A 44,674-nucleotide genomic window follows, 5' to 3' on the forward strand; every position below is an offset into this window, starting at 1 on the left:
AGGGCGGCGATCGCTCCGCGGGCCCCCTGCTGAGTGGTGGCGCTCGCGATCCTCAGCTCGAGGTCCGCTCCGGTCAGGCAGTTCTGGGCGACCGTCTCGCGCAGCACGGGAAGCACGGGCTCGAGGAGCACGGCGACCTCGCCGGCCAGCACGATCTCGTCAGGATCGGTGACGAGGGCGGCGAGGCCGAGCGCCCGGCCGACGGTGCGGGCGAGGTCGGTGACGAGGGCGAGGGCGCGCGGGTCCTCGGCGACGAGCGCCGCCTCGAGGCCCGCGAGGGTGACGGGGTCGGCGACCGGGGTGGGAGTGGCATCGGGGGCGCTCTCGACGCCGGCGTCGGGCCCGGCGATGTCCTGCCAGCGCTGCCGGACCGCGCCCTGGGAGGCGACGGTCTCGAGGCAGCCGCGCCGGCCGCAGCGGCACTCCGCGGCCTCCGGGCCGGTCTCCACGATCATGTGGCCGATCTCGCCGGCCAGCAGATGGGCACCGCGCAGCGCCGAGCCCGAGCCGAGCACGGCCCCGCCCACACCGGTGGACAGCCGCAGGTACACGATGTGGCGGTCGGACTCCCCGCTGCTGGTGGCCTCGTGCAGGGCGGCGAAGCGGATGTGGTGATCCACGAGCACCGGGCAGTCGAAGGAGTCGGCGAACAGCTCGCGGATCCGGGCCCGCACCATGTGGAACGGCTCCATCGGGCGCTCCCGATGAGCGAAACCGTCCCAGCTGGCCGAGTTGGGCCCCGGCAGCCCGATCCCGATCCCGGCCAGGACACCGAGGTGCACCTCCCCTGTGGTGAGATCTCCGATGAGTCGCTGCGCCGTGGCGACGCGACGCTCCCAGCCGGCCCCGGGCTCATAGTCCACCGTTCCGGTTGCCACGACCTCCGCGGCAGAATTCGCCAGGCAGATCGTCGCACCGGTGTGGAAGAAATCGATCCCGATGTAGCGCACGGCGCCGGGGTGGATGCCGAGCACTTCTGCCGGACGTCCCCGCCCCGCGGCGGCCCGGGACTCGGTCACGGTGATCACGCCGGATTCCAGGAGGTCCCCCAGCAGGTCGGAGACGGTGGTGCGGGTGAGCCGCAGCCGGTGGGAGATCTCCCCACGAGTGAGCTGGTGGCCGCGATGCAGCAGCGCCAGCACCGCGTCACGATGCTGGTCCCTGGCGCTCCATTGCTGGTCCATGGGAGGCGACGCTAGCGACAGTTATTTTTTCCGTAAACAGTTCGACATAAATCGATCTGAGCGCGCGCGAGTCACGAGGTAGCTGGCACGCCGATGCCTGCCTCACCGACGCCGGGCCCGGCGAGCGCCGGCGAGCGCATCTCCCTTGACGCCCGCCGCAGTGCCGGAATAGTCTGAATTTCCCGCTGGAAATTCGTCGAAGGAGACGTGATGGCAGCGCAGAGAACCGGCCTCAAACGCCAGTTGTCCCTTTTCAGCCTCATCGCGATCGCGGCCGGGTCGGTGCTGGGCGGATGGCTCGCCGAGGCGCCGTACTGGTTCGAGCTGACCGGCGCCGGCGCCGCGTTCATCTTCCCGATCCTCGCCGTCATCCTCATCCCGATCGGCCTGGCCTTCTCCGAGCTCGCCTCGATGCTGCCGTTCACGTCCTCGCTGGACGTCTGGGCCAGCAGCGCCATGAACTCCACGATGGGATGGGCCACGCAGTGGCTGTTCTTCCTGGTCCAGGTGGTGGAGCCGCCGCTGGTCGCCTTCATCTTCGTCACCGCCGCGGACTTCTTCGTCGACGTGCCGGAGGCCGCGAAGCCGCTCATCGCGATCGCCATCATGGTGATCTGGTTCTTCTTCTCCAACATGAAGATCGAGCTGACCGGTCTGCTCGCGATCGCCCTGTTCATCCTCATGGTGGGCATCACGCTGGGCGATTCGATCTATTACTTCGCCAGCGGCCACTGGGATTTCCAGAACATCTCGCACGAAGGCGGATTCTTCCCCCACGGGATCTTCGGCGCCGTCGCCGCAGCCTCCGCCCTGGTGCTGAAATTCATCGGTTTCGGGATGACGCCCACGATGATCCAGGAGACGACGTTCCCGGCGAAGAAGATGGTCACCGTCATCCTGGCGGCGCTGTTCATCCCCGCGGTCGTCTACTTCCTCGCCACGTTCGCGATCAGCGGCCTGGCACCGCACCACGTGATCGCCCAGCTGAGCACCCCGGAGCCGGAGCTGGTGAAGAGCCTCGGCATGCCCGCCGTCGTCGGCCTGCTCGCGATCTTCTCGGGCCTGCTGTACGCGTTCACGACGCTGATGGGGTTCTGGACCTCCTCGGCGCGCGTGCTCTACGGCGCCTCGCAGCTGCGGCAGCTGCCGCCGTGGTTCCTGCGCACCAACAAGCATGGCCAGCCGTACATCGCGAACATCGTGGTGCTCGCCTTCGGGATCTTCTTCGCGGCGTTCACCAGCACGAACTGGGTGCAGTACACCTATTCGCTCTCCGTGGTCGCCGCCGGAGCCGTGTACTTCCTGGGCTGCCTCTCCGCCTACCTGCTGCGCAGCAAGCACCCCGAGTGGAAGCGGCCCTACCGCTCCCCCGCCGGGAAGCCCGTGTTCGTGATCGGCATGGTGGTCTCCGCCGCGATCACGATCGTGGGCGTCACCCTGCTGCCGGCCAACGCCTGGCCGCCGATCATCGCGTTCCTCCTCATCGGGGCCCTGGTGCCGCTGGGCATGCGCTACTACCGCTCGCACGTCGACCCCACCTACACCCCGATCGTCCTCTCCCCCGAGGACGTCGACATCACGAAGGAGTGAGGATGCCCGAGCCGACCCCGCTGGACGTGGTCCGCAGCCGTTTCCCGCGCACGCCGGACGCCGACGCCCCCGCCCTGCGCGCCCACGCGGAGCACCTCGCCCGCCTGCGGGACAGTCTGCCCGAGGACGGTCTGCAGGGCACGGAGCCCGCCGCCACCTTCGACCCCCGAGGAACGGATTCCCATGCCTGAGCGTCCCACGCTCTCCCTCACCGAGGCCCGTGCGGCCCTGGACCGGCAGGAGACCACCTCCCGCGATCTGACCGACGCCTGCCTGGCCCGGGTCCATGAGCTGGATGCGGATCTGCGAGCCTTCATCACGGTCGACGCCGACGGGGCCCGGCAGCGCGCGGATCGGGCCGACGAGCAGCTCCGCCGCGGAGAGCGCCAAGGCCCTCTGCACGGGCTCCCCCTCGCGATCAAGGACAACCTCGCCGTCGCCGGGCAGGTCACCACCATGGGCTCGGCCATCTTTCGCGACCACGTGCCGACGCAGAGCGCGGGCGTCGTGGAGCGCCTGGCGGAGCAGGGTGCGGTGAGCGTGGGCAAGACCGCCCTCCATGAGTTCGCGCTCGGTGTGACGACGGAGAACCCGCACTACGGGATCTGCCGCAACCCGGTGGACCGGGAACGGACGCCGGGCGGCTCCAGCGGAGGCTCCGCCGTCGCGGTCACCACCGGCATGGCCCTGGGCGCGATCGGCTCGGACACCTCGGGGTCGATCCGGATCCCTGCCGCCGCCTGCGGGATCGTGGGACTGAAGCCGACGTACGGAAGGGTGAGCACGCACGGCTGCTATCCCGAGTCATGGAGCCTGGACCACGTGGGCGTGCTGGCGCAGACCGTGCAGGACGCCGCCGTGATGCTCGATGCGATCTCCGGTCATGATCCGCGCGTGCCCAGCTCGCTGGATCTCCTGCCGACGACCACCGCGCGGGACCTGCCCGACGAGCAGGACCCCCAGCAGGCCCTGCCGCTGCGGATCGGGATCGAGGAGTCGTTCTTCTTCCACGACGTGGACCCCGAGATCGAGACCGAGGTGCGCTCGACGCTGGATGCCCTGGTCGCCGACGGGGCGCAGCTCGTGCCGCTCACGCTCCCGTCGCTCGGCGCATCGATCTTCGCGCTGACCGTGATCGACACGGCCGAGACCACCGCCGTCCACGAGGCGCAGTTCCGTCGTCGACCGCAGGACTACGGGGAGGACGTCCGGCTGCTGCTGGAGTGCGGGGCGATCCCGTCGGCCGTCGACTATGTGCAGTCCCAGCAGATCCGCGCGCAGGTGCGGCGGGAGTTCCAGGAGGCCTTCGCGGGCGTCGACGTGATCGTGGCGCCCACGCTCCCGATCCAGACCCCGCGGATCGGCGAGGCGACCGTGCACCTCAACGGACGCGAGGCGGACCGCGACCAGGAGCTGATGCGTCTGGTGGGTCCGGCGAACCTCGTGGGCCTGCCCTCGATCTCGGTGCCGTGCGGTCAGGCGCACGGGATGCCCGTGGGACTGCAGGTCATCGGGCCGGCACTCGGTGAGCTGGCGGTGCTGCGGGCAGCGGCCAGGGTTGAGGGGCTCGTCGGCGAGAGGCTGCCGGCTCAGCGTCGGCCGCTGCCGCACATCACCGCCGACGATGTGTGAGCCGATATCGACGACCACCTCGACCCCACCCTGCAGACCCTTCCCACGAGAGGACACGCTCATGGCGACCACGATCGTGCATGCGACGCTGACCGTCGACGGATTCCTCGCAGATCAGGACGGCGGGGTGGACTGGATGTTCGGCCGACCCTCCGCCCCCGAGGACGACGCCGTCGTCGAGAAGGTCCTGGAGCGCATCGGCGCCGTGGTCGGCGGAGCGAACCGCACGCAGACCATCGAGGACGGCGAGATCCCGTACGGCGGCATGCTCAAGGTGCCGGTCTACCTGATGACCCACACCGCTCACGAGCCGATCGAGCGCGACGGCGTCACCTACACCTTCGTGGTCGACGACATCGCGCAGGCGGTCGAGGAGGCGAAGCGGGCAGCGGGCGACGGATGGGTCAGTCTGCTCGGGGGCAGCATCTCGCGGCAATGCCTCCAGCTCGGGCTGGTCGACGAGCTCCATCTCGACGTCGCCCCGGTGCTGCTCGGGCAGGGCATCTCCCTGTTCGCCGGGCTGGGCCGGCACATAGAGCTGGAACGCCTCGAGACATCTGCCTACGCGAGCGAGACCCACCACCGCTATCGTGTGCTCCGCTCGTCGACATGACGGCCACACCGCACCTGGAGCGACCATGACCGACCACCACCGCCCGAACGTCGTGATCCTCTATGCCGATGACCTGGGCTGGGGCGACCTCGGCTGCTTCGGCGCCGCCGACATCCCCACCCCGCACCTCGACGCCCTGTGCGCGGGCGGGGTGAAGCTCTCCCAGTGGTCCGCGAACTCCCCGGTGTGCTCGCCCTCGCGAGCCTCCCTGCTCACCGGGAAATACCCCGCCCACGCCGGGGTCGAGTCGATCCTGGGCGGCCGCCGCGACACCGTGGGACTCCCCCACCAGAGCACCCTCGCCTCCCACCTGCGCGAGCGCGGCTACGCCACCGGCCTGTTCGGCAAATGGCACCTGGGCGTGGACCCCGCCTACGCCCCCTCGCGCTACGGCTTCGACGAGGTGTTCGGGCTGCGCGCCGGCTGCGTGGACTACTACTCGCACATCTTCTACTGGGGCCGCGACAACCCGGTGCACGACCTGTGGGACGGGGACGACGAGGTCTGGCTGAACGGCGAGTACCTGACCACCGTGATCGGCCGGCGGGCCGCGGACTTCATCACCCGCCACGCCTCGCGCGCCGGACAGGACACGTTCCTCTGCTACGTCCCGTTCAACGCCCCGCATTACCCGCTGCATGCTCCCAAAGAGCACATGGATCGCGTGGCGCATCTGCCACCGGGGCGCCAGGAGCTGGCCGCCGTGATCGCGGCGATGGACGACGCGATCGGCGAGATCCTCACCGCGCTGGACGAGTCCGGGGCCCGAGAGAACACCCTGGTGGTGTTCTCCTCGGACAACGGCCCCTCCCGCGAGAGCCGCAACTGGCTGGGCGGCGAGGAGATCTCCTACACCGGCGGCTGCGCCGGGGGCCTGCGCGGGTCGAAGGGCTCCGTGTTCGAGGGCGGCGTGCGCGTGCCGAGCATCGCCTCGTGGCCGGGCCATCTCCCGGCGGGGACGGAGTTCGACGAGCCGGGTCTGATGATGGACCTGCTGCCCACGATCCTCCACGCCGCCGACGGGGCCGAGGCAGACCTGCCGGAGATCGACGGCGTCTCCCTGCTCGAGGCATGGCAGGGCACGGCGTCTGCACCCGAGCGCTCGCTGATGTGGACCTACCAGGGGCAATGGGCGGTGCGGCGCGGCCGCTACAAGCTGGTGGTCGGCGCCCGCGAGGGCATGGATCCGCCGGCGTCGGTGGAGCGTGCGGTGTTCGATCTGGAGGCTGACCCGGCCGAGAGCCGGGACGTCTCGGCGGAGGTGCCGGAGGTCGCGGCCGAGTTGGAGCAGGAGCTCCAGCGCTGGCAGGAGCGCCACGCGGCGTGGACCTGATCGCGCCCCGGATAACTCGGTGACATCCCGTGCAGTCTCCGCGAGGATGGCCGGCATGGATGAGGTGGAGGTCGTCGTCGCCCACAGCGAGCGCGCGACGCTGCGCGTGGGCGAGATGTTCCTGAAGGTCGACGGCGACCCGGCGCACGCCGACGTGGAGATCCGGGCGATGGGCATGGTGCCGGTGCCGACCCCGGAGATCCTCTGGCACGAGGCTCCCGTGCTGGCGATCGCGGCCCTCCCCGGGCAGGCGCTCGGCGTGCTCGGCGAGCCGTCGCCCGCGACGCCGGCGGCGTGGACGGCGGCGGGCGGGGTCATCCGCACTCTGCACGACGCCCCGTTGCCGCCGTGGCCCGGACAACGGCTCGAGGACATGGCGGCGGAGCTCGACCGGGAGTGCGCCTGGCTGCTCGAGCACGCTGTCCTGCCCGCCGAGGTGATCCATCGCAACCGGGAGATCGCGGAGGCGGCGCTGCGGCCGTGGACGCCGTCGTTCATCCACGGCGACCTGCAGCTCACCCACGTGTTCGTCGACGGCGAGGAGGTCACCGGGATCATCGACTGGTCCGAGGCCGCCCCCGGTGACGCCATGTACGACCTCGCCATCCTGACCCTCGGGCACGAGGAATGCCTGGATGACCTGCTCGCCGGCTACGGCCCGGGCGCGGACCGGGACGTGATCCGCGCCTGGTGGTCGCTGCGCAGCCTGGTGGTGGCGCGCTGGCTGAGCGAGCACGGATTCGACCCCGACGCTCCGGGGTGCGAGTTCGACGTGCTCAGGGCCCGGATGGAGGACGGCTAAGGCTGGTGGCGGGACGCATCCGCCTCACACGTCGCCGGCGATGACCCGCCGCAGCCAGCTCGCCCGGGCGCGGTGCGCGTCGCGGGAGACCTCGGCGTCCTCGAGCACGCAGTCCGAGGAGTGGAAGGCCCCGGAGTACAGGTGCAACTCGACCGCGGTGCCGGCGGCGCTGAGCCGTGCGGTGTAGTCGAGGATGCTGTCGCGGAACAGCTCCGCGCCCCCGGTGTCCAGGAAGGTGGGCGGCACTCCGCGGAGATCCGGGGTCTCGCCGGGTGGCAGGGTCTGCGCACCGTCGAGCACGTGGGACCAGGCCGTGCGGTGGGAGATCGCGCTCCAGGCCGGGGAGTCGGCGAACTGCCGGGTCGAGGGGCGCTCGGCCCGGTCCAGCATGGGGCACACCAGCAGCTGACCGTCGAGGTGGATCCCGCGGTCGCGGGCGGCGATCACGGTCGCCGCGGCGAGGCCTCCCCCGCCGCTCTGGCAGGCGAGCACGAGGGGTACATCCGTGCCTGCCGAGGCGATGACCTCGAGGACCACGTCGATCATCGCGTCGAGGCTCTGCTCCGGCGCCAGCGGGTACTCGAGGGTCCACACCTCGAGGTCCAGGGCCTCGGCGTGACGGGCGATGACGTCGGCCCCGTCGAAGCGGCACCCGGCGATGAGCCCGCCGCCGTGGAGGAAAAGCACCCTGGCGGCCGGGGCGCGGCCGGTGCTGAACACGGTCACGGGGCACGCCGGGACGTCGGTCCGTTCGTCGGCCGAGAGACCGAGGCGAGTGGCGATCTCGGCCGCGGTGGTGGTTCGGGCGGCGCCGACGCGGCGGTACTCCAGGATGTCCTCGAGCGTGCGCAGATCCGTGGGCATGATGCGGCCGAGCTCGTCGAGCCCCGCACGCAGGGTGGAGGCGACGCCGGGGTGCACGGCCGGCGAGGGGTCTGGGTGAGGGGTCACGAGCGGGCTCCGTGTCGAAGGCGGTCCGACGGGTGCAGGACTCTCGCCCATCAGCCGATCACCGTGGTCACGGCCGAGTAGATGCCCAGCGCGATGATCGCGAGGGAGCTGATGATCAGCGCGATGTAGATGAAGCGGCCCCCGCGGAGCGCGGGCTCGATGCGCCCGCGCAGGTAGAGCGCGGAGATGGCGACCGCGGCCAGGAAGATGCCCCCGGCGATGCCGCCCACCATGATCATCAGCAGCGGCTCGTTGATCCACAGGAACGTCAGCAGCCACATCGCAGGCAGGAAGGCGATGAACACGCGCATCCAGAAGGTGCGCTTGCGGGCGTCGGCCCAGTCGAAGACGCCCACGATGGACAGGGCGTTGGCCCAGGACCTCGACCACGAGGGGATCGCCGCCCAGATCGTCGAGCCCAGCGCCGCGAGCGCGCCGAGCAGGAACACGATCCGGCCCACCTCGCCGAACACCCCGGAGAAGGTCTCGGACAGGGTCAGGATCATCTCGTTGCCCTCGGGGACCAGGCCCTGCGGGTGCAGCACGGCGGCGCCGAGGATGAAGAACGCGGCGGTGGAGACGGTGTAGATGACCCAGGAGACGATCGCGTCCTTCTGCATCACGGCGATCCAGCCCAGCGCGCGGGCGCGGTACTCCGGAGTGCCGTCATTGGGGCCGGACCAGCGGGCGTAGCCCTTCTCCAGGCACCAGTAGGTGTAGGCGGTGATCTCCTCGGAGGCCACGCCGGTCAGGCCGAACATCGTCAGCGCGATGCCGATCGCGCCGATCGGCAGCTGGAGGCTGAGCCCGGAGGCGAGATCCGCCCCTGAATAGGCGAAGGCACTGAACGGCAGGGCGATCACCACCAGCACTGTGACCAGCACGAAGGCCATGGTCAGGAACGTCGCGACGTTCTCGATCAGCCCGTACCGGTTCGAGATGAGGGTGGCGATCGCGATCACCGTGACCACGACGGCCCAGATCGTCACGGCCGCCGGGGACAGCGGTCCGAAGCCGAGCGGCGCCAGGATCGACAGGGCAGCGGCCATGCCGCCGATCAGCCCGCCCGTCTGGATCAGCTTGCTCAGCGCCATCAGCGCCCAGAGGAGGAACACCCAGCTGACCCGCCCGGCCTTCGGCGGCACCCGGTTGTAGCCCTCCATCGCGCCCTCGCCGGTGACGATGGAGTAGCGGGCCATCTCCATCTGCACGGCCACCTTGACGATGGTCGAGACGAACACGAGCCACAGCAGCACGAAGCCGGCCTTGGCCCCGAGGGACGTGGCGGTGATCAGCTCACCGGCGCCCACCACGGAGGCGGAGACGATCAGGCCCGGCCCGAAGAACTTCGAGGAGGCCTTCCAGCCGACGGGCGGGTCCTTCACGGCCGACTGGTCGAGCGCGTACGGGTCGCCGCTGACGAACCGTTCCGGTGGGGTCTCCTCGACCTCAGCGCGTTCGGGATGGGCGGACGATGCGGTCAACAGTGACTCCTGGTCGCGTGCGTCGCTCCGTACAGGAGCAGGGCAGACAACCCTATCGGCGCACTGCGGTGGGCTGCGATGGGAATGCAGCGGGCTGCGCGTGAAAATCGCCTTCCGCCGACACCCCCGCGCCGACTACTGTGCCCGGATGGACCTCGTCTTCCTGCACGGCCCCGTCGCGTCGGGAAAGCTCACCGTCGCCCGGCAGCTCTCCGAGCTGACCGGGATCCCCGTCTTCCACAACCATCTCGTGGTCGACCTGCTCCTCGAGGTCTTCGAGTTCGGCTCGCCGGAGTTCGTCCGGCTGCGGGAGACGTTCTGGCTGGACACCTTCGCTGCTGCCGCCCAGGCGGAGAGATCGCTGATCTTCACCTTCGCGCCGGAGGAGACGGTTCCTGCCGGCTTCCCCGAGCGGGCGACGTCCGCGGTTCGCGACCACGGCGGACGCGTGCGGTTCGCGAGTCTCGACGTCTCCGCCGCCGAGCAGGAACGCCGGATCGAGAACGCCGACCGCAAGCAGTTCGGCAAGCTCGCCAGCGTCGAGACCCTGCGGCATCTCCGCACCGCAGGCAGCTTCGCGGCGGAGACCCCTCCCCGGGACATCACGATCGACACGGAGACCACGGCACCGGCCGACGCGGCGGCGGTGCTCGCCGACGCCTTCAATCTTCGCGGCGCACGCGAGCGACGCAGCTAGCCCGCCCCGCGGCGTCTGCGGTCACCCCTCCGTCTCGACCTCGATCACGTCCAGCAGACGGACCATGAGCTCTGCGACGAGGCCGTCGCGGATGTTCGCGTCGATGTGGCCGTCGGAGAAGCGTTCGCCGCGCACCACCCACGTGCACCAGGTGGAGACGTCGGCGAGATCGGCGGTGGGGATGTCTGCCCGATCCAGTGAGTGCATGTGGTCCATGTACTCGTAGTCCGGCCCGGCCAGGCGCTCATGCGCGACGGAGAGAGCCTGACGCAGGGCGCCCCGAGCGCTATCGCCGCGCGGATCGTCGCGCCAGAGATCGACCGCGCGCCCGACCAGCTCCAGATCCGATTGCCTGTTCATGGCGTGGCCTCCTGGTGTGCTTCGGTGTCGGCGGCGACGTGCCACCCTCCGCACAACGTACTGGGGCTCGGGGATCCGCGAAGTCCGTACGGCGAGGCGGCCCGGTCATCCACATGTCGAGCACGGGCCGCGCCGACGCAGGACCTCCTCTGTCACGATGACTTTCCATCCCCGCTCAGGAGGACACGATGCTCACGCTCGATCCACGCACCACGGTCGTCGCGGGGGACTGGCACGGCACTACGCGATGGGCTGCGTCCGTGATCTCTTTCGTCGGCTCCCGCGGTGCACGGACAATCCTCCATCTGGGTGACTACGGGTTCACCTTCGAGGCCCGCTTCGTCGGCGCCGTCGAGCAGGCCCTCGCCGAGTACGACATGCAGCTGCTGTTCGTGCGCGGCAATCACGACGACACCGGCTATCTCGAGCAGCTGGACCGTGACGGGGAGGGCTGCGGGATCGTGTCGTCCCGGGTCCGGCATCTGCGGGATGGCCAGCGCCTCACCGTGGGCGACGAGGTCGCCGTGGCGCTCGGCGGGGCGGCCTCGATCGATCGTTCACACCGGGTCCCCGGGGATTCCTGGTGGGCCGATGAGATCACCCCGCAGGCGGCGATCGACCGCGCCATCACCGACGGGCCCGCGCAGATCGTCCTCGCGCATGACTGCCCCGCGGGAGTCGAGCTGCCCCTCGACCCGCGCTTCGAGGCGTACTACGAGGACACCGACCCGGGGGTACTCGACTACTGCACGGCGAACCGGCTGCGTCTCTGGGAAGTCGCGACGGCGCTTACGCCACGGCTCTGGCTCCACGGGCACTATCACTGCCTCAACCAGGGGCGCCTCCGGCATGACGACGGCACCGAATCTACCGTGATCGGTCTGGACTGCGACGGCACCGCGAGGGAACGGAACCTGGTCTGGTTCGGAGAGGCGGCGTGACCAACTTTCCTAGGTGGCCACCCAGAAAAGTTGGAGGTGGGGAGATGCTGTTGCACGCACCGCTGCGCACCATCACGCAGATATCTTGAGTGCCGCTGGGCCCCATGCGAACGGGCCACCCGCTGGACCGGCAATGCGGTGCACCCACTGGTCATGAACCCGACAGAGGCCGACGGTGCAGGCGAATCCGAGCCCGTGCTCCACGACATCGCTGACCACGACATTTCGCTTCTCGGCAACGCCACGGCGTTCCGTCAGCTCATCGGCGCAGCGGCCTCCTGAATGGACTGCAGGACTCGGGCGACGCCGACCGGCATGTCTGACACGGGCAGCGGAGTGTCCAGGAACGGCGAGGAGCTTGTCGGCCACCAACGCGCGGCGCCCCGCACAGGGAGCACGAGCTCCCCCAGCAGGGAACTTGCGCGCAGCACGACGAACCGGCGCGCTCGCAGCTCCTCACCGTCGGCGTCGAGCACGGGATCGCCGTGTTCGAGGGCCCGCAGCATCACCCCGGAATCGTCCGCGAGGTGCCACGACTCGAGATCCAGCGCAGACCCGGACGCCGACGCGGGGTGCGACGACGGCACGCTCGTCACGCACCGCAGCGGCTGCTCCTCGGCGGGCTCGGTCGCACCGCCTTGCACAGCCGCGGTGGTGAGGAGCTCGCGGACCGCCTCGGCGTAGGCCCGCCCGGCGGCCTGCCCCAGTGCGCCGACGTGGCCGTCGGCCGGTTCGATCTCGGAGCCGTCGGACTGGCGGACGTGGGCGAGGAGGTCATCGCCCTGGGCGAAGTTCTCGACCGTGACGACCACGCTCTCGCTGCTCGGAACGATCTGCGCCGCGGGGGCGGCTGCGACACACGTGGTGCCCGGCCAGACGTGCGTGCTGGGAGCTGCCGCCGTGTCGAGCCATCCCCAGAACGTCCGGCCTGCCCCGGAGGGCTCCTGCACGTGCACGGTGAATGCTCCGGCCACCGAGTTCGGGCATCCGGACCACGGAACGACCGCGACCTCCGGCGGAGCTGCGGCGTCTTCCTTCATGGCGCTCATTCTTCCTAGGCGTCGAGGCGTTCGGGGCAGCAGCGGTCAGCTCTCGTGGCCGCTACGCGCCCGAGGTGCCTTCCTTCTGCGCGTCCTCGTCCACCTCGGCGATGAACGCCTTGAGGATGTCTGCCCGCAGGGTGCCGATCTTCTTCCTGAGCGTCTTCTTCTGCTTACGGGTCGCGCCGGGGGCCATCAGGAGCGCCGCGGCTCGGTCGAGCTGCTCCAGCTGCTTCGCCCAGGTCTCGGCCTGCTTCGCCTCGGCGTCGTCGTCGGCCGAGTCGGTCAGGTACCCGATCTGCTCGCGCAGAGCCTCGATCGTCCGGCGCATGTCCTCCGGGGTGTCCCCTTCGTGCTGGACGAGCCGCAGGATCTGCTCCTGGACCTTCTGCCACACCTCGGGGTTGTCCGCGGCCTTCCTGATCAGCGCGATGGCGAAGGGGCTCATCGTCATCGCGAGGTTGACGAGCGTGTTTCCCTTCGGGACCAGGTTCGTGAGCTTCTTCGTCGCCATGGTTCTCCCGTCGTCGTGAGCGTCAGGTTCGTGAGCGTCAGGTTCGTGGGCGTCAGAGTACGTCCGGCCGCGCCTCAGATCTCGATGTCTCGGCCGTCCTCGGTGCGCAGCTGCAGCACGAAGCGGGAGCCGCGGGCTTCGCGGATCTCGGCGACGCCGTCCTCGAGGCCGAGGGCGTCGAGGGACTTCTGCTGCGGGGCGGGGTTGACCTCGATGCGCTCGAAGGAGACCAGCTCGATCGAGGGCAGGTCACCCAGGCCCGGCTGCGTGGCCGTGCCCCAGTCGATGAGGAAGGGGACGGCGTAGTTGCGCGGGGCCGCGGCCTGGGTGAGCCGCCACTGCAGCTGCGTGCCGTCCGCCGTGGTGCGGGAGAGCTCCTCCACGTCGCCGGGGTCGAAGCTGGCGGCGCGGGCGCGCTCGACGACCTGGTCGATGCCCTCGGGGTGCACGGCGTAGGTGATGAGGGTGGGCTTCTTCAGCCGGTTGATGCTGAAGGTCTTGGGCAGCTCGTCGCCCTCGCGCTCCGGGTCGGGGCCGATCAGCTCGAGGTAGTGGGGGCGCTTCGCGCCGTCCACGGTGAGGGCCACCAGGGCGTTGGCGGTCCCGGTGGGGTGGGTGCCGCCGGGCGCGGCGGTGACGCCGGTGAGCTCGCGGAACCAGTCCACGATCTCGGCCAGGTCGGGGCCGGCGATGACGATGTGGTCGAGCAGGCGGGGGACGCTCATGGGGCGCTCCTTCAGGGAGGTCGGGGTCTCGGCGAGGCCGAGGAAGAGCAGGAGGTGGCGGGCTCCGTCGAGAAGGGGCCACCGTCGATGGCTATGACGTTACCCGGCTTGCCGGACTGTGCGCCCTGTCGCCGCGCAGTCCAGGAGAAGGTGCACAGCCCGATAGCGGACGCTCCGCCGTCTCCGGGGACGCGCAGTGCTCGAGCACACAGGTGGACCGCGGGTGCGAGGTGGTGCCGGCTGGGAGCCGAGGGGGCGACGATCCTGATGCGGATGGTCCGACACAATGAGTCGATGACCCACTTCTATCGGCCTACGGAGGGGCACCGGCTGCCCCACGACCCGTTCAACGCCATCGTCGGGCCACGCCCCATCGGCTGGATCGCCACGCTCGACGCGCGTGGCCGCCGCAATCTCGCGCCCTATTCGTTCTTCAACGCGCTGAACTACCAGCCGCCTCTCGTGGGCTTCTCCAGCAACGCCTGGAAGGACACGGTCGCCAACTGCCAGGAGACGGGCGAGTTCACCTGGAATCTGGTCACTCGCTCTCTGGCGGAGAGGATGAACGCCTCCTCGACGACCGCTGAGGTCGACGAGTTCGACGTCGCGGGGCTGGGGGCCGCTGCATCGAGCGAGATCGCCGCGCCCCGAGTGGCCGCCTCTCCGGTGAACTTCGAGTGCCGCGTCACCCAGATCATCGACCTCCAGGCCGTCTCCGGCGAATCATCCGGCTCCTCGTTCGTCGTCGGCGAGGTCGTCGCCGTCCACATCGAGGACTCGCTGTTGGTCGACGGACTCTTCGACACCGCAGCAGCTGGACCGGTGCTGCGCGGTGGAGGGCCGAGCGCGTACTTCGGGATCGACGAGGCCCAGAAGTTCGATCTGCACCGGCCGGGCTGAGCGCCCGGACCAGCTCAGGGCGGGTTGTCCATGATCTCGCGCCGAGGAACGGGGCCAGCTGTGCGTGGCGGGCTGCGCGGAGGGGTGCGCGGGACATTCGGGTGGACAGCGCATTCCCATGTGCCGTGCGAGCGCGTAGCCTGCCAGGCAGCCTCCGTGAAGCCCCGAAAGGCAGTGACCGCGCGTGTCCACGACCGCCAAGCCCACCCACGAGAACCTCACCAGTGCCCGGGCCTTCCCGCCCAACGCCCCGAGCGATCCCGATGCCCCGCACGTCACCGCCGCTACGGTTCAGATCGAAGCCGGCCGCGAGGTCGGGACGCTCACCAGGCTGTGGGAGAGCGTCGGCTTCGACGAGATCAACTGGACGTACACGCCCACCGGGCGTCACCTCCTGAACACCTTCGGCGACCTCACCAGCACCGGGTTCCACATCCGCCCCCACTACGCGCTGTGCTCGGGCTCCGGCTTCGGGATCCCCCACTGGGGCAACGGGAACGTCTATCACGAGGATTCCCAGGGCGCCCCGTTCTACGACTTCACGATCCTCGACCAGGCCTACGACGCGATCGTCGAGGCCGGTCACCACGTCCTGGTCGAGATCGGCTTCACGCCGCGGGACCTCCTCCCTCCAGAGGCCGACGAGCTGACGATCCCCTCCAGCCCCACTGCGTACTCGGCCTACGAGGCTGGCCAGTGGGCCTACCCGCCGCGCGACGACGACCGGTGGCGCGACCTGATCGCCGCGGTGGCCGCGCACTGCCTCAAGCGCTACGGCGCCGCCGAGGTGGACACCTGGCTGTGGGAGCTGTGGAACGAGCCCGACATCTTCTACTGGCGCGGCACCCCCGAGCAGTTCCACGAGCTGTACGCGGCGACCGTGGACGGGATCCGCAGCGTGCTGCCGCAGGCGAAGGTGGGCGGGCCGGCAGTCACAGGCGGCGGCACCGAGTTCCTGCACGGCTTCCTCGCCCACACCGAAGAGCATGACCTGCCGCTGGACTTCGTCTCCTTCCACACCAAGGGCTCCTCCTTCACCCCGTGGCGCGTGTACGGCCCCACCGGCGGCGACGCCCCGGAGCAGCAGAGCCCGTCGGCCCACAAGATGCTCTACGAGGTGCGCTCGATGCTGCGCGTGATGGCGAAGTTCCCCGCCTATCGGACGCTGCCGGCGATCATCGATGAGTGCGACGCGGGGGTCCCTGCCCACTTCTCGTTCTACGACAACGCGAACTTCCGTTTCCAGAACACCGAGTACTACCCGGTGTTCCAGGTCAAGCTCATGAAGAAGCTCCTGGATCTCAGCGACCTCGAGGGGGCGAACATCCAGCAGGCGATGTCGTGGGCCTTCTACTTCGAGGGCGAGCGCTACTTCGAGGGCACCCGCGCGTTCCTCACCGCGGACCGCATCGAGAAGCCACTGCTGAATGCCTATCGGCTCCTGTCGCACCTCGGGGAGACCCGGGTGGAGGCCACGAGCGACGTCGCCCATGGGGTCGAGCTCCTCGATCAGGCAGGCGGCCGCGCCATGCCCGAGGAGGTCGACGTGCTCGCCTCCCGCGACAGCGACGGTCGGATCGTCACCGCTCTCTGGCGGCACACCGACGACCAGTACCGCACCGCCGACGCACCGACCCCGGTCTCCCTCACCGTGCGCGGGCTCGAGGCCGTCGCGTACCGGCTCACCCATCACCGCATCGATGCCGAGCACTCCAACAGTCACACCGTCTGGGAGAGTCTGGGATCCCCGCAGGTCCCCAGCGATGAGCAGCTCGCCCAGATCCATGCGCGAGAAGGGCTCGAGGAGCTGACGGCGGCGGTCGACGTGACGGCGAGCGCCGAGGGCACCCTCGAGCTGACGCTCGAGCTCCCGCTGCCTTCCGTCTCCCTGCTCGTGCTGGAGGAGGCCCGCTGATCCGCTCCCCCGGACTGTCGCGGATACGTTCGCTCGGCTCGGTCGTGGTGCACGTCGCCTCCTCGCCACGTGCTCGACCCCGCCCTGCGGGATCGCGGACACCGGCACCAGCACCTTCACCTCTGAAGAGCCCCTCTGCCTGCCTGATGGGCCCATCAGGCAGCGGACCCCTTCACACCGGAGGATCTCGAGGCATTCACAGAGCGGCCGCGGATGCCGCTTTCCTCAACCGTGACGTTCCTGTGATCTGTTCTCGGCGGAATCGTCGGCCCCTTCACCCCTATGATGACAACGTTGTCGACCGGTCTGCGGTCGCACTCGATGAGGAGTGGAGGTTCCCATGCGCGATCCGCACGCGATCTTGGAGATGCGCACCATCACCAAGCTGTTCCCGGGCGTCCGGGCTCTGGACGACGTCACGATGACCGTCCGCCGGGGTGACATCCATGCGATCTGCGGCGAGAACGGCGCCGGCAAGTCGACTCTCATGAAGGTGCTCTCCGGGGTCTACCCCCATGGCACCTACAGCGGGAGCATCCTGTTCGAGAGCGAGGAGATGGCCTTCAAGGACATCAAGTCCTCCGAGAGCGTCGGCATCGTCATCATCCACCAGGAGCTCGCCCTCATCCCCGAGCTCTCCGTGGAGGACAACATCTTCCTGGGCAACGAGATCGTCGCCAAGGGGCTCATCGACCGGCGCACCCTGCGGCGACGCAGCCTGGACCTGCTGGCCCGGGTGGGCCTGGACGTCGACCCCGGCACCCAGATCAAGACGCTGGGCGTCGGGCAGCAGCAGCTCGTCGAGATCGCCAAGGCGCTCGCGAAGAACGTGAAGATCCTGATCCTCGACGAGCCCACCTCCGCCCTGAACGAGGATGACTCCGCGAACCTGCTCACCCTCATGAAGGGACTGAAGGCCAAGGGGATCACCTCGATCATGATCTCCCACAAGCTCAACGAGATCGCCGAGGTCTCCGACGCGGTCACCGTGATCCGTGACGGCCGCACCGTGGAGACCTACGACGTGGAGGCTGGCCAGGTCGACGAGGACCGGATCATCCGGGCCATGGTGGGTCGCTCGCTCGACAACCGGTACCCCGATCACGAGCCGAACACCGGCGGCGAGGTCATCCTCGAGGTGCAGGGCTGGACTGTCGAGCACCCCACCGTGCCCGGCAAGCTGGTCTGCAAGGACGAGAGCTTCGTGGCACGCCGCGGCGAGATCGTCGGCTTCGCCGGCCTCATGGGCGCCGGCCGCACCGAGCTCGCACGCTCCCTGTTCGGCCGCTCCTACGGCGTGCACAAGTCCGGCCAGATCTTCCTCCACGGCGCACCCGTCGAGCTGAAGACCGTCCGCGAGGCGATCCGCCACCGCCTCGCCTACGTCTCCGAGGACCGCAAACTCCTCGGCCTGAACCTCCTGGACAGCATCAAGGACACGATCGTCTCGGCGAACCTGCGCGCCGTCGTGCGTCGGGGGCTCATCGACGACGCGATGGAGCGCACCGTCGCAGAGAGGTACCGCAGGTCATTGCGGATCAAGACCCCCGGCATCGACGTCGGCGTCGCCACCCTCTCGGGCGGCAACCAGCAGAAGGTCGTGCTCGCGAAGTGGCTGTTCCCCGAGCCCGACGTGCTGATCCTCGACGAGCCCACCCGCGGCATCGACGTCGGCGCGAAGTTCGAGATCTACCGCCTCATCCAGGACCTCGCCGACCAGGGGAAGGCCGTCATCGTCATCTCCTCGGAGCTCCCCGAGGTCCTGGGGATCTGCGACCGCATCTACACCATCTGCGAAGGACGCATCTCCGGGGAGGTTCCTCGCTCCGAGGCCGACCAGGAAACGCTCATGCGCATGATGACCACCACCGTCGGATCCGCTGCCTGACCGGCGCAGGAACGAGAGAACAAAACAATGAATGCAGTGAAGCAGGTCTTCGGGACGGACTTCCGTCAGTTCACGATGGTGTTCGCCCTCGTGGCGCTCCTCCTGGGCTTCCACCTCGCCTCCGGGGGCAAGATGCTCACCCCCGGGAACATGCAGAACCTCATCGCCGGCAACGCCTACGTGCTGATCCTCGCGATCGGCATGGTGATGGTGATCGTCATCGGCCACATCGACCTGTCCGTCGGCTCGGTCGCCGGATTCGTCGGCATGTGCGTCGCCCTCTCGGCGCGCGACCTCCACTTCCCGTGGTGGGCGGCGCTGCTGGCCGGCCTCGTGATCGGCGCCCTCATCGGGTGCTGGCACGGGTTCTGGCTCGCGAAGATCGGGATCCCCGGGTTCATCACCACGCTGGCCGGCATGATGCTCTTCCGCGGCGGCGTGATCTGGATCAGCGGATCCGTGAGCGTCCCCGTGCCGCCCGAGCTGAACGTGCTGGGCGCGGGCTACCTCCCCGAATGGGGCCCCGCCTGGACGTACCTCAACAACTCCACCCTGCTGCTGGGGATCCTCGCGATCGCCCTGTACGCCTGGAGCCAGATCAGCACCTACCGCCGCCGGGTCGCGGACGGCGAGAGCGGCCTGAACTTCACAGCCGTGATCATCCGCGTGGTGCTCGTCGGCGCCGTCCTCGCCTACGTCACCTTCCTGTTCGGCAGCGGCCGGCCCGGCACGTCCTTCCCGGTGCCCGGCCTGATCCTCGTGGCGCTCGTGATCATCTACCACGTCATCACCCAGCGCACCACGTTCGGCCGCCACATCTACGCCGTGGGCGGCAACAAGCAGGCCGCGGCCCTCTCCGGCGTGAGTGTGAACCGGGTGTATTTCCTGGTCATGATGAACATGTCGTTCCTCGCCGCTCTCGCCGGGATCCTGTTCGTCGCCCGGGCCACCTCCGCCGGCCCCTCGGACGGCAACATGTGGGAGCTCGACGCGATCGCCGCGGTGTTCATCGGCGGGGCCGCCGTCTCCGGCGGCATCGGCACCGTCACCGCGACCATGATTGGCGGCCTCGTGATGGCCACGCTGAACTCGGGCCTGTTCCTCATGGGCGTGGGCCAGGACAAGACCCAGGTGATCAAGGGGCTCGTGCTCCTCGCCGCCGTCGCCTTCGACGTCTACAACAAGCAGCAGGGCCGCCCCTCGATCAGCGGGCGCCTCTTCGGCGATCGGACCAAGTCCGAGAGCACCACCGAGCCCGTGCAGATCGCCCCCACGACCCCCGGCGCAACCGGGCAGTAGTCCCCCTGGGCGGCCGGGCGCAGTCTCCTGGGCGACCGGGCGACAGCCACCCCGGGCGCACCGCCCTCTCCCACATCACCTCACCCCGCATCACCTCATCTGGGAGCCCGATGGCGGGCACCCATCCTCATAAGGAGATCCCATGAAGACCACGAAGACCGTCACGAGCATGACGACCGTGAAGAGAAGGACGTTCGCCCTGGGCGGCGTCGCCGCTGCCAGCTCCCTCCTCCTGGCCGCGTGCGGCGGGGGCCGCACCGCCGAGGACACGGGCGGCGGGGACTCGGGCGCCGGCGGCGGATTCGACGCCGACGCGACCGTCGGGGTGTCCCTCCCCTGGCTCGGCACGCAGAACTGGGCGGAGGCCCAGGACCTGTTCACGGCGCAGCTGAAGGAGGCAGGCTTCACCGCGCTCGTCCAGGCGGCCGACAACAAGGTGCCTCAGCAGCAGCAGCAGATCGAGGCCATGGTCCAGCAGGGGGCGAAGGCGATCGTCGTCGGCCCCATCGACGGCACCCAGCTCGGCAGCGCCCTGAAGGCCGCGAAGGACGCCGGCGTGCGGATCATCGGCTATGACCGCCTGATCGAGAACACCGACGCGGTCGACGCCGTGGTGCAGTTCGGCAGCATCCGAACCGGCGAGCTGCAGGGCCAGTCGCTGCTCGACGGGCTCGCCGAGCGCAAGGGCGAGGGCCCGTACAACATCGAGCTGTTCGGCGGCGGCCCCGCGGACCCCAACGCCCCGAACTTCTTCACCGGCGCGATGTCCGTGCTCCAGCCGAAGATCGACGACGGCACCGTCGTGGTCGTCTCCGGGCAGGTGGACTTCCAGCAGGCCGCCACCCAGGACTGGGACAACGGCAAGGCCCAGAGCCGCATGGACTCGATCCTCGCAGCGAACTACTCCGACAAGCAGATCGACGGCGTGCTCTCCCCCAACGACGGGATCGCCCGCGCGATCATCACGTCCTGCACGGCCGCCGGCCAGGACGTCCCCGTCGTCGACGGCCTGGACGCAGAGACCGAATCGATCACCTCCATCTGGAAGGGCGATCAGTACTCCACCGTCCACAAGCCCACGAAGGACCTCGTCGCGAAGACCATCGAGATCATCTCCGCCTACCAGAAGGGCGAGGAGCCCCCGGCGGCCGACGAGACCGAGAACAACGGGACGATCGACGTACCGATCTACGCCCTGGACCCGGTGGTGGTGACGAAGGAGAACGCCAAGGAGGTCTTCGCCGACGACCCCGATCGCCTGGCACTCCTGGACGGCTGAACCCTCCCGCAGGACGAAACGCAGCAGGTGGCTCCATGGTCGCTCGACCATGGAGCCACCTCTGTTGAGAGGAGCCCTTGGTGGCGAGGAAACGCCCCACGATGAAGGACGTCGCCGCACGCGCCGGCGTGGGCTTCAAGACGGTCTCCCGCGTGATCAACGGGGAGCCCGGGGTCACCGAGCGGACAGCGGAGAGGGTGCATCTGGCCGCCGCCGAGCTGCACTACAGGCGCGACATGACCGCCGGGAACCTGCGACGCGCCACCGGCCGCACCGACAGCCTCGGGCTCCTCGTCGCGAGCGTCGACAACGAGTTCGACGCCGCCCTCCACCGAGCGATCGAGGACGCCGCTCAACAGCACCGCGTCAGCATCTTCACGGGAAGCACCGACGAGGATCCCGACCGCGAGCGCCAGCTCGCACTCGGCCTCCTGGCCCGTCGTGTGGACGGGCTCGTCCTCATGCCCTCCCCCGGCGATCTCTCCTACCTCCAGCACGAGATCGACCTGGGCACCCCGATCGTGGCCGTCGACCGCCCACCCCACGGGATCACAGTGGACACGGTGATGGCAGACAGCACCCAGGGCGCCCGGGACGCGATCGCGCACCTCATCGACCACGGACATCGCCGCGTCGCGGTACTCACCCATCTCGGTACGCTGCACACTGCTGCCCAGCGCATCGCCGGTGCGCGACGCCGATGGGAGGACGCCGGACTGCCCGCGAACGACCTCCAGGTCGTCGACGGACTCACGACCGAGGCGGAGACCGCGCAGGCGCTGCTCGACCTCCTCGACGGCGAGGACCCGCCGACCGCGGTGTTCACCGCCCGCAACCAGATCACCACGGGAGCGGTACGGGCCCTCCAGCAGCGAGGGCTGCAGCGGGAGATCGCCCTGATGGGCTTCGACGACTTCGGTCACGCGGACCTGCTCGACCCCGCGATCAGCGTGGTGAAGCAGGACCCGGGGCAGCTCGGCCACCGCGCCACACAACGACTGCTCGCGCGCCTCGAGGACCACTCGCTGCCGGTGGAGCACCTGGTCCTCGGGACGACCCTGACCCTGCGGCAGTCGTGCGGATGCGGCGGCTGAGAACAGGGCAGGGCGGGCGCGACTATCATGCTCACAACCATGCCGGAGCAGTTGTCGAGGGAGCCCAATGTCCACGCACGACGCGTTGCGGGGACTCCCCACCCTGCGGCAGGTCGCCGAGGCCGCCGGGGTCAGCATCAAGACGGCGTCCCGCGCGCTCAACGATGAGGCGCACGTCGCGCCGATCACCTACGAACGGGTGAAGAAGGCTGCCGCCGAGCTCGGGTACCGCCCGAACCTCCTGGCGCGCGACCTGCGCTCGCACCGCACATCGAACGTCGTCGCGATGGTCATCGCGGACGTCTCCAACCCCTTCTACCTGGCGATCGCCTATGCCGCCGGCCAGGTGCTGGCCGCACAGGGCCTGCTCCTGTTCACGGGAGTCAGCGACGAGGACCCGGCCTCGGAGGCACGCGTCATCAGCGGTTTCCTCGAGCGTCGTGTCGCCGGCCTGCTCGTCGTCTCCTCGCGCACGGACCACCGTCATCTGCAGCATCACGCGGAGAGCCGCACCCCGACGGTGTTCCTGGACCGACCGGGCCACGGCCTGGAGGTCGACGAGGTCATGTTCGACAACGTCGGAGGATCCCGTGCGGCCATCGACCACCTGCTGGCCCAGGGGCACCGGCGGATCGGAGTCATCGGCGATCTCGGCTCTCTGCCCACCCATCGCGAGCGGATCGCCGGCGTGCGCCGCGCCCTGGCCGAGGCCGAGGTGCCGATCGACGAGGGTCTCATCGTCACCGACGCCCACGACGCCGACGGGGCTAAGGCCGCGATGCGACAGCTGCTGGCACGCCCCTCCCCACCCACTGCGGTGTTCGCCACGAACAACCGGATGGCGGTCGGTGGGATGCGCGCGGTGGCGGACGCCGCGCATCCTCCCGCGCTGATCGGTTTCGACGACGTCGAGCTCGCCGACGTGCTGGGGGTCAGCGTGGTCTCGAATTCCCCCGCCGACATGGGGACCGTCGGCGCCGAGATGCTGCTGGAGAGGATCCATGGCCGAGCAGGGCGGCGCCGCCGGGTGCGGCTGCCGACCGAGCTGGTCGTGCGCCGCTCCACGGCGACGCCGCTGGAGTGACCACGCTGCGGCGATCCGGCCCGCCTCTGCGGCGGCGCGGGTCAGGCGCGCTGCGCCGTCACCGCCATCACGGCGAGGTCGGGGTCGTCGCCGACCGTGATCGAGGTCAGTTCCCGGGTCGGGTCGGCCGGGACGTCGAGCAGCCACAGATCGGTCTCCGGTCCTACCCGGCCGACCCCGTTCTCGATCCGGTACTCCTGGTGGAGGCCCGGCCGGTTGTCGAACTTCGGTGAGCCGCCTGCCCAGTCCCCGACCGAGACCGTGGTCTCCTCGGCGCTGCCGTCGGCGTAGGTGAGGGTCAGCGGCACGTCGCTCGTATCGCCGTTGCGGGCGGTGGCGAGCAGGGTCAGCCGCTGGGTGAGCTGCCCGACCTCGACAGTGAAGGGGCCGACCGCCAGGTTCGGGTCCGTGCCCTCGGTCGAGGGGATCCGCATCACCACGTCGTCGACCAGCGCCTCGCCGGGCGCCGGCAGCTCATCGCCCGCGAAGGCCCATCCCTTTCCGTCGAAGTCCCCCGCCGAGGTGTCCTCGAGCGTGGCGACGCCGTCCAGGGTGAGCGCATCCTCCAGCGGCACGATGCACTGGGAGCCCGCCGCCTCGCAGCCGGTATCCAGCACCTGCACCACCAGCTCGGACTCGACGGTGCCGAGCCGGGAGGTCACCGTCGCGGTGACGGTGTGCTCGCCCGCGGGAGCATCGGCCGGGACGGTCAGCGTCACGGGCAGCTCGGCGCGCTGCGGGGAACCGTCTCCCTGCACGCGCAGCTCCCCCTGCTCCGGGGTCACGGCGACAGCATCGTCGGAGGTGAGGGCGACGTCGGCCGTGATCTCGCCGCGCCCGGTCAGCACGGCCGACACAGTGGCGTCGATCGTCGTCTCCTCGCCCGAGATCACTGTCAGCGGCGCCTCGGTGGTGAGCGCGGCGCCGAGATCCTCCTGCTGTCGCTCTCCACGCCCGGGGACCGGGGCCGGCGGCTGCTCGCCGCGGCGGGTGGCCCAGTCCGAGGGCTCGGTGCCGAGGCCGATATCGAGGTCCGCCCCGTCGCGCAGGTCGGCGGCGGTCAGCCAGCTCTGGCGGTGCGTGCGGCCGTCGAGCTCCACCTGCTGGACATAGCGGGCGTCCTGCGAGGTGCCGGGCGCCTCGATCACCAGATCACCGTCGTAGAACGGCTTCGGCAGGTCGATCACGGCGCGGTCGAAGACCGGGGACCCGATCGTCAGGACGTCAGTGCCGGCGATCGCCGGGTAGATGCCCAGCGAGGACAGCACGTGCCAGGCGGACATGGTGCCGACGTCGTCATTGCCGGTGATGCCGGAGGGGTTGTCCGAGAACAGGGTGAGCGCCGCCCGCACCACGTCCGAGCTCTTCCAGGGCTGCCCCGTCCACAGGTAAAGGTAGGGGGCGTGCAGGTCCGGCTCGTTCTGCGGGTTGTAGCGGGAGGTCCCGTAGTAGTCGTAGGCGCTGTTGACCCAGACGTCGCGGGCGGTCCCCTCGGGGTCCGTGAGCAGCTGGTCGTAGGCGAAGAAGCTGTCCAGACGCTCGTTGGTGGCCTCCGTGCCGCCGATCTTCGCGATCAGCCCCGGCACGTCCTGCGGGACCAGCCAGTTGTACTGCCAGGAGGTGCCCTCATGGAACCCCTTGGTGAAGGCCGGGTCCGGATCGCCGACGAAGACCCCGTCGGCATCGCGGGGCTGGGGGAACCCTGTATCCGGGTTGATGATGCTCTCCCAGGAGCGGGAACGCTCGGCGTAGCGGAGCGCGTCGTCCTCGTGGCCGAGGTCCTCGGCGAGCACCGACATCGCCGCATCGGCGACCGCGTACTCCATCGTCGCCGACCCTGCATGGTCCAGGTCGCAGTCGCCCGGTCTGCACTCCGCCCCGGTCTCGGCGGGCACGTACCCGTGCTCGAGGTAGTGGTCGTTGCCGGCGCGCCCGTTGGCCGGATGGTCCGACGACGGGACGGTGTCGGCGTTCTGGACCAGCTGCGTCCAGAGTCGATCCTCCCAGCCCTCGAGGAGTCCGTACTGCTGGGCCGTGACGAGCTGCGGGGTGACGGGGTCGCCGGTCATCACGTTGGTCTCGACCGGTCCCCATCCCCAGCGCGGGAGCCGCCCGCTCTGCTCGCCCTGCAGGATCAGGGAGATCGACTGGTCCCGCGCCTCCTGCGGGGCGATCAGCGCCAGCAGCTGGATCTGGGTGCGGTAGGTGTCCCACAGCGAGGAGGTCTGGTAGTACCCGTGGCCGTCGGCGGTGTGGACCTCGTCGTCCCAGCCCAGGTAGCGGCCATCGACGTCGTCGCCGCGGTGCGGTCCCAGCAGGCTGCGGTACAGGGAGGAGTAGAAGGTGCTCTGCTGCTCCTCGGTCCCGCCCTCGACCGCGATGGCGTCGAGCCGCTCCTGCCAGACGCTGCGGGCGGCATCACGCACCTCGTCGAAGCTGCGCCCGCCCTCTTCGGCCAGGTTCCCGGCGGCACCCTCCGCGTCGACCCAGGACAACGAGGTGGTGACCTCGACGTCCTGGTCCTGCGTGGTGTCGAAGCCGATCCAGGCTCCCTGCCGCGACTCCCCCTCGGTGGCGGCGGAGCCATCGGTGCTCGCGGCGGTGAACTCGTCGCCGTCGAAGAGGTCGACGTTCTCGATGTCGCGGTCGAAGGTGGTCAGGAAGTGCAGCGTGTACGGCTCGGTCTCCTGGCAGAAGCCGGAGCCCTCGACCGTCGTGCGGATCGTGCGGGCGTCGAGGACCTCGACCTTCGAGCTCCTCATCCCGTGCAGCGCCTGCCCGGCGTTGAGCATCAGGCCCGACTCCTCGGAGCCCTCGTAGGTCAGTCGCTGCTGCCCGGTGCGGGTGGTGGCGGTGAGCTCCGCGGTCACCGCACCATCAGGGTCATCGAGGGTCACCTGGTAGGACCCCGGGGAGGCCGATTCGGTCTCGTGCCGGAAGGGCTGCGCGTACTCGCCGTAGTCGGTGGAGTCCGGCCGTCCGGTCATCGGGGTCATGGGCAGATCGCCGCCCAGCCCGCAGCCCACGCCCGAGACGTGGGTCATCGAGAAGCCCCGGATGCGGTCGTCGGTGTACCGGTACCCGGCGTAGTGCCCGGTGTCCGGGGAGAGCTGCACCATCCCGAAGGGCAGGCTCGCTCCGGGGAAGGTGTTCCCCTCGGCCTGGGAGCCGATGAAGGGGTTCACGAGGTCGACCGAGTCGGCCGGGGAGGCTGCGTCCGTCGGCGCGGCGGAGGCGAGCGGGGCGGCCAGGCTCAGCACGGCTGCGAACGCGATGAACGGGGCGAGGCGGCGATGCGACATCGTCTGCTCCTACTTCTCGGGGGCGGGCTGGTCGACGTCGATGTCGAAGAACTCGAGCTCGGCGAGCCCGACCTCGTCGGAAGATCCTTCGAGCACCCGCAGCCGGTAGTGGGTGTACGTGCCCGGGCCCCGCGTCCCTGTGGCCTGGAACGGCCGGGTCTGGTTCTCCCACTCGAAGGCCTCCCCCTCGCGGCGGTCGATCTCGTACCACCGTTCGCCATCGCGCGAGCCCTCCACGACCCACGCGGTCGGATGTCCGACGGAGTCGTCACCCGAGGTCAGCGTGTACATCGTGACTTCATTGCGCGGGGTGTCCGACTTATAGGTGAGGGCGTCCTCCGGGGTGAGGACGAGCTGGGTCGACGAGTCGTCGTCGACGACCTGCTCCGCGCCCTCGACCCCTCCCACCTGTGCCGGGTCGGCCAGGAGATCGGTGAGCGGCTCCGGGGGCTCATCGCCCGTGGTGGGCGACGGACGGGCATCCTCGGGATCCGCTCCCCAGTCGGAGGGCTCCGGGCCCATCGTGAAGTCGAGGACGGCGCCGTCGGCGAGCGTCTCGTGGTCGATCCAGGCCTGCTCCCGGTTCTCGCCGTCGACCGCGAGGGACTGGACATAGATGTTCTCGGTGCTGTTCTCGGGGGCGTTGACGACGATGTCCTCACCGCCTGGGAGATGGACGGTCGCCTTCGTGAACAGCGGCGAGGTCACGGCGTAGGTGCCATCCCCGAGCTGCTGCGGATAGAGCCCGAGCATGGTGAACAGCCACCAGGCCGAGGTCTCCCCGTTGTCCTCGTCGCCCGCATAGCCCTGGCCGATATCGCTGCCCACGAAGTGGCGCGACTGCACCTCACGGGTGATCTGCTGGGTCTTCCAGGGCTGGCCGGCGTCGATATAGGCGAACGGGATGTGGTGGGAGACCTGGTTCGAGAACCCCCACTGGCCCATCCTGATGTCGCGGGCCTCGGTCATCTCGTGGATGGTGCCGCCGTAGGTGCCGGGGAATCCGGCCGTCTCCGGGGTCGAGTAGAACTCGTCGAGCTTCTTCGCCAGGTCCTCTCGACCGCCGTACAGGTTCGCGAGGCCTTGGCCGTCGAACGGGGCGTGGAAGGCGAAGTTCCAGCCGTTGGTCTCGGTGTAGTCATGCTCTCCCCAGGACCTCGGGTCATACTCGTCGGGCGCGTAGCGGAAGCTGCCGTCGTCATTGCGGCCCTGGAAGAAGCCGACCTCCGGATCGAAGTGGTTGACGTAGTTGTTCGACCGTGCCTCGAGGTAGGCAGACTCGGTGCGGAGCCGCTCCTGGTCGGCGTCGCTCAGCCCCGGTTCCGCGGCGAGCTGCTCGGCCTGTCGGGCCAGGGCGAAGTCGTTGATGCCGCCCTCGAGCCCCCAGGAGGTTCCCTCGCCGACCTCGGTATCGGTCCAGCCGCGGAAGATGGAAGTGCCCAATCCCTTGCGGCCGACGTCGGCGTCCGTCGCGCTGCCGGGCGGGGTGACGGTCGCATTCTTGAGGCCGGCCTCGTAGGTGCCCTTCGGATCCGGGAGCTCGACGCCCTTGGTGTAGGCGTCGGCGAAGGCGGCGTCGGAGCTGGTGCCGGTCATCAGGTTCGCGTAGCCGGGCGAGGACCAGCGAGAGACCCAGCCGCCGTCGCGGTACTGCTGCACGAAGCCGTCGACCAGTTCGCTCGCGTCATCGGGCATGAGCAGGCTGTACGCAGGCCAGGCGGTCCGGTACGTGTCCCAGAAGCCGTTGTTGACATAGATCTTGCCGTCGACGATCTTCGCACCGGTCTCGGTCTCGGTGCTCTCTCCTGTCGGGTCCGAGACCGGGGAGGCGTACTGGAACTGCGGTTCCTCCAGGGTGCCGGTGTTCTCGAACCCCGAGTTCGGGTAGGCGCTGAGGCGATACAGGTTCGAGTAGAGCGTGGTGAGTTCGTCCGGCGAGGCGCCCTCGACCTCGATGATCGACAGCTTCTCGTCCCAGGCCGCCTGCGCGCGGTCGCGCACGGTGTCGAGGGTGTCGTCCGCGGTGATCTCTTGCTCCAGGTTCCGCTTCGCCTGCTCCAGGCTGATCAGCGAGGTGGCGATGCGCATCGTGGCGCTGCCGTCGGCCTCGGGCGCGAGCCGCACCCAGCCGGTGTTCCCATCCTCGGCGTCCTGCTCGACCACCTCCTGGTCGAACTCGGCGTGGACGAACAGGCGCGTGGCGCCGGCGGACAGTCCGCTGCGCACGTCGGAGTATCCGGACACGGTGCCGTCGTCGTTCAGCGTGAGACCGGAGTCGTCATTGACGTTGTCGAAGATGACGGAGGCGTCGCCCTCCGGGAAGTCGAAACGGACCAGCGCAGCGTGGTCGGTCGGCGCCATCTCGGTGACCATGCCGTTGTCGAACTCGACGCTGTAGTGATGGGCGGTGGCCTTCTCCTTGTCATGGGAGAACGTCATAGCCCGAGCATCCCGGTCAGTCTCCGGGGCGCCTTCAGCCGTCGAGGGCATGAACTGGAAGGTCTGCCGGTCACCCATCCAGGGGCTCGGGGCGTGGCTGGCGGCGAAGGCCTGCAGCTGCGGACGATTCTGCTCGTCGTTGCCCTGGTGATACGAGTAGGGCCAGTTCAGTGCGCTGGCGTCCGTGACCGGGGTCCAGAAGTTGAAGCCGTGCGGCACCACGGTGGCAGGCAGATTGTTCCCGCGCGAGTAGGAGCCGGAGGAATGTGTCCCGCGGCGGGTGTCGACCCAGTCCGAGGGACGCTCCTCGCTCTGGACCGGGCGTTCGGCGATCTCGATGTCGTCGATCCAGCCGGCGAATCCGACGGGCCCGACGGGGGCGTCGTAGCCGAGCAGGATGCGGTCGATGGTCTTGCCCTCCGCGACCTCGCCCAGCCGCAGCGTGCGCTGGTTCCACTGGTCAGTGAAGAGGGCCTTGGACTCTCCTTGCCCGGCGGGCGAACTGTCGAACCGGTACTGGTCCTGCGCGCCGAGCTCGCTGAGGTAGGTGCCGTCGGTGAAGGCGAGGTCGATCGCGGTGTTCGTCGAGGCGTAGCTCTGGTCGCCCCCGAACTCCGGGAAGATGCGGTAGCTGAGCTCGGTGTCCGCGGCGATGGGGAGATCGACGTCGTGCAGCTTCTGCCAGTGGTGGCCGCCGCCTTCGGAGGTCGTGCTGCCGGAGTAGCGCAGGGAGCCCACTCCGGTGAATCCGACCTCGGTCGCCGACGCGTACGCAGCGGCGGGGCCGCTGCCGGGCGTGACCTGCATTCCGGGATCGGCCTCGGCGGAGCCGTCAGACAGAGTGAGTTCGGCGAGCTGGACGGTGTCCCCACTGGCGACGGCGGAGATGTCGAGTCGGTAGAACGGGTACGCGGTGGTGTTGTCGGTCTCGTAGGTGGTCGCGGAGCTGCGCCCGTCGAACGACTGGTCCGCCTGGGTGTCCAGGGTGGTCCAAGTGGCGCCGTCGGTCGAACCCTGCAGGGTCCAGTCCTTCGGATCCCGCTCGGGCGAGTCATTGGCGGAGGTCAGGAGGTAGTCGGCGACCACGAGCGGTTCCTCGAGTTCGATCTGCAGCCAGGCCGCGGAGTCGAAGGCCAGCCACTTCGACGCGGAGCTCCCGTCCACCGCCTTCGACGCCGATTCCTGCGGCGAGTTCTCGGCACTCGCGGTCACGGCGCTGACGCGCGAGGTCAGGTCGCCGGGGACCGACGAGGTGGCGATGTTCTCGGACCAGGGGGTCCCGTCGGGGCGGGTCTCGGCCTGATCGGTCCAGTCGAGCTCCGGGTCGTCGGTCTCGTACGAGGTCGCGAAGCGCGGTGCGGGCTCCTCGGACGTGGTGCCCGGAGCGTCCGGTGCGTTGGGCGCGGCGGCCGCCGGCGGCAGGACCGTCAGGCCGAGGATGAGCGCTGCCGCGAGGGCTGCTCGGGAGACTCGGGCCGAGCGCGGAAGACGTCTGCTGCTGGTCCTGGACATGTGGTGGTTCCCCTCATGAGGTGCCCGGCCGCCGTGCTCCGTGGGTGAGGCTCTCCCTGCGGGCTCCGGTGCCGACACGCCTTTGACAACGATGTCATCTGCGATGGTAGCGACCTACGTCACCCCCGGGAACCCCTCTTGCCAAAGATGTCCGATTCGTCGAGATTCGGCCACTGCCCGGAATTCCTCGCCACATAGCCGGAGCCCGCCCCTGATCAGGGACGGGCTCCGGGCTGCACGACGATCGCCGGGTGCGGCTCAGCCGCCGATCTCGGCGCTGCCCGCGGCGGCGGCCTCCCGCTCGCCCTCGGCGGCGCGGGCCCCGGCCTTCTCCAGGACGCCGGCGCGGCGGTCGTCGACCTGCTGCGGCGCGAGCCGGGCGCCGCCGGAGGTGTCCGCCGGCGCGGCGAGCTCGGCACACTGGCCCTCGGATGCTCCGCGCACGCGGTTGTCCGTGCCGGTCGGGGCCGGGTCGTTCCCGTCGCAGCGCAGGTCGCCGCGGACGATCGTGCTGCTGATGAGCACGCCGTCCGTGTTGTCCGTCAGCGCGACGTCGCCGCCGACGTAGCTGACGCCGCAGGGTCCGACCGGTGCACCGGCGCTGATCTGCACCACTCCCCCGCTGCCCGCGTAGCTGAGATTGCCGTCGACCTCGCTGGTGCACAGCAGCCCGCCCTCGGCAGCGTCGGTCACGCTCAGATCGCCGGTGATCCAGCTGTCGTAGATGTCCGTCAGGTGTTCGTCGGTCGTGATGACGTCACCTCGGACCACGGACCCGTCGAGATAGGTCTCCCCGCTCGCGGCGACGACCCTGGCGCTGTGCTCCGAGCCCAGGCTGTAGAGGAATCCTGACTCCTGGGCGTCGGTGCGGCCAGCGACGGCACCGTCCTCGACGTAGGCGCCGTAAGCCGAGCGCAGGACCAGCTTGCCCGCGATGGTCGACCCCTTCGCGTCGAGATAGGCATCCTCCTGCACACGGAGGTTGCCGTCGAACGTGGAACCCTGGGCGATCAGATCCGCCCCCGCTCGAACGGTGACGTTCCCGGTCACGGTCACGCCGGACAGGTCGCAGGACTGGTCGGCGCGGACGACCAGGTCCCCGGGGACGGTCACGTCGGCGGCGGTGCCCAGGCAGTACGTGGTCAGTGCCCCGTGGGCGGGCAGGGCGATGCCCATCGAGAGCAGTCCTACGGCGGCAGTGGTGGAGAGTGCGGTGCGCCAGCGCATGGCGGTCCTTTCGTCGTCACATCATCGTGAGGGACGGGCTGGAGCGTCGATCACCCCAGCCGTCGGAGGGATTGCGGGACGTCCGACGGTCGCGCCGAGACGTCGCAGCCCTGGGTCGATCTGCTGCGTGCACTCGGCGCGGTCATCCTCGGACGCCACCGAGTCAACACCCTTTCTCACCTGTTGACAAGGTTGTCATGCGGCTGGAACCCTGCTCCCGGGTGGGGAGGTGTCACCCGGAGGCTCGCGATGACGCGGGCCCGCAGTGGCTCGGGCACAGCGGCCCGGCACGAACTGAGCGGATGATTCGCGATGAGACCCTTGACCAGATCACGAACGGCACGCAGCGCCGCGGCACTGCTGACGGCACTGGCGCTGAGCGTCGGCGGGACGGTCGGCGCCGCGACGGCGGCCCCTCCCCCGAGCGGGGCCGACGCGGCGGTGCACGATCCTCTCGACCACGTCGACCCGATGGTGGGCACCGGTGCGGCGACGGGGGCCGTGGTCGGGGAGATCAACAACTTCCCCGGCCCGTCGATGCCCTTCGGGATGGTGCAGGTCTCGCCCGACACCCCGAGCTCCTATGCGGGCTATCGCCACTCCGACTCCGAGATCAGTGGCTTCAGCCTGACCCACGCGGCAGCGGGCTGCAACGTGTTCGGCGACCTTCCGCTGCTCCCAGTCACCGGGGAGATCGGCGAGGCACCCTGGGACCGCACCGAGCAGTTCTCGCATGACGCCGAGTCCGCCGAGGTCGGGAAGTACGCCGTCACCCTGGAGAACTCGGACGTCGACGTCGAGCTGTTCGCCGCCACCCGCTCCGCCGGCATGACGTTCGACTTCCCGGAGGGCGAGCCGGCCCAGGTGATCCTCGACGCCGGTGGCTCGAAGGCCAGCGTGTACGACGTCGACCTGGAGGTCGAGGGGAGCACCGTGACCGGCGCCGTGACCACCGGCGGGTTCTGCGGGAAGGGCAACCAGCACACCACCCACTTCGTCATGGAGTTCGACACCGCTGTCGAGGACTTCGGCACCTGGCAGGACGGCGAGCTCCGTCCGGGCGAGGCGACCGCCACCGGGCAGGCTGCCGGCGCCTGGCTCACCTTCCCGGCCGGCTCCGAGGTCACCGTCAAGTCGTCCATCTCCTACGTGGATGCGGCCGGGGCAGCGGCGAACCTCGCCGAGGAGATCCCCAAATGGGACGTGGACTCCCTCCAGCAGGCCAACCGTGACGCCTGGGCCGAGATGCTCGGCAGGATCGAGGTCTCCGGAGGGGCCGACTCCGACACCACGATGTTCTATACCTCGCTGTACCACTCGCTGATGCACCCGAACACCTTCAACGACGTCGACGGGCGCTACGCCGGCTTCGACGGCGAGATCCACGAGGTCGACCCGGGCCACACCCAGTACGCCAACTTCTCCGACTGGGACACCTACCGCTCGCTCGCTGCCCTCCACGCGATCATCGCTCCGGAGCGTGCCTCCGACATGGCGCAGTCCCTGGTCAACGACGCGGAGCAGTTCGGGTGGCTCCCCCGATGGCCGGTGGCGAATCAGCCGACAGGGCAGATGACGGGTGACTCCTCCGTGCCGCTGATCGCGTCCCTGCACGCCTTCGGGGCCCGTGACTTCGACGTGGACGCCGCCCTGGACCACATGATCAAGGGCGCCACGCAGACCCCCGCGGACACCGACGGGTACGTGCAGCGCCCCGGGCTCGAGAGCTACCTCGAGCTCGGGTACGGCCCCCAGACCGAGGACTTCCGAGGCGACCACAGGATCGTCGGCGCCTCGGTGACCCTGGAGTGGTCGATCGCCGACTTCGCGATCGGGCAGCTGGCCACGGCCACCGGCCGGGACGAGGTCGCGGCCGAGTTCCAGGCACGCGGGCAGTACTGGCAGAACATCTACGACCCGGCCACAGATCTGATGTCCGCCCGCTCCGAATCCGGGGAGTTCATCGAGCCGAGCGGCGGATCAGGCTTCGGGCAGGAGGGCTTCGACGAGGGCAACGACCATCAGTACACCTGGCTGGTCCCCCAGAACGTCGCCGGCCTGGTCGAGGCGCTCGGCGGGAGGGAGGCGGCAAGCACGCGGCTCGACGAGTTCACCTCCGAGCACAACGCCGGTGACGGTTCACCGAAGCTGTGGATCGGCAACGAGCCGAACTTCGGTGTGCCCTGGCTGTACAACTACGTCGGCCAGCCGGCGCGCACCTCGGAGCTCGTCGACGACATCATCGATGAGCTGTTCCAGCCCACGCCGAACGGCAAGCCCGGCAATGACGACCTCGGTGCGCAGGCCGGGTGGTACGTGTGGGCCGCGATGGGGCTGTACCCATCCACGCCCGGCACCGACGTGCTGACCCTCAACGCCCCGCGCTTCGAACGGGTGGCGATCGACCTGGGCGAGGATCGCCAGCTGGAGATCCTCGCCCCGGGCGCCGCCGGGGGCAGCAGATACATCGCCGGCATGGAGATCGATGGGGAGCCGTGGGAGCGGACCTTCCTGCCCGAGGACCTGATCGCCGAGGGCGGCGTCATCGACATGTCGATGTCGGATTCCCCGGATCAGGGCTGGGGCACCGGCGAGGAGGCGGCTCCGCCGTCGTTCCGTGAGGGCGAATCCCAGCTCATCGCGACGGCGACTCCGTCCTTCCGCACCGTTGCGCCGGGAGAGTCCGCGACCGTCACGACCACCGTGCAGGCATTCGGCGGGAACCACCGTCCGGTGGCCGTCGACGTGGACGCTCCTGAAGGCATCTCCGCCACGGCACGGCCCCTGCGCCCTGACAGCTCCGGGCAGGTGGTCGCCGATATCGACCTCACCGTCTCCGACGAGGTCGCCGTCGGGGATCATGACGTTGAGCTCACGGTGGGTCGGAAGGGGTCCGACGAGGTCAGGACGCTGCCGATCCGGCTTCGCGTCGCCCCGCCAGGGTCGCTCACAGCGGCATTCAACACCGTCGGCAGCGCCCCGGACGACGGCTCCTCACCGGGAGATCTCGACGGGTCGGGCAACAGCCTGTCGCAGGAGGCGCTGGCCGATGCGGGACTCGTGCCGGGCTCCGGACATGAGGTGCACGGCCTGGCCTTCTCGTGGCCCGACGTGGCCCCGGGCAGTCCGAACGCCCTGACCGCCGACGGGCAGCGGGTCGAGCTGCCCGGCCCGGCAGAGTCGATCTCCTTCGTGGGTGTGGGTACCCACGGCAACGTCGACGACACGGTCTCGGTCGAGCTCACCGATGGCACCACGCAGGAGGTGCCGATCGCCCTCGGGGACTGGGTGCTGCCGACCGAGGACGGCTCCCCGATCGACGGCAACACGGTGGTCGCGACGATGGACCACAACTCCGGCGGGGCGAGCACCACCTATCTCTTCGCAACCGACGCCTGGTCCCCGCCCGAGGGGACGCAGATCGCCGCCGTGACCTTCCCGAGCAACGAGAACCTGCACGTCTTCGCGATCGCGGACGACGGGGCGCAGGTCGCGGAGATGGCGTAGCGGACGCGAGGTGAGGAGGCTGACGGGCCGTCCCTCGACGGTGAACGAGCAGGCGGTGGTCGCTGCGGCGTCACCGGCGCCGTCCGGATGCTCCCGTGACGGGATTCGAGCGGGCGCTCCCGGGCGGCAGGCGGAGCAGCACGTTCAGCTCCGGCTGCTCCGCACCCCCGGGAACTGCTTGTCCACCGCGGCCCTCACGTCCTCTGCGGTGAGCAGACCGAGGTCGATGGAGCCGAGGTCGCTCTCGTGGGCCAGGCGCTCGGTCTGCGCATCGACCATCGCGCTGAGGAGCGCTCGAAGGCTGCGGGCATTGGCCCACCCCGTCGGCGAAGCGTCAGCGAGCTGGGCAAGAGCCGCGAACAGCAGCTGCTGACCGTCGGGGGCCAGCGCATAGTCGTCTTTCGCCGCCATCCGCGTGAAGATCGTCGCCAACGCCGCGGCGTCGTAGTTCGGGAACGTCATTGTCTGCGCGAATCGAGAGCGCAGGCCGGTGTTGCTCTCCAGGAATCGCTCCATCTCCCGGGGATAGCCCGCGACGATGACGCAGAACGAATCCCGCTCGTCCTCCATCCGTTTGAGGAGCACGTCGACGGCCTCGGAGCCGAAGTCGTTGCTCGCCGGACCGCCTGGGGTGAGGCTGTAGGCCTCGTCGACAAAGAGGACCCCACCCTTCGCCCTGTCGATCACCTCAGTCGTCTTCTGGGCGGTCTCCCCCACGTGCTGACCCACGAGCCCGGAGCGATCCGTCTCGATGACGTGCCCTGAAGGCAGCAGCCCTGTCGCGGCGAGCACGCGACCCCAGACCCTTGCGACGGTCGTCTTGCCGGTGCCGGGCGGGCCGATGAACACCGCGTGCATCTCCATCTCGGGGACTGCCAAGCCACGCCTCTCGCGCTCCGTGTTGAGCCTGACCCGGTGGGCGAGCGTGCGCACTTGCCCTGCCACGGATTCGAGCCCCGGGAGCGAGTCCAGCTCCGCCAGGACGTCGTCCAGGCTCTCGGCATGCGCGCCGGCAGCACTGACGCTCTGCTGGTCGGGCCCCGCAGGAGTCGTCGTAGAGTCCCCCGCCGCGTCGGCTGACTCGGGCCAGGGGTTCGGATCCTTCCTCGCCTGGCAGTACCAGACCTCGGTGACGGACCCGTGGTCAGCCCAGGTGTGGTCCTTCACCGTGCCGCGCAGCACGATGCGGTCACCTGCCGCGAGCCCGCGGTCGTTGTTGGAGAGCCAATGCAGCGCATGGTTCTGGGGAGTGACAAGGCGATGGAGCCAGCGGAGATCCTTCTCCGCGTACACATCGCGGACGAGCTCGACGCTCTGCACGTCGGCGCGAGCTTCGAGGGTCTCGCCGACGGTTCCGATCCAGTGCCCCTGGGGCACAGAGGGAGCCGCGGGAGCCATGGGAGCACTCGTGAAGAGCTGAGGGCTCATCGCCATCACCTGCCGCTCAGCGGCACTGTTCGCCATCGGCCTCCGGATCAGCCCCACGATCAACCCGCCGATGCCACCGAGCACGCCGCCCGGGATCGCTCCGTAGAAGCCCGCTACGGCGAAGCCGAGCAGAGCCGACAGCAGCGCCCGTTCACCGTGGCTCGAGGAGAGTGTCATCAGGGCACCGAACGCCCCGAACAGGATGCCACCGGCTGCCGCGCCGATCAGCACGCCGAACAGGAGGCCTTTGACCACGTATTTCATTCGTCCTCTTTCTCTGCCCACGGGCCCGCATCGGCGTGTCGATCGGAGCGTCGAAGGCCGGGCAGCTCAGCGAGCGATCTCCTTGGGCGGGACGGCCGCAGCAAGCGCCCCTCCCACGCTCTCACCCCACATGGCCGGGAACGCGGTGGGGAAGATCCGCAGGTCGTCGGCCCCGCCGATGCGGGCGCTCGTCGCGACGATCGCCCCTCGGCCGGAGGCCACCCCGTCCACAAGGATCTCCGGCGTGTGCTCGCCACGCTTGTCCTGGGCAAGTGCCAGGTGGAGCCGGTCCGAGAGGTAGGAGACGTCGGCCGGCCCGAAGTGGGAGGCGAGTCGCCCCGCGTAGCCCTGCACCGTCACGCCGGAGTGCGTGTCCATGCCGAAGCGCTGCGCGGTCTGGGCCACGAGCGCATGGATCCACTCGTGCACAGCGCCGTTGGACAGGGCGGTGACGCGGAGCGTGTCCGGCGATCCGTTCTGGTCCACGGTCTCGAACAGGGCGAACAGAGCGTCCCCCATGAGGTCGTGCCGAGTGGTGGAGTCCAGGGAGAGGTGTACGTCGGACATCCCCCGGATCGCCCCGGAGTGGACGGAGGCGCCCACGGAGGTGCGGTTCCCCGCGGCGTAGCCCACGCCGAACGACTGGCCGAACATGCTGAACTGATGCATCAGCGTGCCCCGAGCCTCCCCGGCGGTCTTCTCGTCGAAGTGGCGCTCCACCTCGAGCACGCGCCGCGGGTCGAGCCGGAGCACCGCGCCGGAGGTGTAGGCGCTCGCGCGCGGCTGGGCGAGGAGCTGATCGGCATGCGCGGCCAGGGCAGTGGCCGTCGCCCAGTCCTCACGGTTGATCCTCCGCGCCTTGAGCTCCCCCAGGACGGCGACGACCAGAAGGATCAGCCCGATGATCCACAGGAGGGACGTGAAGAACAGGACGGTCCCCATGCCGGTGAGCGCGCCGCTCGCCGTCTGGGCGAAGATCAGCGGCAGGGCACAGAGCGCAGCGGTGATCACCAGGAGGATGATGCCGATGGCCATGGATTTGCGATGGAGTTGCCTGCGGGCCCGGCCGCACATGGAGGGTGCTTTGCTCATGTGATCCAGACTACTGGTCAGTTGTCATAGATCCGTCGTCAGAGTCGCCCGTCCCGATACAGCCCCAACAGCAGCTCCTGCATCTGCGGCGTGTACTCCAAAGAGGTGTACGTGCTGCGCTCGACCTCCAGCGCGCCCAGCACTTCGGCGAGCCGCGTCGGCTCCCACTCCCCCGGTTTGCCGACGAGCACGCCTGCGTCTGCCAGGCGCAGGTTGAAGGCTGGGGTGCTCTGGTCGGCATCGTCCTCGTGGAGCTCTCCCGCCTCGCGCAAAAAGCGCAAGCATCCGTCCCACACCGGGACCGCGTCGTTCGAGGGAACGCGATCATCAGTAGGATCACTCTCATGCGCGGGGGAAACGCAGAAGCATCGGGGTCGGACGACGAGGCGGCGCTGTCGCGCGCCGCTCTCAAGGCGGCCGGCGGGGACTCCGCCGCGCTGGAGGAGCTCGTCGAGACCCTGGATCGGCTTCGCATCGTGCAGCGCATGGTGGGGTCGATGCTCCTGGACCTGGACGCGGTCGACGACGTCTCCCAGGAGGTGCTCATCTCCATCATGGGTTCGATCAGGCAGTACCGAGGGGTCGGCAAGTTCTCCACCTGGGTGCACCCCATCGCGAAGCGGCGCGTCGCCGATCACCTCCGTCGGCAGCGGGATGCCACCGCGCTCGAGGAGACCGATCTGCCCGCGCAGCGCTTCAGCTCGATGGTCGCCTCGCGCACCGCCTTGCGCGCAGCTCTCGCAGAGCTGCCAGAGAAGTACCAGGCCCCGCTCATCTTGCGCGATCTCGAGCAGCTCCCCGTCGCGGAGATCGCGGCGCGTCTCGACCTGCCCGAGGGCACGGTGAAGGCGCAGATCAGTCGAGGCCGAGCGAAGCTGGAGACGATCCTGGGGGCCATCGAGTGAGGGAGCGCATCGGCCGGTTCGAGGTCAGGGGACGCCTCGGCGTCGGTTCCTTCGCCACCGTGCATCGCGCCCTTGACCTGCGCCTCGACGACGAGATCGCCGTGAAGGTCCTCGCGGAGAACCATTCCGCGAACCCGGAGATGCTGAGCCGTTTCATCGGGGAGGGGCGAGCGCTGCGGCGCGCCGGCGGACCGCACGTGGCAGCGGTCCATGACATCGGCGAGCTCCCCCACAATCAGCCGTATCTGGTGCTCGAGCTCGCCGACCGCGGCACTCTCGGGGACCGCGTCGAGCAGCTCCGCGCGACGGGATGGACTGCTGATCGGCGGGATCTTCTCCTCGTGGCGCGATCCCTCACGGCCGCGCTCGGGTCCGTTCATCGTGCGGACCTGGTCCACCGCGACCTGAGCCCGTGGAACCTCCTGCTGACCGCTCGACCTGATGCCCGCGGCGTCCCCGGGGCGGTGCCTGGAGGCGGCACGCTGATCGCAGAGGACGAGCGTCTGCTGCTCGCGGATCTCGGCATGTGCAAGGACCTGGCCCGCAGCTCCGGCATGACCGTCGCGGCCGGCACCTCCGGCTTCCGCCCGCCCGAGCAGGAGCGCCACGGGGTCGTGGACAGGCGAGCGGACATCTGGGCGATGTCCGCTCTGATGGAGTGGCTGGCCGACGGCGCACGCATGCCCCCGGCCTTCACCCGCGCTCTCGCCCGCGGGAGAGCGGAGAACCCGCGGAAGCGGCCCGAGGACGTCGAGACCTGGCTCGCGAGCATCGAGGAAGCACTCGCGGACCCGCCCGCAGCGGCACCGGACTCCCCCGCACCGGAACCCGCCCCCGCTCCCCGGAGCACCCTCCGTCGCCGGGTCCTCCCGGCCGTCGCTCTGCTGATCATCGGTCTGCTCGTCGGGCTCGGGTTCGGGAAGCCCGTCTGGGACGACCCTCCGGTCGCGGCGTCCGACGGGGCGTCCCTCGCGATCGACGGACCGGAGACCCTCGCCGAGGGTGAATCCGCAACGTACTCGGCCGACGTGACGGGCGTGGACTCATGGGTCTGGACACTGCCGGACGGCCGGCACGTCGTCGGCGAGCGCACCGTCTCCCTGACACCGACCAGCCCGGGGAGGGCGGACGTCGTGCTGCGCGCACGCGCCGCGGACGGCACCGAGCTCGAGTCTCGTCTTGAGCTCCGCGTCGAGCAATGAGAACTCCTCTGGATCCGATGCAACCGAATCGCGATTCGTCGCGACTCATAGAGGACAGCACCACCACACGAAGGGGAACATCATGAACATCACCGCCACGCGATTCAGCCGCCGGGCACTCGGACTCGCCGTGTTCGGAGCCCTCGCGCTCAGCGCCTGCGGCGCCGACGAGGTCGCCGGGTTCGGCGGAGGCGGCAGCTCGGACGGCGGCGGATCCGGCGGGAGCGACGGCGGGGCCGACGCTCCCGCGACCGCTGCACCGGATCTCCCCCAGCTGGAGGCGGGATTCTCGCTCGAGGACTTCACCAAGGAGGTCACAGTCTCGGGCACTGTCCACCCGAGGGCCGGCACTGTCGTCACTCCGACGGGGACGCTGCGCATCGACGGCATCCAGGAGATCACCTCGGTGCCGGCGGACGCGGTCGGCCTGGACCCGGAGACGAACGAGGACGGCGAGGAGCTGGAGTTCGCCGCGGCGGAGGGGGAGGTCCTCCGCGGCGTCGACTTCTCGTTCACCGCGAACAGCCAGGACGCGTTCAGCACCGATGCCGCGCTCCCTGCCACGGATGTGTCGATCCGCGGCGGAAGCTCGCAGACGCACCTCGCCGAGCTGACCGGGGACACCAGCAGCCGCTACCTGCTCTCGGTTCCGGCGGACGGCTCCGCTGTGCTCGTGGTCTCCAGCGAGGGACACGATCAGGTGATCGATCTGCTCACGGGCGAGCGGCAGGCGGACGATGTCGCCGCCGCCTTCTACCGCGAGGGCCGCGTGCAGGAGCCGCACCACACCTTCCCGGCCGAGGTGAAGGCCATCCCCGTCCTGTACGGCGGGGAGGAGGACAGCGAGATCGCCGCCAGCGTCTCCTTCCAGGCCGCGACCCTCACCCTCACGGCCTGGACGAAGGAGGAGGGCTGGGCCGAGGCGGGCAGCGCGTGGCTCGTGCTGGACTGGAACAGCGAGGCCTCTCTGGACACCGAGGTGCAGGGGCTCGTGGACGTGAAGGGCTACTCCGCGACGGCCTCCGTGACCGTCGACGGAAAGGCGACCACGGACGAGTTCCACGCCGACAAGCTCTCGTTCGCCCCGAGCAGCACCAAGGAGGCCCGCGCCCTCACCGCAGCGGTCCCCGTCGGGACGACCAGCGTGACGGTGGGCATGAGCGGAGGGTTCTCGATCGAGTTCGACGGCATGGGCGGCGCCTACGAGACGACCGGCTCCCTCGACCGGGCGTACACGGCGGAGGAACTGACCGTCGAGTTCCCGCCCGCCGGTGACGCCTCCGGCGCTCCGGCCTCCGACGGCGGCGGTGCACAGCCCTCCGACGGCGGCGGGAGCTGAGCTCCGCCCCTCCCCTGCCGCGCCCTCTCCCACCAGCACGACACCCCGAACAGGACATCACCATGAAGACCCGTATCGCCCTCACCGCCACCCTGACCTGCACCGCAGCCCTCGCCCTCTCCGGGTGCGGCGGTTCCTTCGACGACTCCCGCGAGCTTTACGAGCAGCTCCGCACGGAGATCGGCTGCGACACCGTGGACTCTGACGACTTCGAGTCCTTCATGGAAGGTGAGCTCTCGGACTCCTTCCCCGCCTTCGACGTGGTCGACGGCGACTGCACGCTGGGCGACGAGGACCTCTCCGTCTCCGCTGTCGTCCCCCACGACGTCAAGGGCGAGGAGTTCCTCGAGGCCATGGTCGCGGAGGAGTCCGAGGGGTACGCCGTGCACTCAGCGAAGTGGGTCGTCCTCCTCGAGGGCATCGACGAGGAGAACCTCGAGTTCGCCGAGGCCGTGCACGAGGAGCTGGGCGGGAAGATCGTCACCTTCTCCGCCGCCGGCGTCGTGGAGGTCTGAGCCGCCTGCAGGGTGAGCTTCAGCGCGGTCGACGCCTCCGCGGCCTTCACTCCCGCAGGGCCGACGACTACCCGTCGAGCTCTGCGGGAGTGCTCGCGGACCAGGGGTTCGGATCCTTCCGCGCCTTGCAGTACCAAACCTCGGTGACGGAGCTGCGGTCGGCCCAGGTGTGGTCCTTCACGGTGCCCGTCAGCACGATGCGGTCCCCCGCCGCGAGGTTGCGGTCGTAGTTGGAGAGCCACCGCAGCGCATGCCCCTGGGGTGTGACGAGGCGGTGGAGCCAGCGCACGTCCTTCTCCGCATCGACGTCCCGCACCTGCTCGATGCTCTGCACCTCAGCGCGGGTCTCGAGGCTTTCGCCGAGGATGCCGATCCAGTGCCCCGGCGGCATCGAGGACGCCGCAGCGGCAGACACAGCCGCTGAGGGATTCGCGAACAGGCGCGGGTTCAGCGGGAGGTTCCCTTCGGCCGCCTGCTGCGTGAGCGCCCGATGCGCCGACTCCCGCCGGGACAGACCCACGACAAGTCCGAGGACACCGCCGAGCACGCCGCCCGGGATCGCTCCGAGGAAGCCCGACACGACGAATCCCATCACCGCCGCGAACACCGCCTCGTCACCGCTGCTCTTCGCATACGTGGTGAAGGCGCCGACCGCCCCGCCGAGGATCCCTCCCGCCGCTGCGCCGAGCAGCACACCGATCAGAACCCCTGTGACCATGTGCTTCATACGACCTCATCCCCTGCCTGTTCACCGGGCCGCCCGCCGGTGCTGCCTGTCTCGACAACCCTGCCCCACCGCGGGCGAGAGGCGATGAGTCGTCCACGTCGGCGAATGAGTAAGAACGTGTCGTGCCGCCACTATGCGTGCCGGGGCCAGCGAAATACGGTACCTGTATGACCCGATCGACGGACACGGCAGATCGACGACGCGAAACCGATCCCGACAGCGAAATGCTCGAACCGGGGAAGTACTTCGCACGGGTCGACTCTTTCCACCCGGGCGCGATCCCGATCGCCACCCTCGACATCGTGAGCGCGGAGGGGTGGGACCCGCACGAACGGGGAGCGACCACGCGAGCTGGAGCGGTCCGTGAGTTCTGGAGACGTTGGGCGGACAACGCCTCGGGCGACACCGCCAACCCTTTCGAGGACTTCTGGATCCGACTCCTCGAGGTTCACCTCGGAGGGGCCAGCGATTGGGAGCGATGGTTCAACGAAGCCACGTGGCTGTCCATCACCGTGTCGAGAGCAGTGCCCATCGGTGACGGGCCGATCCCGGCAGGCAACTTCGAGGCTGCCGTAGTGCCCCCGGCCACTGCCAGAGCGTTGAGCAGGCTCTTCAGCATGGATCTCTGGCCCAGCGCCACAGCGCAAACGGTGAACGACGTGCTGGCATCCATCGACAGCCTGGACCACCTGGTGGTGCAGGATGTCGGCCAGGGGTCGACGAACGCGCTGACAGGTCTCGGAGACGGCGAAGGCCCCGGCATAGTGCGGCTGTACGTGGACGTCGGAGCGGGTATCAATCGTGCGAGCCGCCCCCAGCATCTGACCTACTGCACCTGCTCCTCTCCCCTGATCATCCTCACCCATTGGCACGAGGACCACTGGAAGGGCGTGGACCTCGACCCGAGTCTGCTCAAGCTGGCCTGGATCGCCCCGCGCCAGCCCATCGGAGGTCATCACGCCACGATGGCGTCGAGGATCCTCACCGCCGGTGGGAGCCTGCTGATCGTGAAGCGCTCCAGCCGCCCGGCGGTGGTCCTCGGAGCGCTGCGTCAACTGGTGCACGTGGGATATTGCAGCGGCAGGCTCACCTCCCGCAACAACAGCGGGCTCGCCGTGCAGGTACAGAGCCTCGATCTTGATCGCACGTGGTTGCTACCCGGCGACTGCGATTACAGGTTCCTTCCGCCGATCGCCGATCCCATCTCCGCTCTGGCGGTCACACACCACGGCGCCGCCACCACAGGCACACCGCCCGGTCGGCCCATCGGCATGGAGTACGCCCGCGCCGTGTACTCCTTCGGAAATCCGAACTCCTACGGTCATCCCAGAGCAACAGCAGTGAACGCGCACCGGAGCGCAGGCTGGCGCCACAGCACGAACCCCCGCGATCTCGACAGCTTGGACACCCGTACGACTGCGGGTGATGGTGCGACGCCCCGAGCATCGATCGCCGTCGGCTGGGAGACGCCGCCGGCCACCCACGGGCATCTGAGGAACCACCACGGCATGTCACTGCGAACGTGAAGAATGCTCCGGCTGGCAGCGTGACGGCGGACGCCGGGCGCCGATCCTCCTGGACGTAGTCTCGAAGGCTGACGTCATCGAGCCGTACTCCTGACTCGTGGACGACTACTCCCAGCACAACTTCCGCCCCCGCAAGCGATCGTGCGCAACGGCGAGGGGCATAGATCAAGGCGAAGCACGCCCCTGTCGCCTCGAGGTCGGTAACGTCATGACCCGCAACACCTAGTCCAGGAGTCGTCCTCCCTGGCCCATGAGGTGCACAGAACGCGCAGCAATGATTGTCGGGATTCGAGCCGCCCACGGCTTGTGCCCCCCCCCCCCCCCCCCCCCCCCCCCCCCCCCCCCCCCCCCCCCCCCCCCCCCC

Annotated in this window: 36 protein-coding genes (1 of these 36 only partly in view); 22 read left to right on the top strand and 14 right to left on the bottom strand. The window is 69.5% G+C overall.

What is annotated here, in order from left to right; all coding sequences use genetic code 11:
• Window positions 1–1,184, bottom strand: the 5' portion of a protein-coding gene (locus tag INT49_RS04370; protein ID WP_193116491.1) for an ROK family transcriptional regulator. The gene continues 91 nt to the left of window position 1, outside the view; only the first 1,184 of its 1,275 coding nucleotides appear in the window; its start codon is at window positions 1,182–1,184; its stop codon lies off the left edge, out of view.
• Between the two features lie 210 nt (window positions 1,185–1,394).
• Here INT49_RS04370 and INT49_RS04375 point away from each other — a divergent pair, with 210 nt between their 5' ends.
• The 6 genes from INT49_RS04375 (at window position 1,395) to INT49_RS04400 (ending at window position 7,154) form a co-directional block, all read left to right on the top strand.
• Window positions 1,395–2,774 carry an APC family permease gene (locus INT49_RS04375; RefSeq protein WP_193116492.1) on the top strand — a complete coding sequence of 460 codons (1,380 nt, stop codon included), beginning with the start codon at window positions 1,395–1,397 and terminating at the stop codon, window positions 2,772–2,774.
• A gap of 2 nt (window positions 2,775–2,776) precedes the next feature.
• Complete coding sequence (locus tag INT49_RS04380) at window positions 2,777–2,965, top strand: hypothetical protein (protein ID WP_193116493.1); 189 nt, start codon at window positions 2,777–2,779, stop codon at window positions 2,963–2,965.
• A complete protein-coding gene (locus INT49_RS04385) occupies window positions 2,958–4,406 on the top strand; it encodes an amidase (protein ID WP_193116494.1) in 1,449 nt (482 codons plus the stop codon). The genes INT49_RS04380 and INT49_RS04385 overlap by 8 nt, the downstream gene beginning before the upstream one ends.
• Window positions 4,407–4,467: 61 nt before the next feature.
• The gene (locus tag INT49_RS04390) at window positions 4,468–5,019 is read left to right on the top strand and encodes a dihydrofolate reductase family protein (protein WP_193116495.1); all 552 of its coding nucleotides are present in this window, start codon (window positions 4,468–4,470) and stop codon (window positions 5,017–5,019) included.
• Window positions 5,020–5,044: 25 nt separating this feature from the next.
• Entirely contained in the window at window positions 5,045–6,352 is a 1,308-nt protein-coding gene (locus INT49_RS04395) for a sulfatase-like hydrolase/transferase (RefSeq protein ID WP_193116496.1), read from the top strand.
• A 55-nt stretch (window positions 6,353–6,407) separates the two neighbouring features.
• A complete protein-coding gene (locus tag INT49_RS04400; protein ID WP_193116497.1) occupies window positions 6,408–7,154 on the top strand; it encodes a phosphotransferase family protein in 747 nt (248 codons plus the stop codon).
• 24 nt (window positions 7,155–7,178) lie between these two features.
• Here the strand turns inward: INT49_RS04400 and INT49_RS04405 are convergent, their stop codons facing one another.
• On the bottom strand, window positions 7,179–8,105 hold the full coding sequence (locus INT49_RS04405; RefSeq protein ID WP_193116498.1) for an alpha/beta hydrolase fold domain-containing protein: 927 nt from the start codon (window positions 8,103–8,105) through the stop codon (window positions 7,179–7,181).
• A 50-nt stretch (window positions 8,106–8,155) separates the two neighbouring features.
• On the bottom strand, window positions 8,156–9,589 hold the full coding sequence (locus INT49_RS04410; protein WP_193116499.1) for an Nramp family divalent metal transporter: 1,434 nt from the start codon (window positions 9,587–9,589) through the stop codon (window positions 8,156–8,158).
• Between the two features lie 148 nt (window positions 9,590–9,737).
• Here INT49_RS04410 and INT49_RS04415 point away from each other — a divergent pair, with 148 nt between their 5' ends.
• The gene (locus INT49_RS04415) at window positions 9,738–10,286 is read left to right on the top strand and encodes a P-loop NTPase family protein (RefSeq protein WP_193116500.1); all 549 of its coding nucleotides are present in this window, start codon (window positions 9,738–9,740) and stop codon (window positions 10,284–10,286) included.
• Window positions 10,287–10,307: 21 nt separating this feature from the next.
• Here the strand turns inward: INT49_RS04415 and INT49_RS04420 are convergent, their stop codons facing one another.
• Window positions 10,308–10,646, bottom strand: coding sequence for a DUF6508 domain-containing protein (locus tag INT49_RS04420; protein WP_193116501.1), 339 nt, complete (start codon window positions 10,644–10,646; stop codon window positions 10,308–10,310).
• A 188-nt stretch (window positions 10,647–10,834) separates the two neighbouring features.
• Between INT49_RS04420 and INT49_RS04425 the strand changes: the two genes are divergently transcribed.
• Both INT49_RS04425 and INT49_RS21370 read left to right on the top strand, forming a co-directional pair.
• Window positions 10,835–11,587: a metallophosphoesterase gene (locus INT49_RS04425; protein ID WP_193116502.1), complete on the top strand. Its 753-nt coding sequence runs from the start codon at window positions 10,835–10,837 to the stop codon at window positions 11,585–11,587.
• A 153-nt stretch (window positions 11,588–11,740) separates the two neighbouring features.
• Window positions 11,741–11,869, top strand: a complete 129-nt coding sequence (locus INT49_RS21370; protein ID WP_264298749.1) for a hypothetical protein — start codon at window positions 11,741–11,743, stop codon at window positions 11,867–11,869.
• Here the strand turns inward: INT49_RS21370 and INT49_RS04430 are convergent.
• The 3 genes from INT49_RS04430 to INT49_RS04440 all read right to left on the bottom strand — a co-directional run bounded on the left by INT49_RS04430 (window position 11,842) and on the right by INT49_RS04440 (window position 13,866).
• Window positions 11,842–12,636: a hypothetical protein gene (locus INT49_RS04430; protein ID WP_193116503.1), complete on the bottom strand. Its 795-nt coding sequence runs from the start codon at window positions 12,634–12,636 to the stop codon at window positions 11,842–11,844. The two genes, INT49_RS21370 and INT49_RS04430, sit on opposite strands and share 28 nt — an antisense overlap.
• Window positions 12,637–12,688: 52 nt before the next feature.
• The gene (locus tag INT49_RS04435; RefSeq protein WP_193116504.1) at window positions 12,689–13,141 is read right to left on the bottom strand and encodes a hypothetical protein; all 453 of its coding nucleotides are present in this window, start codon (window positions 13,139–13,141) and stop codon (window positions 12,689–12,691) included.
• Window positions 13,142–13,215: 74 nt separating this feature from the next.
• A complete protein-coding gene (locus INT49_RS04440) occupies window positions 13,216–13,866 on the bottom strand; it encodes a VOC family protein (RefSeq protein ID WP_193116505.1) in 651 nt (216 codons plus the stop codon).
• A gap of 294 nt (window positions 13,867–14,160) precedes the next feature.
• On the opposite strand from INT49_RS04440, the gene INT49_RS04445 reads away from it, so the two are divergent.
• The 7 genes from INT49_RS04445 (at window position 14,161) to INT49_RS04475 (ending at window position 23,325) form a co-directional block, all read left to right on the top strand.
• Window positions 14,161–14,766: a flavin reductase family protein gene (locus INT49_RS04445; RefSeq protein ID WP_193116506.1), complete on the top strand. Its 606-nt coding sequence runs from the start codon at window positions 14,161–14,163 to the stop codon at window positions 14,764–14,766.
• Between the two features lie 184 nt (window positions 14,767–14,950).
• Window positions 14,951–16,681 (top strand): GH39 family glycosyl hydrolase, encoded by a 1,731-nt coding sequence (locus INT49_RS04450; protein WP_193116507.1) that lies wholly within the window; start codon window positions 14,951–14,953, stop codon window positions 16,679–16,681.
• 340 nt (window positions 16,682–17,021) lie between these two features.
• Window positions 17,022–18,569: a multiple monosaccharide ABC transporter ATP-binding protein gene (mmsA, locus tag INT49_RS04455; RefSeq protein WP_193116508.1), complete on the top strand. Its 1,548-nt coding sequence runs from the start codon at window positions 17,022–17,024 to the stop codon at window positions 18,567–18,569.
• 27 nt (window positions 18,570–18,596) lie between these two features.
• Window positions 18,597–19,868, top strand: a complete 1,272-nt coding sequence (locus INT49_RS04460) for a sugar ABC transporter permease (RefSeq protein ID WP_193116509.1) — start codon at window positions 18,597–18,599, stop codon at window positions 19,866–19,868.
• Window positions 19,869–20,010: 142 nt separating this feature from the next.
• Window positions 20,011–21,147, top strand: a complete 1,137-nt coding sequence (locus tag INT49_RS04465) for a substrate-binding domain-containing protein (RefSeq protein WP_226849717.1) — start codon at window positions 20,011–20,013, stop codon at window positions 21,145–21,147.
• A gap of 80 nt (window positions 21,148–21,227) precedes the next feature.
• Window positions 21,228–22,241 (top strand): LacI family DNA-binding transcriptional regulator, encoded by a 1,014-nt coding sequence (locus INT49_RS04470; RefSeq protein ID WP_319021509.1) that lies wholly within the window; start codon window positions 21,228–21,230, stop codon window positions 22,239–22,241.
• Window positions 22,242–22,308: 67 nt separating this feature from the next.
• The gene (locus tag INT49_RS04475) at window positions 22,309–23,325 is read left to right on the top strand and encodes a LacI family DNA-binding transcriptional regulator (protein ID WP_193116510.1); all 1,017 of its coding nucleotides are present in this window, start codon (window positions 22,309–22,311) and stop codon (window positions 23,323–23,325) included.
• A 41-nt stretch (window positions 23,326–23,366) separates the two neighbouring features.
• Here the strand turns inward: INT49_RS04475 and INT49_RS04480 are convergent, their stop codons facing one another.
• The 3 genes from INT49_RS04480 to INT49_RS04490 form a co-directional block, all read right to left on the bottom strand.
• Entirely contained in the window at window positions 23,367–26,627 is a 3,261-nt protein-coding gene (locus INT49_RS04480; protein ID WP_226849718.1) for a GH92 family glycosyl hydrolase, read from the bottom strand.
• Between the two features lie 9 nt (window positions 26,628–26,636).
• Window positions 26,637–30,578 carry a GH92 family glycosyl hydrolase gene (locus tag INT49_RS04485; RefSeq protein ID WP_193116511.1) on the bottom strand — a complete coding sequence of 1,314 codons (3,942 nt, stop codon included), beginning with the start codon at window positions 30,576–30,578 and terminating at the stop codon, window positions 26,637–26,639.
• Between the two features lie 258 nt (window positions 30,579–30,836).
• Entirely contained in the window at window positions 30,837–31,805 is a 969-nt protein-coding gene (locus tag INT49_RS04490) for a hypothetical protein (protein WP_193116512.1), read from the bottom strand.
• A 321-nt stretch (window positions 31,806–32,126) separates the two neighbouring features.
• On the opposite strand from INT49_RS04490, the gene INT49_RS04495 reads away from it, so the two are divergent.
• Entirely contained in the window at window positions 32,127–35,312 is a 3,186-nt protein-coding gene (locus tag INT49_RS04495; protein WP_226849719.1) for a GH92 family glycosyl hydrolase, read from the top strand.
• 144 nt (window positions 35,313–35,456) lie between these two features.
• On the opposite strand, the gene INT49_RS04500 is transcribed toward INT49_RS04495, so the two are convergent.
• The 3 genes from INT49_RS04500 to INT49_RS04510 form a co-directional block, all read right to left on the bottom strand.
• Window positions 35,457–37,004 carry an AAA family ATPase gene (locus INT49_RS04500; protein WP_193116514.1) on the bottom strand — a complete coding sequence of 516 codons (1,548 nt, stop codon included), beginning with the start codon at window positions 37,002–37,004 and terminating at the stop codon, window positions 35,457–35,459.
• A gap of 66 nt (window positions 37,005–37,070) precedes the next feature.
• Window positions 37,071–38,096, bottom strand: coding sequence for a hypothetical protein (locus INT49_RS04505; protein ID WP_193116515.1), 1,026 nt, complete (start codon window positions 38,094–38,096; stop codon window positions 37,071–37,073).
• Between the two features lie 38 nt (window positions 38,097–38,134).
• The gene (locus INT49_RS04510; protein WP_193116516.1) at window positions 38,135–38,377 is read right to left on the bottom strand and encodes a hypothetical protein; all 243 of its coding nucleotides are present in this window, start codon (window positions 38,375–38,377) and stop codon (window positions 38,135–38,137) included.
• A gap of 63 nt (window positions 38,378–38,440) precedes the next feature.
• Between INT49_RS04510 and INT49_RS04515 the strand changes: the two genes are divergently transcribed.
• The 4 genes from INT49_RS04515 to INT49_RS04530 all read left to right on the top strand — a co-directional run bounded on the left by INT49_RS04515 (window position 38,441) and on the right by INT49_RS04530 (window position 42,057).
• Window positions 38,441–39,001 carry an RNA polymerase sigma factor gene (locus INT49_RS04515; protein ID WP_193116517.1) on the top strand — a complete coding sequence of 187 codons (561 nt, stop codon included), beginning with the start codon at window positions 38,441–38,443 and terminating at the stop codon, window positions 38,999–39,001.
• Window positions 38,998–40,203 carry a protein kinase domain-containing protein gene (locus INT49_RS04520; protein ID WP_193116518.1) on the top strand — a complete coding sequence of 402 codons (1,206 nt, stop codon included), beginning with the start codon at window positions 38,998–39,000 and terminating at the stop codon, window positions 40,201–40,203. Before INT49_RS04515 ends, INT49_RS04520 begins: the two co-directional genes overlap by 4 nt.
• A gap of 82 nt (window positions 40,204–40,285) precedes the next feature.
• The gene (locus INT49_RS04525) at window positions 40,286–41,542 is read left to right on the top strand and encodes a hypothetical protein (protein WP_193116519.1); all 1,257 of its coding nucleotides are present in this window, start codon (window positions 40,286–40,288) and stop codon (window positions 41,540–41,542) included.
• Between the two features lie 62 nt (window positions 41,543–41,604).
• Window positions 41,605–42,057: a hypothetical protein gene (locus tag INT49_RS04530; RefSeq protein ID WP_193116520.1), complete on the top strand. Its 453-nt coding sequence runs from the start codon at window positions 41,605–41,607 to the stop codon at window positions 42,055–42,057.
• A 67-nt stretch (window positions 42,058–42,124) separates the two neighbouring features.
• Here INT49_RS04530 and INT49_RS04535 read toward each other — a convergent pair whose 3' ends face one another.
• Complete coding sequence (locus INT49_RS04535) at window positions 42,125–42,784, bottom strand: hypothetical protein (protein WP_193116521.1); 660 nt, start codon at window positions 42,782–42,784, stop codon at window positions 42,125–42,127.
• Window positions 42,785–42,951: 167 nt separating this feature from the next.
• On the opposite strand from INT49_RS04535, the gene INT49_RS04540 reads away from it, so the two are divergent.
• Window positions 42,952–44,310, top strand: coding sequence for a ComEC/Rec2 family competence protein (locus INT49_RS04540; RefSeq protein ID WP_193116522.1), 1,359 nt, complete (start codon window positions 42,952–42,954; stop codon window positions 44,308–44,310).
• Window positions 44,311–44,674 lie beyond the last annotated feature (364 nt).

It is taken from the genome of Brachybacterium tyrofermentans (assembly GCF_014897585.1).
Taxonomy (GTDB): domain Bacteria; phylum Actinomycetota; class Actinomycetes; order Actinomycetales; family Dermabacteraceae; genus Brachybacterium; species Brachybacterium tyrofermentans.

Excerpts from the sequence above, each read along its gene's own strand:
- INT49_RS04430 (WP_193116503.1), bottom strand. The coding sequence starts at position 12,636 with ATGAGCGCCATGAAGGAAGACGCCGCAGCTCCGCCGGAGGTCGCGGTC.
- INT49_RS04380 (WP_193116493.1), top strand. The coding sequence starts at position 2,777 with ATGCCCGAGCCGACCCCGCTGGACGTGGTCCGCAGCCGTTTCCCGCGC.
- INT49_RS04465 (WP_226849717.1), top strand. The coding sequence starts at position 20,011 with ATGAAGACCACGAAGACCGTCACGAGCATGACGACCGTGAAGAGAAGG.
- INT49_RS04375 (WP_193116492.1), top strand. The coding sequence starts at position 1,395 with ATGGCAGCGCAGAGAACCGGCCTCAAACGCCAGTTGTCCCTTTTCAGC.
- INT49_RS04535 (WP_193116521.1), bottom strand. The coding sequence starts at position 42,784 with ATGAAGCACATGGTCACAGGGGTTCTGATCGGTGTGCTGCTCGGCGCA.
- INT49_RS04400 (WP_193116497.1), top strand. The coding sequence starts at position 6,408 with ATGGATGAGGTGGAGGTCGTCGTCGCCCACAGCGAGCGCGCGACGCTG.
- INT49_RS04425 (WP_193116502.1), top strand. The coding sequence starts at position 10,835 with ATGCTCACGCTCGATCCACGCACCACGGTCGTCGCGGGGGACTGGCAC.
- INT49_RS04435 (WP_193116504.1), bottom strand. The coding sequence starts at position 13,141 with ATGGCGACGAAGAAGCTCACGAACCTGGTCCCGAAGGGAAACACGCTC.
- INT49_RS04505 (WP_193116515.1), bottom strand. The coding sequence starts at position 38,096 with ATGAGCAAAGCACCCTCCATGTGCGGCCGGGCCCGCAGGCAACTCCAT.
- INT49_RS04525 (WP_193116519.1), top strand. The coding sequence starts at position 40,286 with ATGAACATCACCGCCACGCGATTCAGCCGCCGGGCACTCGGACTCGCC.
- mmsA (WP_193116508.1), top strand. The coding sequence starts at position 17,022 with ATGCGCGATCCGCACGCGATCTTGGAGATGCGCACCATCACCAAGCTG.
- INT49_RS04440 (WP_193116505.1), bottom strand. The coding sequence starts at position 13,866 with ATGAGCGTCCCCCGCCTGCTCGACCACATCGTCATCGCCGGCCCCGAC.
- INT49_RS04390 (WP_193116495.1), top strand. The coding sequence starts at position 4,468 with ATGGCGACCACGATCGTGCATGCGACGCTGACCGTCGACGGATTCCTC.
- INT49_RS04475 (WP_193116510.1), top strand. The coding sequence starts at position 22,309 with ATGTCCACGCACGACGCGTTGCGGGGACTCCCCACCCTGCGGCAGGTC.
- INT49_RS04500 (WP_193116514.1), bottom strand. The coding sequence starts at position 37,004 with ATGAAATACGTGGTCAAAGGCCTCCTGTTCGGCGTGCTGATCGGCGCG.
- INT49_RS04445 (WP_193116506.1), top strand. The coding sequence starts at position 14,161 with ATGACCCACTTCTATCGGCCTACGGAGGGGCACCGGCTGCCCCACGAC.
- INT49_RS04395 (WP_193116496.1), top strand. The coding sequence starts at position 5,045 with ATGACCGACCACCACCGCCCGAACGTCGTGATCCTCTATGCCGATGAC.
- INT49_RS04385 (WP_193116494.1), top strand. The coding sequence starts at position 2,958 with ATGCCTGAGCGTCCCACGCTCTCCCTCACCGAGGCCCGTGCGGCCCTG.
- INT49_RS04515 (WP_193116517.1), top strand. The coding sequence starts at position 38,441 with ATGCGCGGGGGAAACGCAGAAGCATCGGGGTCGGACGACGAGGCGGCG.
- INT49_RS04540 (WP_193116522.1), top strand. The coding sequence starts at position 42,952 with ATGACCCGATCGACGGACACGGCAGATCGACGACGCGAAACCGATCCC.
- INT49_RS04530 (WP_193116520.1), top strand. The coding sequence starts at position 41,605 with ATGAAGACCCGTATCGCCCTCACCGCCACCCTGACCTGCACCGCAGCC.
- INT49_RS04490 (WP_193116512.1), bottom strand. The coding sequence starts at position 31,805 with ATGCGCTGGCGCACCGCACTCTCCACCACTGCCGCCGTAGGACTGCTC.
- INT49_RS04485 (WP_193116511.1), bottom strand. The coding sequence starts at position 30,578 with ATGTCCAGGACCAGCAGCAGACGTCTTCCGCGCTCGGCCCGAGTCTCC.
- INT49_RS04415 (WP_193116500.1), top strand. The coding sequence starts at position 9,738 with ATGGACCTCGTCTTCCTGCACGGCCCCGTCGCGTCGGGAAAGCTCACC.
- INT49_RS04420 (WP_193116501.1), bottom strand. The coding sequence starts at position 10,646 with ATGAACAGGCAATCGGATCTGGAGCTGGTCGGGCGCGCGGTCGATCTC.
- INT49_RS21370 (WP_264298749.1), top strand. The coding sequence starts at position 11,741 with ATGAACCCGACAGAGGCCGACGGTGCAGGCGAATCCGAGCCCGTGCTC.
- INT49_RS04480 (WP_226849718.1), bottom strand. The coding sequence starts at position 26,627 with ATGTCGCATCGCCGCCTCGCCCCGTTCATCGCGTTCGCAGCCGTGCTG.
- INT49_RS04460 (WP_193116509.1), top strand. The coding sequence starts at position 18,597 with ATGAATGCAGTGAAGCAGGTCTTCGGGACGGACTTCCGTCAGTTCACG.